Origin of the sequence: Pseudomonas sp. UBA3149 (assembly GCF_002364655.1) — a bacterium.
GTDB classification, from domain to species: Bacteria; Pseudomonadota; Gammaproteobacteria; order Pseudomonadales; family Pseudomonadaceae; genus Chryseomonas; species Chryseomonas luteola.
Map to the genome: position 1 here is coordinate 1 of NZ_DEYV01000002.1, position 57,671 is coordinate 57,671.

Consider the following 57,671-nt stretch of genomic DNA (forward strand, 5'->3'; position numbering starts at 1 on the left):
GGGTTGCAGGCGCTCCCAGATAATGGGGAAGCGGAAGGTCTTGATACCCCTGGCGCTCCACTGCTGGAAGTAGGATTCCACTGGAAAAATATAGTTGGTGCCGTTGATACCTGGCAGCACTTGAGGCGCGAAACCTGCGCCGGACAGGTTCAGACTAACCAGATCGACCGGTTCGGCTTGGGCCGCTGCACTGCCAAAAGCCAGGGCAGCGATGAAGGGAAGACTTTTTAAAAAACGCTTGGAGAAACGAACGGACATACTGATATTCACCATACTGCAAGTAGTCAGGTAAAGGCGTCTTCTATCCGTATCCGTGAGGCCAGAACTTGAAAAATAAATGTTTCGGTCGTGTGGGTTACGACTGAAGCGCTTCCGGGCATGCAGTACCTAATACAACTAGTGTGCCAAGACATGCTCAAGTGAGACGTGGCAAACTCATTATTTTTTGGGTTCGCTAAGTATTTGCCTGCTAAAGAGTTTTCAATATCTATCGGCTAGCTATTCTTCGTGGCAGCGTGGCGCACCAAAGAAAAAGAGCTGGCTGGTCAGTCAAATAATTGAGGCCATATATTTGACATTTTCCTCGCCGGCCTATACCTGACGCCTGAAAACCGTCTTATGAATTGATCGGTAACTCCTGCCGGTTAGCAGCGGTCCAACCTGCAGACAAGAGGTTTTTTGCTCCCTTAGAGATCTGCTCATGGTAGATCCGCTTACGCCAGATATTGGTGTTGAATAGATCATCTTGATGTCACTGTCGCGTCAGAGAACCATGTGATGAATAAATCCTTAATGGGTTATCTGGTTAAGCTCCTGTCTGTTCCAGAGCACCACCCAGGGTTACTAAAGGCCCAATACGTTGCGTTAGCCCGGCAGTTACCACTCATGTATTTCGTACTGTTGGTCAACTCGTGGGTCTTGGCTATCACTCACGTTGCGGCTGCGCCCTACTGGCTGACTCTTCTTGTGCCGACACTTCTGACAGTTATATGTGGAATACGGGCCATAAACTGGTGGCGCGTCAAAGCCATCCCCCCAACCGAAGCTATCGTAGCGACGCTCAGGCGAACGAACCGGCTAGCACCTTTGATCGCTGGAGGGTTCACGCTCTGGTCGTTGGCTCTGTATCCCTATGGTGATGCCTACAGCCAGGCACATGTTGCCTTCTTCATGGGTATTACCGTAATTGTCTGTATCTTTTGTCTGATGCATCTGCGCTCCTCAGCGCTCATCGTGACGGCAGTGGTGGATCTTGCTTTCATCATTTTTTTTGCAGCGACCGGTAATCCTACCTTTATTGCCACCTCCATAAACATTCTGCTCGTATCCATAGCCATGTTGGTGGTGCTGCAAAACCATTACCGGGATTTCACCAACCTGATTGATGTTCAGGAAAAGACTGAAGAGCTAAGCAATGAAAACCTGCGCCTGGCCAATAAGGATAGTCTGACCGGACTACCTAATCGCCGTCAGTTTTTCAACACGCTTGAGAGTGCGTTAGCCGAGGCAACCCGTAAGCGGAGATCCCTTGCAGTAGGCATTATCGATCTTGATGGGTTTAAGCCGGTTAATGATCTGTATGGCCACAGCACAGGCGACAGGCTTCTGGCGATGGTTGCACAACGGCTTCAAGGCTTAGCCAGCGAGACGGTACATATTGCGCGTTTGGGAGGGGATGAGTTTGCGGCAGTGATTAATGATCCGCTAAGCAATGAGGAGTTAGACACGTTTGGTCAGAGGGTCTGTCAGGCATTACGCGCCGAGTTCATGCTGGCCGATGTGTCTATCCAGATAGGGGCAACGGTTGGTATCGCCACCTTTCCACGAATGGCTGGTAGCGCAATTCAGTTATACGAGTTTGCAGACTATGCGCTGTATCAAGGCAAGCGCCATAGCCCTGGCACGGTATGCCTCTTTTCAGAGAGCCACTATGAAGAGCTGCACTCTGCAGTTGAGGTGGAGCAGGCGTTACGGAGAGCTAATTTCGACCTTGAGATATACGTGCTGTTTCAGCCGATTATCGACTGGTCCACTCGCACGACCGTAGCCTTTGAAGCATTGGCCAGATGGCAAAGTCCAGAACTCGGTTTTGTGCCGCCCAACCGGTTCATTCCAGTTGCTGAGCGCACTGGCTTGATCAACCGTTTGACCCTGGCGCTGTTAAACCAGGCATTGCATAAGGCATGTTCATGGCCTGGTGAGATACGCTTGTCATTCAACCTGTCAGCCCATGACTGTGGAACCTGTGAGAGTGTCCAGCGCATCATAGATGTAATTAAGGGAAGCGGTTTTAATCCATCCAGACTTGATCTGGAAATTACTGAAACGGCAATCGTGCAGGATGTCGTTCAAATGAAGCAGGCCATTGAGCAGTTTCGCAGATTGGGTTGCGGGATCTCTATGGACGACTTCGGTACAGGCTATTCGAGCCTGAGCCAGCTTCATGCGCTTCCCTTTACGAAGCTGAAGATTGATCGTAGCTTTGTGACCAATATCCAGGACAATCCTGCGGGTTACAAAATAGTGAAATCTCTGATTGGCCTAAGCCAGGATATGCAGCTGGATTGCATTATCGAAGGTGTCGAGACACAAGAGGAGATGGCGGTGCTTGCCGATCTAGGAGGAACCCTGGTGCAGGGCTATCTATTCAGCCGCCCGATTTCTTTTGAAGACTCATTAGAGTGGTTGAAAAAAGAGGCAGCCTAAAAGCACATTCAACCGTAAGGGATGGTCCTTTGAGGCTAGCGCAAGGCGCGACAATTTCAGTAAATGCAAACCCACAAGGCAGCGCTGGCTAATACGGGCTACTGAGATAGATAAAGGAATCTGAGTTTTGTCAGCAGTAATTTGGTTTGTCTGACTACAGTCAGCTAACTGCGGCAGGACAAGCCCCGGCTCCAGTTAGTGAGGTAATCGAGAGTGGTTTTGCCGCGACTTAACAACCTCGTCTCCAAGCGAGCTGCTTACCTTGCAGATAATCGCTTCACGCGCAGCAGCATGAGCATAAATGCAGGCTAGGCTGCGAGCAGAGCTCCTTAGTGCTGAAGCAGCGTAAGCAGGTTTGAGGTGACCGAGTTGGTGACACGTGTTGGTCAGCACAAACATATCTACGAAGTTCTTGACCTCGCACGTTGCAGCGGGGTTAGCTGGAAGATACGGCTGAATGGTTTACCTGGCTTCGCCAGGAGATTTAACTTCTCGGTGCATACACTTCAGCTCCAGCTCTTTTCCCAGTCTGGGCCTTTTGGCTCGCGCCACTCAGCGCAGGTTGTACTCGCCATCCCTATATTTTGGTTTCAGCACCTCTTTCCCTTCGAAGCAGCCACTGACAGTTATGATGGTGCCAGTAAGTAAAAGCGTTCCTTCTACTCTGTTCGTGATCAATCTATTAGCAGCCCTTTAATGGGGTGATTCTATGTCTGCAGAACAGTCAGCCTGAAGGAAACGTAAAAACGAACCTGTGCCACATCCATGAAGGCTGGCTAATAAGTGGTGACATAAGAGCTCCTGCTTGCAGCTAAGGACCAAGCCAAGAGAAATCCGTCCAGACGTGTCTGCATGGGTAGGGGTGGTTTTTGCGGCTGCTAGTATTGTGGTGGCTGTGACCCAGGCTATGGACCTGCTAATAATAGCGGCACTGGTTGAAGCGTGCCTTATAAAGCCAGTGGCGTGGTGTCCATGCTGTGGCCTCGATTAGGAATAGCCGTTCTCCCCGTCCTTTACAGGGCAAGGAGGACGGTAATTTACCGTCAATAGTCAACCCATGCGCCGTCCTGATCTGCAGACTGTACGCAGCGCTCAACCCAACGCACTCCCTCGACGCCAGCATGGATGTCTGGGTAACGAAGCGCCTTTAATAGCGTGCTATCGCTACGGTCCGTCGCGTCCATGGCCAGGGCGAAGCGGTAGTAGAGATTGGCCCACGCCTCGAAGAGCCCCTCGGGGTGGCCTGCGCCGATGCGGTCGTCGATCAGGGCGTTGGCGTGGAGGTAGGTCATGCCGCGCTCCAGCACTTGAGCTGGTTGACCCTGAATTTCGAATGAAAGCTGGTTAGGACGTTCATCCCACCATTCAAGACTGGCCCTGGAGCCGATCACGCGGACCTTCTGACCATGCATGGAACCTGCGTTTACAGCACTGGACCAGACCATGCCCATGGCGCCACTGTCATATTCCATGAGGGTATAGGCATTGTCCTCCAGCGGGGCACGGCTCTTGACGAAACTCTGGCGCGAGCACATCAAGCGCTTGATCTTCAGGTCAGGCAACATAACTTCTGAAATATACAGTGGATGTGTACCTATATCGCCTAGCACGTAGCTAGGGCCCGCTATGCGCGGGTCCATACGCCATAGGGCGGCCCCGTTTTGTGACTCTACGGAGTCACTGTGAAAACCGTGGGCAAATTGCATGTGTACCATCCGAATTTCGCCCAGTTCGCCTTGGGCAATCATTTGGCGGGCCTGCTCGATCAGTTGATGGCCGGCGTAACCATAGGTCACGCCTACGATTCTGTTTTTCGCCAAAGCTACTTCACGCAATGTTTCAGCTTCCGCCACTGTAAAGCACAGGGGCTTTTCGCAGATTACGTGCAAGCCTGCCTCCAGAGCCGCCTTGGTAATAGTGTAATGCGTGCCATTGGGTGTGGCGATGGATACCGCCTGAATACTATCTGGTCGCTGGGCCTCCTGTTCAAACAGACTGAGGTAGTCCGGGTAACAGCGTTCAGGATCGACACCTAGTGTTATGCCAAATTCGAGGCCGCGTTCAGGATTGATATCGAATGCTCCAGCTACCAAGGCAAAGTTCTGATCACGCAAGGCGGCCGAACGATGAATATAACCGATCTGGCTATCACGACCGCCTCCTACCATGGCCCAGCGGATGGGGTGGGGAATACGCTTGCTGCCATTAATCATTGTTATTGTCCTTTAGCAGAGTGGGTTAGAAACCGATCGTAGAGAGATAGCTGCGGCTGGCCGCAACATCGTGCAGGGTACCCTTGGCGTTGCGTGGGTCGCGCTCCTGTTCGACGGTGATGTAGCCCTGATAACCCAGTGTTTGAATGAGTTCGTATAGGGCGGGGTAGTTGATGACGCCGCGTCCAATTGGGCACATGACGCCTTTGGCACAGGCATCAAAGAAGCTAATGCGTTCATCCATGACCTGATCGAATATCGCCTGATCGATATCTTTGAAATGCAGGTAGTCAAGGCGACTTCCGTACTGGCGGAGCGTCGCTACCGGGTCCATGCCGGCGTAATACAAATGGCCTGTATCCAGGCACAAACCCGCAACATCGTCGGGAATATCTTCCACCAGCTGCGCCAACTCATCGGCGAACTCGATATAGCCACCGGCGTGCGGGTGAATCACCGTTCGCACGCCATATTCCTTCCAGCTGAGGTCGGCTATGGTACGGATGTGACTCATCATGTGCTGCCAGTCCTGCTGGGGAAGACGCGGAGCTTGGTCAGAATGGCCAGCGTTATAGTCGCGTTCTTCATGTCCCCAGTCGATTACAACCAGATAGGGCATACGGAAACGTTGGCCGGGCTCCTGCTCGATAACGGGTAGGTGCGTAAGTAAGGAGCAAATAGTGTGCGTCTGCTCTAGAAGATTTGACAGGTTTCGAGGGTCAACAAGGTTATCGAAGATAGTTCCGGCAACCACATGCAGATCATGTGCGGTCAGAACATCACTAACTGTGTGAACGTCTAGCGGAAGATATCCATAAGGACCTAGTTCAATCCCGCGGTAACCGGCCTGCGAGGCTTCGTGCAGTACATGCTGCCAAGGGGGAAGAAAAGGATTGTTGACGTCATCAACACCCCAACAGCAAGGGGCAGTGGATATTTTTATGGCCATGTTGCGCTCCGAGGCTTGTTGTTATGACGGGGCTGTAGCACGTGATCGAAAGGCTAGAAGGCCTAGAAAAGTAAAGCTAGAGAAGGGATGGCGTTATCTGTCAAAACCTTTCAAACAGGTAAAGTAGACTTTCATTTCCTGGCAGAAACGCACGCATGCCATTTAGGAAGGCATTGAAGTCTTTCTGGTGGACTTAACTATCGAAAAGAGAACGCATAAGTCTTAAGAGAGCTATGCTACAAACAGCGTGTAAGCCAATCCATTTGTAACGGAGTAGCCTGCAGCGCAGGGCCTCTTTGCTAGTAGCAGGTGCTATAGTCGCGACGGAACCTATCAAAACCTGTCAAACAAGCGGCTTAGGTAATCCACGCATGTCAGAACCTTCTAGTGTCTCGTCGCGTCGCCCTACTATGGAAGATGTAGCCCGTCTGGCAGGGGTCAGCCTGTCAACAGTGGACCGGGTCATCAATCTGAGAGCCAGAGTGCGTGCAGACACAGCGCGGCGTATCGCCGATGCCGCATCTCAACTGGGTTTTCATGCACGGGGCATTATCGAACAGCATCTGGCAGGGCAGCGGCCCATCGTGCGGCTGGGCTTTCTGCTTATGAAGCAGGGCGTGGCGTTTTACCAAGGGTTAGCCGAAGCGCTGGCCGAGGCAGCCGCCACCACGCTTAAGGCACAGGTAAGGGTTGTGATTACCTATCTGGATGACTTCGACCCTTCTACCACGGCGCAGCGGATTCTAGCGTTGCGTGGTCAGGTAGATGCACTAGGTGTCGTTGCAGCTGATCACCGTGAGGTATGCGAAGCGGTGGCCTCCTCGCGCGCAGAGGGTATGCCTGTAATCGCTCTAGTGTCTGATCTGGCAGCTTCTGCGGGTGCAGGTTATATAGGGCTGGATAGCCGCCGGGCGGGACGTACAGCCGGCTGGTTCATTACCCAGCTGGCTCGCCAGCCAGGGGCGGTGGCGCTATTGATCGGCACTCAGCGCTTCCAGTGTCAGGAGCTGTGTGAAATGAGCTTTCGAAGTTATTTGAGCGAGCGGGCCGGGGAGTGGGAGCTTCTGGTGCCCAGGCTTACGCTGGAAGATGAAATGTTCGCTTATGAGAACACCTTGGATTTATTAAGAGGCCAGCCTGATCTGGCAGGGCTGTACGTGGCGGGAGGAGGGATAGAAGGGGTACTGCGTGCGCTCAGGGAGGTACGCGAGCGGCAAGGACGCTTACCCGTAGTGGTCTGTCATGATCTGACGCCTCTTACCCAGGCTGCCTTGAAGGATGGTCTCGTTCAGGCGGTATTGTCGCATCCGCTCGGCGTCATGGCGCAGGATGCTGTGCATGAATTGGTAAAGGCGGCTCTTGCTGCACCGGAGCAACTGCCAATGAGGCGAAATTCGCTTGCGCCGTATATCAGTACACCCGAAAGTGTGTAATCACTCCTTAGATTAATAATTTCGTGGAGGGCCGAACATCTTGTGAGAAGACAGCCACACACGGGATGAGCATCGGTCGCGTAACTACATACGCTCGGAAGCTGGTTCATGATACGGCTTGATCTCCACACTACAGGTATAATACTGTAAATGCATACAGTATTGAGCTATGCGGATGGCTAAGAAAACCACGTCCTCTCTACCTCCCCCAAACCCTATGATTTACTTGCTATGCGTCTTCAGCGGGTTATCAACAGTCCAGCCGCACAGCGCGCAAAAACAGCCCTGCTTGAGCGGCTCGAAAGCGATCCGGATGAGGTGTGGGAGCAGATCATGGCGGAGCTTGAGGAAACCGATAACGTAACCTTGGCTTTTCGTGATGATGGGAACGTCCAGATTTTTTGGACCGTTCCGCAGGAGGGCTGATCTGAAGCCCTCTCGGTTTCTCTGCGGCTCGATTCAAAGTGATCACCTATGTATAAACATCACCTAGCTGCGCACCGTCCATGATTGATCCAGCCGTGGGTGTAGTTCTGGTTTATCAGCTAGTGCCACATAGCTCAGCCGGGATCAGCCGTAACTCGCTCCGAGCCGGTCGGCACCTGCTGACTGCTCGGGCTGGAATAGCCCCATGGAATATTCGTCACGTTGCTTAAGGCTTGTCAGGAGGATTTCAAACTTGGCGTAAGCATAGCCCATCCTGATAGATGTGCTTCAGTCCGTGCAGGGCGTACTGGATCAGCACGCGCGTGTCATCGATGGAGTAGGGCAGGTTCAAAATGGCCCCTTTCGAGTAACGGTACTCTGGCGGGCCGTGCATGCCGGTCTGCTTAGGATCTGGCAAAGTAACTGTTGCGCCCTGAGCCTTCCCGCAGCCCAAGCTGTGCAGCTGGCCAATGACACGGCCAGGGCGCAACAGTTCTACTGGCGCTGGTCGAACGCGCAGCTAATATCTCTCATCATTCAAGTTGTAAGCAGGCTCGCTCAATGCAGCCAACGCCGGACTATTGGTTAGTAGACTAATGTCTTGTATGAGCTTGTGCATTATAATTTCACGCTGGAGACAGTTAGCCAGATCCCGTAAGCGCATCATGTGGTCGTGTTTTAATGTTCTGGCATGAGTATCAATAATGCAGAGCGTGCCGATAGGTAGATAACCTGGCATATACAAGGGACAACCTGCATAAAACCGAATGTAGGGGTCTCCGGTGACCAAGGGATTATCGGCGAAACGCAAGTCGGCTTTGGTATCAGGGATATAAAGAACTGACTTTTCTAAAATTGCGTGGCCACAAAATGAAATTTCGCGAGACGTTTCACTGACTCCAAGTCCAGCGCACCCTAAGAACCACTGCCGATTTACATCTACCAGCGACACCGCTGCGATAGGTACATCGCACAAGGCCTTGGCAAGCCGAACAAACCGCTCAAAACGCTCATCCTTTTGACTATCGAGCAGGCCAAGTGAATGAAGCGCCTCTAGGCGTTCCTTTTCAGCTGGGTGAAGTTGAGGAGTTTTCATAATTTTTATATCCGAGGGCTTGCCTGTTGTGTCTAAGGATTTGGGTCGTAAAAGTGGCATAGCAGTCTGACCTTACGAAGCCAGTTAGATACAGCCAAGAAAGGCGCAACTAACCAAGGTACTGATTTAACGAAAATGGATAAGCTCGATGTAATCAATATAAAGTGTGATAGATATCACATTATTACAGGCGTGCTTTAAATCTACCCCTGGCTTCTCAAAGGTAAAAAACGACTGATGAATAGCTGTTTGACGCTGTCACCGCTGTTATCCAGGTATTTGGAGCCAGTGAACTGTTCGAATTCAGGTGTGAGCAAACTGTGTGGCTTGTAGGCCTCTGTCTGAAAAAGATTTTCTCAAGCAATCCGTAAGCAAGCCAGAGAAATCATGGCCTAGAAGCTGCTGGTGAGCTTCTCGAAACGGGTGACTGTTCGACAATGCTTCTTAAGCCAGTTAAAGAGCTGCTCGATAGCATTACGCTTACGATAGGCGGGTTGGTCAAAGAGTCTGGGCAGGCCTGTCCTGGGGCGGCGATGCAGCTGACGTAGGGGGAGGATGGGTCAGCTCTAGAGGCTTTCATCAAGGCTCCCGGGCGCGTCAGCCAGATTTTCTGAGTCCTTATCTGCGTCACGTCCTGAATACCATTGGCTTATTCGATGTGCACTTTATTATCTCGAGGGGCTGGCATCGGGTGCTGACACTGCACGTGAAGCCTTGACCAGCGCGCGCCAGCAGCTAGCTCGGGAGCCTTTGTTTCACACGTTAGCGTCATCGCCAATTGAAAATTAACTCGATCTATAGTTCATGGCAGGAGAGTTTCATGAGCCAGATGCGTCTTCCTTTCGCTACCTTATCGCCAGCCGCCTATGAAGGTTTACTGACTACCAATAATGCCCTGGTCAAGGGTTCACTTGGCATTTCGCTGGTGGAGCTTGTCTATTTACGTGTTTCACAGATTAACGGCTGCGCCTATTGCCTAGGTAAACATGCCAAAGCGCTACGTGAAGCAGGCATGGCTCAGGCCAAGCTTGATTGCCTGGCCGGGTGGCGTATCAGCGAGCACTTTGATGTGCGGGAAAAGGCCGCCCTTGCCTGGGCAGAGATCCTTACCCATGTCTCCAGCCAAGGTGCGCCCGATGCTGTATACCAGCCGCTGAAAGAACATTTTAGCGATGCGCAAATTTCCGATCTAACCTTTGCCATTTCGCTGATGAATGCGTTCAACCGACTGGCGGTAGGGATGCAGCTCTAGCAGAAGCACTTGATAATGTGTTGGGCTTAACTGTGCAACATTTCGGCGAGCGGTGTTTAAGGCAAAACAAGCAGGACGGTGACTGAAAGCGAGCCATTTGCTTGCGTGTGGCGTCGGCCATCAGATGGCCGACGCTGCTGATGATCAGTCCAGATCCGACGCGTTGTGCCGCTCGGGTACTTGGTCTGTCTCTTCACCCCATGTGCGATTGACCTTACGTCCGCGAATCACGGCGGGGCGTTTGGCAATGTCAGCTGCCCAGCGCTGTACATGAGTGTAGTCCTGCACCGAGAGAAACTCGGCGGCATTGTATAGACCACCCTGTACAAGAACGCCGTACCAGGGCCAAATGGCCATGTCGGCAATGGTGTACTCATCGCCTGCAATATAACGACGTTCGGCCAGCTGCCGATCCAGCACGTCGAGCTGGCGCTTGGTTTCCATGGCGTAACGGTTGATGGGATATTCGAGCTTTTCTGGAGCATAGGCATAAAAATGCCCGAAGCCGCCGCCTACGAAAGGGGCCGAACCCATTTGCCAGAACAGCCAGTTCAGGGTTTCGGTGCGTGCCAGTGTGTCGGTTGGTAGAAAGGCACCGAACTTTTCGGCCAGATAGACAAGAATGGAGCCCGATTCGAATACTCGAACAGGCGCGTCACCGCTGTGATCGGCGAGAGCAGGGATTTTTGAATTAGGGTTGACCTCGACAAAGCCGCTGGAGAACTGGTCGCCCTCGCCAATCTTGATCAGCCAGGCATCGTATTCGGCGCCGGTATGGCCCAAGGCAAGCAACTCCTCCAGCATGATGGTGACTTTTACGCCGTTTGGCGTAGCCAGCGAATACAACTGCAGGGGGTGCTTACCAACCGGAAGAGCCTTTTCATGTGTTGGCCCGGCTACGGGGCGATTGATATTGGCAAAGGTACCACCTGAGGCAGTGGTAGGTTTCCAGATCTTGGGTGGGACGTAAGTGGTATCACTCATGACAGTTTCCTTGGCCGGAGCTAATAAAGTGCGGTCGTCAAATGTGATGATGGGACCGCCTGACCAGCAGTACGTTTCCAGTTGCGCCAGGCTATAGGCTAGCGAAAGAGCAGAGGCACTCGGCATGGCTGGAAATCAACGCCCTGACTGAGGGACAGCCGCGGGTATGACTGCATCAGACTGACTCAACCGCTTTAAAGCGTTTCAACCGAGTATGACAGAACAGTAGCTTTATGATGAAACCGTATCTGCTCTTTCATGATGCAGTAATCGAGCATAAGTCAACGAAGATCAGGATACCTGCCCATCGGTACTGGATACAACGAATAGACTCGGTATTCGCTTAGGATCATGTATATCGATGTTTAAGGGCATATCTTTTAAGAGCGTATATTCAATCGGTATAAAATATATAAAGGCTACTGCTTGATATATTCTTGATTTAATAGAATGGCGGCTTTAGTCAACTATTTATACAGGTATGCCGTTGTAATGATTAAACTTGGTTGTGCTATAGCGAGACTTGGACCTACTTTGGATAGGTAAGGTGACTAGACTATAAAAGTCTCACCGTAATCTACTGAAATTGACCAGTTGAGCGTCAGGTTGACAGAGAATTATAGTCGCCTACGCTCCATAGATACCGTCTGAAACGGCACTCCTGAGGCATTTGTACAAGGAGAGGGGATGAGATCTTTTATACGGCGACTAGCGGTAACGCTGGGCATACTCGTTACGCTTGTAGGTTCACCATTGATTCAAGCGGACCCATCTAGTAAAAGTTCTAAACGGGGCATTGCATATGATCTAACCTCTGGAAATGATATGAGTGCGTTATCCTCGGGCATAAGTTGGTGGTACAACTGGAGCCCCCGTCCTAGTGATGCCGTAAGTGCTTATAACTATGCGGACGTATATAAAATGGATTTCATTCCCATGGTATGGAATGAAAACTTTAATGAGGGAGAGTTGCAGATGTATCTGACAGCTCATCCCACTATACGTTATCTGCTTGTGATCAACGAACCCAATCTGGTTGATCAAGCTAATTTGACGCCCCAGGCAGCAGCCGCCCTGTGGCCTCGCCTCGAGGCTATCTCCCGCAACACGGGCGTCAAGCTGGTGGGTCCGGCAATGAATTGGGGCACTCTTTCAGGCTATTCAGACCCGGTTGCGTGGCTCGACGCCTTTTTTGCTGCGTACAGTTCGGCCCACGCGGGTCGAGATCCGCAAATCGATTATCTGGCATTTCATTGGTACGACTATGGGCTGCCTGGAATGCTTGATCGCCTTGCCCGCTATGGTCGGCCGTTCTGGGTTACTGAATTTGCGAATTGGCATTCCTTGCCTGACGGAGCGCAGATCGACTCCGTAGAAAAACAGAAGCAGCAGATGACCGAAATGATCTCGCTGTTAGAATCCCGTTCCGATGTATTTCGTTATGCCTGGTTTTCCGGTCGAGTCGATAATGATGTGCATCACTCGAGTCTCCTGGCCAATGACGGCACGCTGACGGAGCTGGGCCGACACTATATATCGCTTCCATTCAATCAGGGCGCCCAGTAAATATCGTCTTTATAGCCGTTATAACAATGTGTGGACAGGCCGCTTCGACGTTTGCTCGTCCTGTAAGCAGCTAGCTTAGTAAGAGAGCTGCTGCGGTTTATTCTGAGCAACTCCTTAAGTAGGTGCCAGATTGAATGAGGTGACTGACGCAGGGGCCGGACTTGAGAGATAACTATCTTTCAACGTAATAGAAGGTATCTCGGCAAACAATTTTTTGAGTGTCAGGTTGCCTCCTACCATAGTGCTCATACCCACCTGAGCACTCAGCCATGACTCTCTCATCTCTCTTTCATAACGCCAGCATGGGCGCCTTGCTGTCCGGACTGATCCTGTTGTCAGGCTGTGCCACTTCCCAGACGGCTTATCTGCAGGACGGAACAGCTGGATACGCCGTGGAGTGCAACGGCTTGTTAGGCCATTGGTCGTCCTGCCATTCGGAAGCGGCGCTACTGTGTGGAGATGAGAGTTATCGTGTGATTAGCCGCAACCGTCTGGATGGCATCACAGAAGAAGAGGCGGAAACCCTTTCCTCCCGCGAAGCGTATCGTGAGCGCAGCATGCTCGTTCAATGTAATGGTCATCAGATTTCCTGGCGTGTAGGCCTGCTGCCACACAGATCATTCCTGGAGCGCTCCTCTTGAGACCTGATGGCTATTCAAAGCGGCTTTGGTAGAGGAAAGGGTTCGCCTGCCTCATGCGGAGGGAGTCTGGAGAGATGGGTCTAGCGCGACTGAACGGTGCGCTATCAATACCTGCAAACGTCAGGCGTTCATCAGTTCGCCTACCCGGGCAGCAAGCATGTCGATTGCAAAAGGTTTGGTCAGTATCTGCATGCCAGGATCACGGTGGCCGTTACCAATAGCTGCGTTTTCGGCGTATCCCGTGATAAACAGGGTTTTCAGCGTGGGACGAACTCCTCGCCCTGCATCGGTAATTGCTGACACAGATAGGGGAGTATTAATTGAATGAATATGAGCATGGCCGTTTTGCTTATGGTCATGCTCAGTGGTAGTGACTTGAGCGTCCGCTTGGACGAATAGCTTATTGAATGACGCGTGCACTATTGCCAGTTCCTGTCTGGGTCAGCGTCGTGTTACTGCCCGCAAAGTGCCGTAACTGTTCCACGTGGGCATCATTAAATGTCCCGGTTTGAGACACGACTGTGTGGCTGGCACCTTCGTACGAGGCCTGGTTTATGAAGGCAGTATTGAAATCGCCCTCTTGGTCCAGCCTTATCGAGCCGTTATATTGCCCGCTTTGCTGGATATCGGCAGCATTACCATTGCCAATCATAGTGCCGGTAATGGTCTCAGATATGGTGGCTTGATCAACATGAACGGTATTGGCATTGCCAATCACATCGTAGTCGATACTGCTTTGTTCGGCACCTTGCTCGATAGTGACGTTGTTGTCATCGCCTTGAGTATCGCTACGTATTGTGGACCCGTATCCATAAATATATTTAGCTGAAGGTATGAGGAGCTGGTTATTAGCGCCTACTTGTGATGCAGTTAAACGATTGTCAGAGCGGATGTTTTGGATATTGGCCCGGTTGTTATCGCCACTCTGAAGCAGGTCGACCTGACTATAGTAGAACTGCTGTGCCACAACTACGGCTTGATTGCCGTCGCCTTGTAATTGCCGAAGAGTGACAGTGCTATCTGAGCCTTGCTGATAAACAGTGGCTTGGCTGTTGGTTGCCGTTTGTTCGATTGATGCAGAAAGATAATCCCCTTCCTGAGTAAGTTCTGCTGTATTCATTTCCGCTAAAGCACTAAGGCTGACTGAAAACAGGGCAGTGACGACAAGTGGTTTATGGCCAAACATAGCGCGCTCCATCCTTTCCATGACAGTTGACCGGGACGAACTGAATTCTGATTCTCTGCCTGTAGCCAGGATCAGGCTATCGCTCTAAAGGGTGGAAACGATGCGGTTTACTGGTTTAAAGAATTAGCTCTAGGCCTTAATGCAAATGTTTCAATAGCACTTGTGCTGACCGTGAGTGACCATGACGTTCCAAAATCAGGTTTCGACATGACAATAGCCGCAAGACTCGCATGACCAGTCTGTAACAGGCAGGTCGATTGTTTGGCATCTTCTATCTCCCAGGCCATTTTCAGATTGCTGCCCGTGCGCGCTCACCATCGATTCGCTGAAGGCGTAGTAATGGCTCATGGCCGTGTCAACGGCTGTACGATCAAGCTGACACCCTCATGCAAAAAGGGCGGCATCCAGAGACAAGTAATCCTGGCGGCTGCGCCTCACAGTAGAAGGCATCTGTAGGCACATCGTCCTGCAGCGCAGCAGTTAATGCTCAACGCCATGATGCGGAGAGGGTGACACTATGAATTCGAAAAGTGCTTCAGTGCTTGCGAACGCCAATGTTTCTACCGGAACAACAGTACCCATAAGGAAAAAGCTGGGCTTTCTCACCATGATGTCGATCTGCGTCGGTGTGGTCATCGTGCAGGGGTCGATGATTTCAGCGACGCAGGGGATTGGCTTGGGCGGGATGGGGTTCATTGCCGCCATGATCATGGCATTTACGCTTGCGCTATTCAATGCCATGACGTTCTCCGAATTGTCCCTGATGTATCCTCAGGCCGGGACGTTGGCTACGTACACGCAAAAGGCGATTGGTCATTTTCCCGCTATCGTGGCGGTATTTGCTGGTTATGTCGTGGTCGCAATGCTGGCACTGCCTGTGGAGATGTTTCTGGTAGATGCTATTGTCGGTCAATTGCTGCCTGGCCTGTTTCCGCTCAAGGTAGTGCCTATCGCCATTCTGATCATTCTGACAGTTACCAATCTGGTGGGGGCCGATGTGTTTGCTCGGGTGCAGAACATGCTGGCCTTTATTTTGGTAGGCGCTCTGGTCCTGATTGGCTTGTCTGCCGTAACGGGGTTTGTGGCACCGCACCCGGATATTACGGAAACCGGAGTGGATTGGAGCTTTGTCTCTATCCGGGATGGAAGCTTTCTGGGATTAGTCGCGCTGGCCATGTGGTTGATGGTAGGCGTCGAATTCATCTGTCCCATGATTGCAGAAGTCCATCGACCTGAACGCAATATTCCTCGTGCAATGTTCCTGTCGCTGCTGGTAATGCTGGCGATCTTTCTGACCTTTGCCATCGGTGCGTCCTACTATCTCGGCGTGGAGACATTGACTACTTCACCGCTGCCTTATCTTGACTATGCGAATGCGGTATTTGGCAAGGCAGGTCTGCTGATTGCGACAGTCATGGCTTGTGCCGCAACGTGCAGTACCATCAACACGGTTCTTGCCGCGGTTGCACGTATGCTGCAGGGGATGGCTGAGAACGGCCAGGTTTTTCCGCAGTTCAAGTGTGTGAGCAAGCGCTTTGGAACGCCATGGGTGGCGATTCTTTTTCTCTCTGCAATTGTTTCCCTGCCAGTATTGCTCGGCAGCATTGAATCGCTCATCACCCTGGTCATTGCTGCCTCTACCAGTTGGTTGCTGGCTTACATGGTAGCTCATATCAATGTGATCGTTCTTCGCTGGCGCATGCCTGAGCACGCTCGCCCCTACAAGACACCGTTTTACCCATTGCCTCAATTGCTGGGCATTCTGGGGATGGGCTATGTCGCGCTCCATAATTCACCTTCGCCAGAGATAACCGAGCAGGTCTACAAGATTACCGGCGGTATTCTGCTAGTGGTCAGCCTTGTTGCGGCGTTCTGGGTAAAGGTCTACATGAAGCGCAAGCTGTTCGAGCCTGATCTTTCCTGAGCCAGCGATGTAGAAAAGGGCACGGGTGTGCCCTTTTCATCAAGCAGGCCGTTGATTCTTTCATCAACGGCTATTAACGGTCGCTAGAACATGGTGTTTTCGTTGGCAGCCTGCTCAGGGACATCCTGAATGACATCCCAATGCTCGACGATCTTGCCTTTCTCGACCTTGAATATATCTACCACCGCCTGGCCTCGATCATTCGTCCCGTTAGTGGAATGTACGTGCAGATACACCAGATCCCCTTCGGTAGCGCTGCGTACAACCTTGGCCTTTGAATTGGGATTGTCCTTGAAGAAGCCTGTGAAATAGTCCACAAAAGGTGCCTTCCCATCCGGTACTTCAGGGTTGTGCTGCCGGTAGTTATTAGCAATCACTGTGGCGGCCTCGGCTGTTTCATGACGATTGAAGAACTGATCGTAAAATGTAAGGACCAACGTCCGGTTGGCTTCTTCAGCTGTCAGGTCTCGAGGTGGCTGCGCCAACGCAATGCCACTCATGACCAGACCAAGACCCGCAACACTCAGCTTATACATAATGTTCATGGTGATGTCCTTTTGGATGGAACGCTATTGCTGCTTCGCCTGATGTCAGGTGAAGCTTGAATAACAAGACCCTTTGCTTGCCATGCGACTTCAGTGCGAAGAGGCTTCTTCCATGGCATGACCAGAGCGTATAGACGCGCACAAGACCAGCGCCAGTGCACCGCAGATCCCTATGGTTGCTGGAAGCGAAGTTATGCCGGCGGCTGCAAAACTCACCACATAACCCACACCGGCAGACATGAGATAGTGCATGACGCCCATCAGTGCAGATGCAATGCCGGCTTGCTTACCTGCATCGGCCATGGTCAGTGCGGTAAGGTTGCCAAATACCAGACCCAGCGCACCGATTGCGAGTGCGAGCAGGCTGCCATAGATCTCTAGCGTTGCATGCCCTGCCTGAGCCAGTAAAAACAGCCCGGCTCCTGCCAGCGCATGTAATCCCATACCAGCCAGTGCAATCGCTCGGGCGCTCCATCCACGTTTGAGCAGGCTGTTGCTAATCAAGCCTCCTATGACCAGCGCTATTGAGTTGGCGGCAAATAGGTAGCTGAACTGGACTGGGGAAAGGGTGAAATGTTGGGTAAAGATAAAGGCTGATGCACTGATGTACGTAAACAGCGAGCCGAGGATGAATCCTCCAGCTAAGGTATAGACCATGAAAACGGGCCGGCGCATCTGTCGAACGTAAGCAGACATGATTCGGCTAACATTCAGCGGCGCACGTTGGGCTTTGGGCTGAGAGTCGGGCAGAACCGCAAGGCTCCATACAAACCCGGCGAGACCAAGGCCGCATAGGCACCAGAAAATAAGTCGCCAGCTACCGTGCTCAAGAAAGAACCCACCCAATAGGGGCGCGGTGATTGGAGCGATCATCATCACCTGCATCAGCAGTGAAAAAATGCGTGCGGATTCCTTCACGGTGCAAAGGTCGGCGACGATGGCTCGTGGAGTCACCAGACCAGCCGCTGCACCCAAGGCCTGCAGAAAGCGTGCAGCCATGAGCCACTCTATCGAAGGGGCCAGCGCGGCAAGGGCAGAGCCGGCAACAAATATACCGACACCGATCAGTAAGGGGGTACGTCGGCCAAAGCTGTCGAGCAGCGGACCATAAACGCCCTGACCAACCGCCAGGCCTGCCAGGAAGATGGAAAGTGTTTGTTGAATACGACCCTCTGAGACCTGCAAATCCATTGCCATAGCGGGCATCCCAGGAAGATACATGTCGATAGCCATCGCATCCAGGGCAGTAACCAGCGCGAGCAGGAGCACCAGCGCCAGGCTAATCGTGTTGGCGTCTCGTATAGCTGATATCCGGCTCATGCCACTGCCCCCGACTTGATTGCAGTTGCCAAGGCGTTCGATAGCATGCGCTCCAGTGCCGTGAGTCGTACGGCTGCATGGGCAGTATCGGTATAGACCAGCTTGACCTGAAGGCTGTCGACTATTCCGATATACGCGTGGCTATAGAGCTGGACATCTTCATCTGCCAAGGTGTCTGGGGTATCGGTCCAGGCTCTCAGGCGACCCGTAAAGGCTTCCTGCAGTTGTGCGAGATAAGTCTCATGGCCGCTGTAGATAGGTACCGCCAAAACGGCTGGCGGCATATAGCCTGCACGTAACAGAAACTTAAGGTAATCGGACTCATCGTAGCGCGCGATCAGGTTGGTGCAATAGGTGAGTCCGGGTAGGGTTTTGGATTCTTCCGATACAAAACACTGGTGCGCTATGTCCTGCTCCATGCGCAATGCCTCTGCAAAGATCTGCATATACAGATCGTCCTTGCTATCGAAGTGCGCGTACAGAGAGGCTTTACGAATACCGACCGCTTCAGCGATGTCGGCAAGAGACGAGGCGTCATAACCGCGGTGGGCAAAGTGAGTGACGGCTGCTGAAACAATGCGATCAGCAGCGGGAGAGCGATTCATAGCTGGAGCCTTTAAGAGGGACATTACTGGTTGTTCAAGCCATCATAATAGCTACCTACCGATCGGTAGGTAAAGAGGCGATTATTTCTGTGTGTGCCCATCAAAAAGGTAACCGGATAAAGGCGTGAGCAGGTATTACGTCAAACAGGGGCAGGATTGCAGTATTAAAAGCTAGTCTTTAAAAGCATTCCTATGTTATCCGCTTGTCGTCCTCGGCCTAGACGCCTGCAGCTAACGACACGTTGAAGCACTATAGTCACTGGCTCCAATGTATCCTTCTGGTCTCAGTACCAACTTCAGCAGCTTTTCTTCTGCTGATCAGTCTGCTTGACGGATGCGGTAGCGGAAGCTTCTGCTTTTTCCTTCTGCATTAGGATGGCTTGCTGATTCTTGGTCAGTAGTTTGTCCTGCATCAGGGACGATTCTTCAGCGGAGGCACCTTGAGCAGCGAGAAGGAGAGTGGCGGTGACAAGGGCAGCTTTCATAATGGTCATTGCGGTGACTCGTGTGGGTTGATGTGTCCATTATGCAATGCTTGAATTAGGAAATAATTAGGCTGCCAGCGAATGGATTATTTCGATTTTTAAAACTATAAGGCCGATATCGCAACTGCGTGTGCCATGCTGCTCTGATGAAGGTGTCATAGAGGTGAAACACATTCCGATACGCTGGCTGCTGTAAAAGCGTACGGTCTGTTTATGGACTCAAATCTTGCTGGCTCTCACCTTCCCAGGAAGGCGACCGGGAATAATGTTCGACCCATTTCAAGACCTGATCGGCAGGCATGGGCCGGGCGATGCCATATCCCTGGGCCAGCTGACACCCTATCTCAAGCAGCATTTTGCCTTGAGAGCGCGTTTCGACGCCCTCGGCCAATACCTCTCGGTCAAAGGCCTTGGACAGACCGATAATGGCTTCGGAAAGGGCCAGGTCTTCTTTGTCAGTCAAAATGTCGCGCACGAACGATTGATCAATTTTAATGGTCTGGGCGGGCAAGCGCTTGAGGTAGCTCAGGGAGGAGTAACCCGTCCCAAAGTCATCCAGTGAGAATGTCACACCCATGGCTTGGCAGGCCATTAGGCAATGCGTGACATGCTCCATGTTCTCAATGGCAGTCGACTCGACGATCTCGATGTCCAGCAGGTTTGGTGAAACTTCCGGATGCCGGTCCAGTATCGTCCGCAGGCGCTCGACAAAGTTGGGTTTCTGAAAGTGCCGGGCAGCGATATTGACACTCACCGGCCAGCTATGACCCAGGAGACTCCACTGCTTGATTTGACGCAGGGCTTGATCGATGACCCATTCACCAATCTCCACGATGAGGTCATTGCGTTCGACGAAAGGCAGGAATTGAAGCGGAGGAACCAATCCCTCATAGGGGCTCTGCCAGCGTAGCAGGGCTTCGAATCCGATAACCTTGCCGGTCTGCAGGTTGACCTTAGGTTGGTAATACAAGCGCAGTTCCTGCCTCATCAGGGCCTGCTCCAGGCGTGCCAGCATCAGGGAGGCTGCCCGCGCTTCGTTGTTGGTTGGCACATCAAAAATCTGAAAGCGGTTTCGTCCGTCTTGCTTGGCCTGATACATGGCCTGGTCGGCATGGCGCAAAAGGGTATCTGGATCCTCGTTATCATTGGGGTAGATAGTAACGCCGATGCTGCCGGCAATCTCCAGACTCTGGCCATCAATCTCGTAGGGCTGGGAAAGCGTTTCGAGTAGGCGGCGCAGGCTGATGGGGAGTGTTTGCAGTTGGATGTCGTTGAGGATCAGGACAAACTCGTCGCCCCCCATTCGGGCCAATGTATCCTCCTCACGGAGCGTTTCGTGCAATCGATTGGCCACTTCTACCAGCAGGCGATCCCCGATGGCATGCCCGTAGGTATCATTGATGATTTTGAACCCATCCAGATCAAGCATGCCCAGCGCGAGTAGGCGGTGATGGCGGCGAGCTGAGGAAATAGCCATGCCCAGGCGTTCATGCAGCAATGCCCGATTAGGCAGGCCAGTCAACACGTCATGGGACGCCCGCCACTGCAGTGCTTGAAGCAGCTCCTGATGCTCGGTCACATCGAAGCGGATTGAGATGTATTTGACGACTTCCTGGGTTTCGTCGTCCGTAATCGGCACGATGGTGCTGTTTACCCAGTACAGGGAGCCATCCTTGCGGCGATTGCAGATCTCTCCCTTCCAGATCTCACCCCGGGTGATGGTGGCCCAGATGCTATCGTAGAACTCCTGCGGATGCTGGCCCGAGTTCAGAATACGATGGTTGGAGCCTAGAAGCTCCTCTTTGCTGTAACCCGACACGGCACAGAACTGATCGTTGACGTAGGTAATGGTCCCGTCTGGATCGGTTTCGGAGAAAATGGCAGCCGCGTCTACCGCAGTCCTGTATTTATCGGTCATGTTAGATAGCAACTACCGCAAAGAATGATATTCAAGCAGCTTGATCTATCGAAGCGCTTCCCGCCTACCGAAGCCAGGACTAGAGATTGGAGTACGATCCGGGCTTACAGCGACGTTAGCACTGCCTCGGCGGTTTGTGCCCGCTGCAAGCACACCGTTGATCCGATAATCGCTGTTCTAGGTCGGGCATGGCGGAAGTGCCTGGCTCTATAACATGTGGGACCAGAAGAACACGATTAGTGTTCTTGGTTATGGGTGCTGCTTTGCCAGCTGGAGTTAGAGCCTTTATAAGGCGGTGTGCCCACCTGAGCCCAAGGCTCCTGGCCCAGCGCAGTGGTCACGTAATCCAGAAAGCATGTGATGCGTGAGGCGAGGGCGGTGTTGCGATAATAAACCGCATGAATCGGTTGTCGTACCTCGACCGTTTCCCGGGTGAGCAGCTCTATCAGCTCACCGGAGACTCGGTCGCGCTGCGTCATGAAATCGGACAGGCAAACGATCCCTATGCCTTGTAAGGCCATATGACGGAGCGTCTCGCCGCTGGAAGCCTTGAGCGCAGGGTTAACAGAGAGGCTGTCTCCCAGTGGGTGACGCAGGGGCCACTGATTTAGACTTTCGGGTTGGGTAAAGCCGAGCAGCTGGTGATGATCCAGTTCGTCAACGGAATGAGGCTGGCCGTTCGCTTTCAAGTAAGTGGGGCTGGCCAGTACCCGTAATCGGCTGCTGCCAAGCGGTCGAGCATGTAGAGTTGAGTCCTTCAACGTACCAATCCGGATGGCGATGTCCGTACGGTGTTCGATCAGGTCGATGATTTGGTCACTGCTGTGCAGCTCCAGTTCGATTTCGGGATAACGCTTGTGAAACCCTTCTACAAGCGGGACCAGTGCATGCAGCATGAAGGGCGAGGCGGCATTCACGCGCAAACGTCCCGCCGGACGTTGCCGCCGTATGGCCATCTGCTCTTCGGTTTCTTCAACGGCCGCCAGGATCTTGCGCGCCTGAGTCAGCAATGTCTCGCCTTCCTCTGTCAACTCAAGCCGGCGCGTCGTCCGCCTGAGCAGGGTGACGTCGAGCTTTTCCTCGAGTCGGCTGAGAGCCCGGCTGACACCAGAGGCCGTTTGGTCCAAATGGTCGGCGGCTGCGGTAATGGAACCGGTATCCACTACGGTGGTAAACGCAAGTAATTCATCGAGGGTCGTTTTCATTCGTGAATTTTAATCAAAAATAATATGCTTGAAACCCTATTTTTAGGCATGAATAAGTCGCGCAGACTGGCTTCATCTACTTCAACGGAGTCTCTTTCATGCCTATTGCCTTGTTGGCGCTAACGCTTAGCGCCTTTGCCATTGGGACTACTGAATTTGTCATTGTCGGTCTTATTCCTACCATTGCGGCTGATCTACAGGTTACGTTGCCGTCAGCGGGTCTGCTGGTCAGTCTGTACGCTTTGGGTGTTGCGGTAGGGGCGCCTGTATTGACTGCCCTGACCGGCCGGGTTCCACGTAAGTTTCTCCTGCTGGCGCTGATGGTGTTATTCACGCTAGGTAACCTTCTGGCGTGGCGGGCACCTGGATATGAGTCGCTGATTCTGGCTCGTATCGTGACTGGCCTGGCCCACGGTGTGTTCTTCTCCATCGGCTCGACCATCGCGACTAGTCTGGTGCCAAAGGAAAAAGCGGCAAGTGCCATTGCCATCATGTTTACCGGCCTTACGGTTGCGCTGGTGACAGGTGTCCCGCTGGGCACATTCATTGGGCAGCATGTGGGCTGGCGAGAAACATTTCTGGCTGTTTCGGCATTGGGAATAATGGCTTTTATTGGGAGCCTGATGTTTGTTCCTTCAGACATCAAGCACAGCAAGCCTGCGTCTTTGCTGCAGCAACTGCAGGTACTGAAAGCCCCTCGGCTACTGCTGGTATATGCCATGACTGCAGTGGGTTACGGTGGCTCCTTTATTGCCTTTACGTTCCTGGCGCCGATACTGCAAGACATCACCGGGCTTGGTGCGAATGCGGTCAGCCTGGTATTGCTGATATACGGTATCTCGGTGGCTATCGGTAATATCTGGGGCGGTAAGCTGGCCGATAAACGTGGTCCTATCCGTGCGCTGATGATTATCTTTGCACTGTTGGCTGCGGTGTTGTTCGTATTGACCTTTACTGCAAGCCATATCTGGTTGGCATTGGCAACCGTACTGGTCTGGGGAGCGGTGGCGTTTGGCAACGTGCCGGGTCTGCAGGTATATGTTGTCCAGCAGGCGGAGCAGCATACGCCGCAGGCGGTGGATGTGGCCTCCGGTCTTAACATTGCCGCGTTCAACCTAGGCATTGCCGGGGGCGCTTGGTTGGGTGGGCATATCGTTGCGCAGGTCGGGCTTATTCATACGGCCTGGATCGGCGGGCTGGTGGTCTTGGTTGCATTGGGGCTGACCCTACTCAGTGGCCGATTGGATCAGCGTAACTCGAGTGCAGCGATGCCATCCCGCACTACACTCACGCCAAGTCACTGATAGGAGTCTTGTATGTCGTCTGCATTGAGTGCATTGACTGCCGAAGGCTTCAGCATTGGGATCGAGCTTCCTCTGGATAATGACTGGACGGCAGCGGGTGGGCTGGCACGGCAGCACGCCGGCCGCCTACCCGGCGAGCCTGACCTTGAGGCGCATGCTGAACTGGCAAGGCTGGCGGATCGGCTAGGATACCGGGCCCTGTGGATACGCGATGTGCCGCTATACGATCCGGAGTTTGGCGATGCCGCCCAGGTATTCGAGGCGTTTAGTTATCTGGGTTATCTGGCCGGTATTACGGAGCGCATTCTGCTTGGTACGGCCGCCATTGTGTTGCCGCTGCGTGAGCCGATGCTGACCATGAAGTCCGCCGCAACCATTCACCAACTGAGCAAGGGACGACTGCTATTAGGTGTCGCCAGCGGCGACAGGCCAGTGGAGTATCCGGTGTTTGGCAAAAGCTATGACAGCCGCAGCCATGCGTTTCGAACCCAGATCGGTATGTTCCGCGATTGGGGCGCGACCAAACTGCCTGCGGGTATACGGTTGCTGCCCCGTCCAGCAGAGCCGTTACCGCTGTTAGTCGCCGGTATGGCCCAGCAGCGGCCAGACTGGATCGGTGAGCAGATGGATGGCTTGCTGGCTTATCCTGGAACACCTGTTGAGCATGTACAGCGCAGCGCACTCTGGCGCAGTGTTGCCGGTGACAAGCCATACATAAGCTTTATCCATCTGGACCTGCTGGCGGACCCGAACGCCTCCTTGGTGCGACATCGCTTTGGTATTGCGGCGGGGCGTCGGGAGCTGATCAAAGAGCTTGAGGCCATGAAGGCGGCCGGTGTGCAGCATATCGGCCTGCATTTCCGGCGTAATCAGCGTCCTGTAGCCCAGACGATGGAGGAGATTGCAGAGTACGTTCTGCCGGTTTTTCACGCTAAATAAGAAAACCGGGCCGTAAACCGGCCCGGTCACTCCAGATTTAGCCGTGAACATCCGAGGAGTTTTTGGGGCTGTGCGCGTACTGCTCCTTCAGATGACCGTCTGCATTGAGAAGCCAGGCGTCCATGACCTCCCGCACCACAGGGCCTGCTACACGGCCTCCCGCCTCACCGTTCTCGATCATGACCGCCACCACGATCTTCGGATCTTCTGCCGGGGCAAACCCTACAAACAGCGCATTGTCACGGTTACGTTCCTTGACTTTGGTGCGGTCGTACCGTTCACCCTGCCGTATGGCGACCACCTGCGCCGTACCACTCTTGCCGGCGATACGGTACTGCGCCCCCTGGGCAGCCTGTCGTGCGATGCCTCGTGGGGCATGCATTACCATCTGCATGCCTTCGTTCACGGCATCCCACTCGCGCGGATCATGCAGCTTGATGTTTGGCACTGGGTTTGGGTCCTGTATCGGCGAGTCACCTATGAGCTTGGCCAGGTGGGGTCGATGCCATACGCCTTTGCTGGCAATCAGCGATGTAGCCTGGGCGAGCTGAAGCGGTGTAACCTGCATATAGCCCTGGCCAATTCCCAGGATAAGCGTCTCACCGGGATACCACATCTGCCGGCGTGTGGCGCGCTTCCATTCCCGGGACGGCATCAGGCCGGTCGCCTCGCTATCCATGTCGATGGACACACGCTGTCCTAATCCAAAGTGCGACAGATAGTCGTGCAGGTTATCGATACCCAGACGATGGGCCACCTCATAAAAGTAGGTGTCGTTGGAGCGCATGATGGCGGCATCCAGATCCACCCAGCCATCGCCATTACGGTTCCAGTTCCGATATTTGTGATCGTAATTGGGCAACTCGTAATAACCGGGATCGAAGATGCGCGTGGCCGGTGTGATCACGCCGGTATCCAGCCCTGCGATGGCGACTTCCGGCTTGATGGTCGAGCCGGGAGCATAAAGTCCCCGTAGCACCCGGTTGTAGAGAGGACGGTCGATGGAGTCCCGCAGCTGGGCATAATCCTTGAAGCTGATGCCTTTGACGAACAGGTTGGGGTCGAAGCTGGGCTTGCTCACCATGGCAAGAACCTCGCCTGTGTTGGGGTCGAGCGCCACGATGGCGCCTCGGCGATCACCCAGGGCGTGTTCTGCGGCCTTTTGCAGGTTGATATCCAGACTCAGCGTGATGTCTTTGCCCGGTATTGGATTGGTGCGGCTCAAGGTACGCAGGATGCGACCACGGGCATTGGTTTCGACCTCTTCGTAGCCAACCTGCCCGTGCAGTTCGTCTTCATAGAAGTGTTCTACACCCGTCTTGCCGATGATATCGGTGCCGCTGTAATTGGTCTCGTCGAGTTTCTTCTGCTCTGCATCATTGATGCGCCCGACATAACCAACTACATGGGCAAAGTCATCACCGTAGGGGTAATGGCGAATGAAGTGCGCTTCGACATCCGTACCAGGCAGCATGAACTGATTGACGGCCAGCTTGGCAATCTGCTCCTCCGACAGATCGGAAATCAGCGTGATGGGCTGGTAGGGACGATGAACCTGATGCACAACGTGCTCGAAATCCTCCAGGTCTTCCTCAGGAAGATCCAGCGTCTTGATGACATTATGCAGGACCTCATCCAACTTTCCAGCACGCTCTTTGGTCAGGGTGAGGTCAAAGCTTGGCTTGTTGTCCGCGATCACGACACCGTTACGATCATAGATCAAGCCCCGAGCCGGTGGGATAGGAAGAACATGAACACGGTTATTTTCCGATAGGGTCGTGTTGTAGCCATAGGTGATGACCTGTAGGTAATACATTCGGCCCATCAGGACGAGAAACAGAAAGAACGTGATTACCGAAAAAATGAGTACGCGGCGGTTCGCCATCTTGGCGTTGCGCTCGTGATCCTGAAGCGGAATTTTTGAGAACATGAATAAACGCTGAGCTAAAGAATTAAGACCGGCCAGCCACAGAGTAAGAAGATGAAGGCGTACTGGCGTAATAACTGCCCTAGTGTACCGGCGAAACGGCTTCGCGAGCCGATTAATGAAATGACAGGGGTGCAAATGATGCACCTGGACGGTCTTAGTAGAAGAGCGTCAAGTAATGTTTGTTTACCAAGTGTGTCTTAAGTCGTACCAGCTCAATCTAATAGTCATCTCATTGATCAAGTACTATCGAAGGATCTTCCTATGTGGACACGTGCCTTGTCTGTGGTCGGGATGACGTGGGCGGTCAGCCTGTTTTCCAGCCCGCTTATGGCGCTTGAGTTTCCTCTGCCTCCGCCGGGTGAGGACATCATTGGGCAGGTTCAGGTGATCGAGGCCAAGTACGAAGACACGTTCGCTGATCTGGATGACACCTATGATCTGGGCTACAACGCAATGGTTGCTGCTAACCCGGGCGTCGATGCCTGGCTGCCGGGGGCAGGTACCAAGATTGTACTGCCTACCCGTTTCATTCTGCCGCCGGGGCCTCGTGAAGGCATCGTAATAAACCTGGCGGAGTATCGTCTTTACTACTTCCCAAAAGATGGTCATACGGTCTTTACTTATCCTATTGGTATCGGCCGCGAGGGATGGGGATCGCCCGTAACCACAACGAAGATCACCGGCAAGATCAAGGACCCTAGCTGGTATCCGCCCACGTCCATCCGCGCGGAACATGCAGCGGAGGGCGACATCCTGCCTACGGTTGTACCGCCCGGGCCGGACAACCCGTTGGGGCCCTACAAGCTGACCCTAGGCCTGCCGGGCTATCTCATCCATGGTTCCAATCAGAAATTCGGGATTGGCATGCAGGTCAGCCATGGGTGCATTCACTTGCTCAACAAGGACGTAACGGAACTAGTAGGCATGGTTCCTGTAGGAACCCCGGTGCGCTTCATTAATGAGCCCTATGAGTTTGGTGTCAGCGGCGGAAAGCTCTATATCCAAGCCCACCAGCCGTTATCGACAAATACAGGGCAGCCAGCGGTGATCGATCAGAAAACTGCCTTGGTCAATGCGCTCATTCAGCGGACGGATCTGGGGCTGAACGCCCAAGTGGACTGGACCAGAATCGATGAGGCTGTAAAAACCTTGAGCGGCGTGCCGGTCGAGATTGCGACACTAGGCCAGCCTGGCGTATAGCCCTCTCAGGTAACAACAGCAACCTCTACTACGTATTAGCAGTAAGCAGTGATAGAGACATCTGGATTACTAGCGTTAGCAAGGCCTTCCATACCACTCATGCTCGGTTGGGCAATCGTCCGGTTATGGTCCACCCACTGCGGGAGCTGGTCACACAGTGCCCGCAGAACGAGCTTTGAAACTGGCTGGGTCTGACAGCCGGCACTGCTCTGAACCGTAACTTCTCTTGAATGAAGCACTACGCAGCTCATGCTTAATGGCATGTTGAGCTTGCCATGCCGTGAGGGGCAATCCTACTCAAAGGTTTCTCTATGGTTTAAGCACTGTATCCCTTGCCTCACGTCAATGTATCCGTTCGTAAAGGTCACGTAAACGTTGCTTAATAGCAAAGTGCTATGGTTAGAATCACCGTGTCTTAATTCAATGAAGTAGTGAAATTAAGGAGCGCAGATGCCTACGGACAACGCCAGCGGAGCGGTTGGTGATGTGTTGGAAAAGACGGGTGATATGGAGCGTGCGGACTATCTGGCCTTTGCACGAAAGCTCCATGATGCTGCCGTAGACGCTGCCAGAACGCAGCTATATCAACTCGATGATGCAGACGCCTGTACACGAGAGCTGCATGAATTGTATGAGCGCTTTCGCAAGCAATATCTGTGATGTATGAACCTGACAGATGAGGCGTCCAGGTTAGAACTTCTGCATTGCAGCCGGAAGAGTATTTAGAGCCGCTAACAAAACCCTCTTGAATCTAAGCTTGGCTATGTCCACGATAGAGGTATGAGACATCGCAAAGAGATTACGGCTGCGCTGTGGAAGCGCATCAAGCCGCTATTACCAGAGCATAAAATCTCACCCAAAGACGCCCGCCCTTTTCTGGATGATGAGCTTGCCCTTAATGGCCTCATATTTCTCCCGCGTACCGGCATCCCCTGGTAAGGTCTACCCCAGGAACTGTGCTACGGCAGTGGTATGACCTGCTGGAGGCGTCTTAAGCAATGGCAGGCGTGTGGTGTCTGGTACCGCTTGCACCGTGTCCTGCTCGAAGAACTGCGTGGCGCGGTTCGCCTGGATCTAAGCCGAGCCAGTATAGATGCCGCCAGCGTATCTAGCCCCGGGGACGTATGTACACGACGGCTCGGGGCAAGCTTGGCAGCAAGCGGCACCTAATTACCGATCGCAACGGCGCGCCACTCGCCTTTTATATCAGCGGTGCTAATAGGCATGACTCGGTTATGTTTGAGCCACTGGTTGATGTGTTATCAACGCTTCGAGGTAAACCAGAAGGAGTTAGCCGTTGGCCCGCGAGACTTCATGCTGACGAGGCTTACGACATAGAGCGCTGTCACAGGCATCTATGCAAACGAGAGATCACCGATCGAATCGCCTGTAAGGGTGTAGACAGCAAGGAGCGACTTGGCCGCTATCGCTGAGTAGTAGAGCGTACCTATGCTTACAAACATTGACCACGATACGGGACCGGCTGGGCTTGGCCGCTCTTGTGATATTTTTGGACATGACGGGCGACTGGGAGCATCTTTTCTGAGAACGAACCGCAGATTCGGATGATGTTGTATAAGGGATCTCGTCGAGGATCGCAGCGCTCTGAAGCGCTACGGTTATATCCTAGAGTGATTTAGCGTTTAGCGGATACGGATTTCTTTCCAGCTTCTTGGTCAGCCTCGAAAATCGGGGTCGGGAAGCGGCCGCGTTCCTTTGCGTACCACCACATAGCAAATACCCCAAGAAGAGTAGTTAGCACGGCCAAAATTAAGATGACATTCTGGGTGCCCAATGGCGCAGCTAAAAAAGCTACCAATAAACCTGCCAAGGGCTGGGACATGTTGTTCAGCAGCGTGATCACGCCTACCGTCTTGCCGAAGTCCCGGGTTGGGATCACCCGCTGCCGGATAGTGCGCATATAGACATTGAACATTTTGTCGAAACCTACGATCAATAGAAAACCTAGCACATAGCCGATCAGGTTCGGACTTAGCGCGCTCATAAATGCCCCAATTGCAATCATTGAATATCCGACACCCCCGAGTACTCGCAGAGGCAAAACAATCCGAGCTAGAAGAAACAGAATCACGATTGTTGTTACCGCTCCTGCCGCTTGCAGACCTGCATAGGTATCCTTACCGGCGCCGTACTGGCCAATGACCATTGCTGCTGAGGTAGACAAAGTGACACCGACGATCAGATTAACTCCTACCGCTAGAGTGATGATCTTTTTCAGTTCCGCCATTCTACGGATATGGCCAAAAGCGATTCTTAAGGGCTGCAGCCAGATGTCTTGATGCTGCTCAAACACCTCTAGCGTGATACGGCTAAGACGTTGCCACGCCAGCATGCTCAGGTCAGCTAGAAGGAACAATCCAGCGATCCAAAGCACTACCCAATGCCAAGCCCAAACCTCAAGCATCAATGCCGCTACCAGAGGCCCGAGCACCAGTCCTGTCTGGTCGGCGATCTGGGAGTAGGACAAGGTCTTAGTGTAGCTGTAGTGCTGGAAGATATGCGGCATCAGTACTTCACGAGCCATGACGCCTTGCGTGGTAAGTACTCCGCACAGTGCCGACAGCAACACTAACCAGCCGATGCCGTCAAAGATTACGTAGAGCGTCATTGCCAGTACACAGAGGATCGCCCTGTAGATCTGACTGATGTGCAGGATCTTAATGGGTGGGTATTTGTCGCAAAGGGCGCCGCACAACGGGAACACAAGAAATCGCGGCAGTGATTCGACGAAAAAAGCTAGTCCCGCCAATGAAGCACTGTTGGTGGTCTGGAACACCACCAGCGGCACAATAAATAACAGTATCTGATCCGCCAACCTCGATAGAAAAAGTGAGATGAAAAAAGCGAGGTAATCCTTACGCATAAAGAATCCTCAAGAGTAAGCGATGTTGCATAGCGGCCAGAAGAAACACTAGTAAGCGGACCCTGAACTGTCATTGAGATTATGTCGCTCGTCACCACGCAGTGGCGGATTGAAGACGCTCACTAGCACCAAGTCCTCTTCCCTACCTCCGCGTAAAATATGCCGGTCATGTTGATCAAGCACATAGATATCTCCAGGTCGGATCGGAAATACATTGCCTTGCATGTCCTCGACTTCACCTACTCCTGCGATGCAATAGCACGCCTCCAAGTGGTTTCGGTAATGCAAAAGTGACTCTGTGCCCGCGCGGACAACGGTGTGGCACAATGTAAAGCCCATGGCATCGCGCTCAGTAAGTAGACGGTGACTAGTCCCGGCGCCCCATTCAACGAAGTAAGGGGTTTTCTCAACATCGGATTTATTTCGAACGAACATTTGAAACCTCTCTGGGATAGCCGATTGGAAAAATCAGGTCTCTGGAGCATTTACAATGGAGGACCGTAGAATGGCTTCACCGCTGGCCTGCATCGCTTCGTACCAAGCTACGTCGCGGTGTGCAGCCATCGCTTGGATGTCACGCCAGTGGCGCTGAAGCGGGTTGCAGGCCGCCAAGGATGAAGCGCCGAGCCTCTCCACAAGACGGCGTACAATCTGCACGCACTGTTGAGCTAAGTAGGCGCGATCACGTTTGAGCTGCAATAGATGCTGAGTGTCTAGAACCCAGTCATTAACCCCTGCCTCATGCAGCCGAGTGATTAGCGAGTCATACAAAAGCTCTGCGCTATATAGCTGCGCGGCCGAGTGAGCGGCCTGTTCGGAAATCCGAGGATCTTTCATCATCATGGGACCGTTGAACGTCGCTACAAACGCCGCAAGAGCACCCTCGGCACAGCCCAATAGCGGGCCAACGATCGATGTGGTGAGGTAGGGAACCAAGGGCGACCTATCGATGTAGTCGGGCGTTAGCGCAAACAGGTTCTGGGCGAACACCTCATGCAGCGCAAAGACGCGATCATCGGGCACTACTAACCCGCTGGTCATTACATCGTGAGATCCTGTTGCCGCCATACCGCAACTGTCCCAGGTCTCAAGCTTTTCAACTTCATTAGCGGGTACTAGCACCAGAAAACGTGGTGTGTGAGCAGCTTCGGGGTGCGTAAGGCAAGGTGCGTTGAGCATCAGCCAAGTAGCATCCTCAATGCCTGAACTGAAGCGCCATCGTCCGTCGACCCGTATACCTTCAGGCTCAAAGGACAATAGGCTATCGGCGCTGGTGGACGCTGAGACAAAAAGCTGGCGTGGGCCATCGTTGTACAGCTGATCGATGCAGGTAGAAGGGAGGCGACGTATAATTGAGCCGTGACCGCCGACTAGCGCAAGCATCCAACCTGTTGACGGACACGCTCGAGCGGCGATACGCGCGCTTTCTACTAATGTCGGCCAGTTACCGGTGTGTGTGATCGGAGCGAGTGGCGATACTAGATCTAGCAAGCCTTCGGTAAACAATTCGTCGAATGTGTCACTGCTCAGCCGACGATTTTTTTCAGCGGATACGGCTCGATCGCGCCATAGAGGCAAGTAGTGAGCTGCCCTGTGACAGGGCAAGGACAATGCGTTGCGATGTATCGCTTGCTCTGCGGTGTTAAGCATCTACAAGCGCCTTATCACCGCTTAGCATGGTGCCTAGATCGCCAAGACGCACAGCTTCAAAGCAAAAACCGGATGGCTGAACTACCGGGCCTAGTAGTTCCACAAACTGCTTAACCTTTTCTGGGTCGTCTGAGGCAACGAATTCACAGAAGTTACTGCTGCTCCAGAGTAGGTGCACGCTTTTGAAACGTGCGGACAAAGCGCTGACAAGTTCTTCGAATGTGACTTGGCCATTTTGCATTTGCTCGAGCATCTGTTGACGTTTCCAGTGGATCTCTTCTTCGCTGAAGTATCGGGTCTTGAATTCCTCATCCTTGATCCGTTCCCGTAGGTTATACTCATCTGGGTCAGGGTGATTGAGCTTTTCTAGAAAAAATACTAGCCCACTTGGCTTCAGAAATTGCTTGATATGGGAGATCTGGCTGGCTCGATCCTTTGAATAGAACTGGAATGCCGCCATCTCATAAATAAAGTCAAAACCCTCGCTGAATTGACCATATTCTGGGGCTTGCAGCAGAGCGGGGGTTACCTTAAACACGGATTCTGGAAAGAAAAGCGAAAGCGCCGGATCAGCGTGCCGCTCAAAGGGTATTTGATTGGCCAAGTTCGGAGAGGAGGTAAAACTGCGGATCAGTCCGTGCGAATGGCTGGCAAGGGCACAGCCGTTACTACCATCAAACGCGTCTACCTCGAATAGACTAAAGGTTTTGCCTGTTTCTGCGCTATCTGCGTGAGCTAAGCGGGTGAGAGCGACGCCAACTCTGGCGAGCTCTTCAAGAATGTATGGCACGCTTGCCAGGAAGTGGGAGAATAATGGTCCAGCATTTGCGATTAGTTGATCGTGGTAGTCGAGGACCTGTGGGTCTCGGATCATGGACCGCAGATGACTGTCCAGGGACTGTAGAGGTACTTGACTCGCGCCTGTGGCCAGACTGTGGAAGTGTCCCGCGAGTTTGAGCATCGCACTTTGTTGCAGGTCGCGGTCGAGGGCAGTGCAATCTATTTTCTGGAGTGGCGTCTTCATAGCATAGCCTCTAGTATCGGATCAGACCTTTAGCATTAAATTTGCCCGAATCGGTTTTTGGGAGAGCTTCGAGAAATACGCACTGGGTCGGAACCATGTGCCAGTCCAAATGCACCTTGCAGTAGTCGATCAGCATCTGTCCGCTCGTTTGTCGATGATCGATATCAAGCACGATGTAAGCCTTTGGCACGTGCCCGGCTGATTCGTCAGCGACCGGCACCACTAGCACCTCGGCAACAGCTGGGTGCGAGGCTAGGCACTCCTCAATTTCTCTTGGATTGACGTTCCACATATTGCGCGCGAAAACGTCGTCCTTGCGGGCGACATAGTAAAGATAGCCCTCGGCATCCTGCTTGAATAGGTCGCCAGTGCGGTACAACCGTGAATGACCGAAGGCATCGTAGATAAAGGCTTTGGCATTCGCCTCGGGCATGTTCCAATACTCGAGCATCAGGTAGTCGCTTGTCACAAGAAGCTCACCAACCTCGCCGGGCTGATAGATGACTTGGTCTTGCTCGTCCAACAAGTACAGACTGACACCGGGTAAAGGCTTACCTACTGACGTTGGGCGGCGGTCAATTTCCTCAGGAGACAAATAACTTACTCGTTTACATTCCGTGAGCCCGTAGTTGGAAAAGATTTGCACCTGAGGCAGCGCTTTGCGAATTCGCTGGATGTGTCGAGTGTGAAGGGCCTGCCCGCTGCTGGATATGTAACGCAAGCTTGGCACTCGCACTTGACACTCTGTTCCTGTGTTAGCTAGCAGGAAGAACACTGGAGGAAATACGTGCATTGCGGTGACGCTCTCACGTTCGACGACCGCGAATACATCTTCTGCGCTAAGTGCGGGCCTAGTTTCAATGACGCTGGTGGCCCCAGCGTATAATGGCATCATCACGTTATAGACGCCGTAGTCCGATGCTAGTGTCGAATAGCTGAGGATACGATCCTTAGGGGCAATCTTCAGGTACTCCGTAACCCGACTACAAGCTGCCAGCATTATGCGGTGGTTGACGAGCACGCCCTTAGGATTGAAGGTTGAACCCGTGGTATAGAAAATCGATGTAGGCCTTTCAGCATCGTCGATAAGGGATGAGGCAACTACATTTGTTTTGTTCCCATGCCTCAAGACTGCCTCGGCAAGCTGAATAACGCGAGGTACCGCTATCGGAATTGGAGTGGTAAGCAAAACAAGTTCGAGACCAGCTTCTTCGATCAGGCTAGGTAAATCATCGGTATAGTCGGTTATCAGGGTCCGGGCGCCAGATTGCTTGAGCTGATGAATTAGCTTTGTTCGATTTAGGGTGTGATGAGTCGCAGAGGTGATCGCTGCTATTTTCAGCAGTCCCAGGTAGCAGGCGATTAAGTCTATAGAGATCGATGCGTACAAACCCACACGGTCGCCTGGCGCGACACCGAGCATCGACAGCGCCGACGCGATGTCGTCTATCCGCTTTTGCAACACCTGATATGAAGTTACTTGCCCGTCGAGAACGATGGCCGGCTTTGTCGGATATCTATTGGCGTTACTTGCAATGACTTTATGGAAAAGCTGCATGCTCGACATTCCTTTATGCGAAACGTCCTGAAGTCATTTACGTTTTCGCGCACACAACGAGACATAGGTGCCCTGCCATGTGTAAGGATCTATAGGCAAGCTTTTGGCATCGCTCAAAGGCCAACTTTGTTTATCAAAAAAGTGATTGCATTCGAATATATCGAAATCACTAAGCCAAGCATCGAAAAAGGCTTCGCTGTCCTGGATCGATAGTCCGGCCTCTTTATCCCAAATGAAAGGCTCTCCAGTCGCTTGAAAAAAACGGGTTAGATCCGACAGTAAATCCAGAAAAACATATCCGCCTGGTTTCACTGCGCTGATTATCTTTGGCATCACCTTCTGAAGCTCATCTTTCGTGAAAAAGTGGAGAACTTCTGAACATATAAGCACATCGTAACTTTCGAACTCAGGCGTATAGGTCAAAATGTCAGTCTGCTGAAAGTTCATGCCCTGTAGCCAAGGATTGAGTTCACGGCTATGAACCGTGCTATCGACCATGTCTACGCCGTTTAAGGTATAACCTTTACGCGCCAAGGCAGTGAGATTACGACCGTCTCCACACCCAAGCTCAAGCGCTGCACCCGGGCCATCAGGTAGCCTGGAAAAAAATTCTTGAGCTCCCCTCGTAATTCACCAAACAAAGTGCCGTGATCACAGGCGCTGTATTCACTGAGGTACCATTCTTTGAGAACGGAACTATCCATTATTTTCATAGTTATTCCCTGTTAATAATATAGGTCAGTGCACAACACTTTGCTTCGCGAAGAGAACGCGAGCCATGGAGAGTAAAGATGCCGTCGTGAATTTGGTCAAGCCTATAGGTCCTTGGGCGTTCATGCTCCTTAAGAGTGGTGCGGTCATAGCTCAATGATCCAAAAAGATAAGCTATAGCCCTGTCCAGACTGGGCAGATCCCGAACTCGCAAAGCCTGTCGACTACATGCAGCAAGCGGTGCAAGACGTGCTCAAGAAACATAGTTCGAAGAGTGGATTGACAAGTGCTTGCACACTCGCATCAGCTGAGCAGCTCTGTATGGTTATGCGGCTCGCCGCTACCTTTGAATTTCACACTCTGGAAAATCATTACGAGCGCGCTGCATAAGCACACGTACGGGCGTTTTAAGAGCCGCTAACAAAACCTGATCAAGTGAGCGCAGGCAGAGGGTCTAAAATAGGCAATTTCAGCGAGTATCAGGCGTGTGCTTGCCTATACCAGCTAACCAGAAATGGGTTTTGTTAGCGGCTCTTAACCCTATGCGTGTATTTAAGAGGGTGATGCTAAGGCCGTAAAGAACTGTTTGGCTGGTGGTGTCCGTCGCTAGGATGGAACGACAGAGCCTGAATACATCAGGCTCAGCAGTCCTAGTTGTTTCTTTGGCCCATGGAGTTGCCATGCAGGGGAATGGGCTGCTTGGAAGCCTGGGGCGTGCTGTCTTGCCCGACCATCTCTTCGTAGACTGCAGGCTGAACCAGGAATAGCTGAACGTCTCCCTTCAGATTGACCAGTGTTTTTCGGCCTTCTTCGACCGAGGCGATATGCAGCGTTTCACCGTGATCGTTCACAACGGGATGGGATTCATTATTCATTAACGCATGTATGACGAAAGAGCCGCCCTCCATGGAAACGAAATGGATTTCCTTAACATCTCCGTCCTTCACATGCTTGGTCAATTCTGCCACTTTCATGAAGGTTCTCCAGTGCTGGGGTTGTTGTTCAAATAAGCGTTTCGCTATCGTTCTTTGAAACGTGGTGGGTGGGCGAGTTCAATAGAGGAACGTCCGTCTTGTGATATCTGCACGGCCTTGTGGTGCCCATCATCTACCTTGCTACGATGAAAACGATGCGCGGCAACATGACGCGCTGAAGGGGCGACATAAAACGTCTGTTCAGTAGTATGCTAATGAAATGACGATCCGCTGAGTCCTTCGGCTCGACTTTCAGAATCCTTCCTATTGCCGTGGCCATCCCTCCGCTCGTCAGACGTCGAATCTGCTACAGATTTTGTTTATTGCGAGGTTTCAAGTGCCCAGTTCTTTCCCTCTTTCTCGCCCACGCCGTCTTCGTCGTTCCGATCAGCTTCGCTCGATGTTTCAGGAAACCGAGCTGAGCCTTAACGATCTGGTACTGCCGATTTTCGTCGAGGAAGAAATCGATGATTTCGTCCCGATCAAAGCCATGCCGGGTGTCATGCGTATTCCTGAATCCAGGCTGGCCAACGAAATCGAGCGTTATGCTCGCGCTGGTATCAAGTCGGTCATGACCTTTGGCGTGTCTCATCACCTGTCTCATGATGGAAGCGATACATGGCATGAGGACGGTCTGGTTTCACGTATGGCGCGTATCTGCAAGGACGCGGTACCGGAAATGATCGTCATGTCCGATACCTGTTTCTGCGAGTACACCAGTCACGGTCATTGTGGCATCGTTCATGATGACCACATCGACAACGATGCCACGCTGATCAACCTGGGCAAGCAAGCCGTTGCTGCCGCGCAGGCCGGTGCAGACTTCATTGCGCCGTCGGCGGCCATGGATGGACAGGTGCATGCGATTCGCAGCGCTTTGGATGAGGCAGGCTTTATCAATACCTCGATCATGTCCTACTCCACCAAGTTTGCGTCGGCGATGTATGGCCCGTTCCGCGAAGCCGGTGGCAGCGCACTCAAAGGCAATCGCAATGCCTACCAGATGAATCCCATGAACCGCCGCGAAGCGATCCGTGAATCCCTGATGGATGAACAGGAAGGCGCGGACGCGCTGATGGTAAAACCCGCTGGTGCTTACCTGGATATCATTCGGGACATTCGTGAAGCCTCCAGGCTACCGCTGGGCGCCTATCAGGTCAGCGGTGAATACGCCATGATCAAGTTTGCGGCAGCCGCAGGGGCCATTGACGAACACCGCGTGGTACGGGAAAGCCTGGGCTCGATCAAGCGTGCCGGTGCCGACCTGATCTTTACCTATTTCGCCATGGACCTGGCCAAAGACGGTATCTAACACTGCGAATAGCGAGCCGGCACTCCTTTCGCCGGCTCCGCTCAAGGCTACAGGTAGATCACCAGCGGATGGCCATGCACTGGGTGCTCTTGAATCAAGACGTCCAGATCAAACACTGCCTTGAGGCGATCGGGGCATAAGACTTCTTCAGGGCTGCCCAAGCCCTCCATTTGACCATGCTTGAGCAGAAGCAGCCTGTCGCAGTAGCGGGCCGCCAGGTTCATGTCGTGCAGCACGACGGCTACGGCTAACCCTTGATTGGCCATCTGCCTGATCACCTTCAGAATGCTGTGCTGATGATGGGGGTCGAGGGCTGACGTCGGCTCATCCAGTAAGAGCACCTTGTCAGAGGTGGCAGGCCATAGCTGCGCGAGTATGCGGGCCAAATGGGTTCGCTGGCGCTCCCCGCCGGACAGGGTCGTATAGTGGCGTTGCGCAAGCTCGGTCAGGTCGCAAAGATCAAGTACCGTATCGACAATTCGGGTATCGGTATGGAGGCCTGTTGCATGGGGTAGTCTGCCGAAACCTGCAACTTGTCTTACCGTAAACGCAAAACTTAACGTCGAGGTTTGAGGCAGTACAGCCAGATTAAGAGCCCTCGCCTCGGGCGACCATGCTGCCAGGGGCGTTGCTCCAAGTATGATATCGCCTGAGGTCGGTCGTATGTCTCCACATAACGCGCCAAAGAGTGTGCTTTTCCCTGCGCCGTTGGGACCGATAACTCCCAGGATTTCGCCGCTGCGCAGCTCCAGATCAATGTCACGAATACGCCACCCGGTGGCATGCTGAACGCTTAATTCTGTTGCCTTGAGCATTACATGGGCCGTCGCAACAGCAGGAACAAAAAGAAGGGCGCCCCGATAAAAGCAGTCACGATCCCTATTGGCAATTCGGCGGGTGCTAGCAACAGGCGTGCAATGATATCGGCCAGAATCAACAGGCTGGCGCCGCCAAACAGTGCGCTGGGTAAGAGTACCCGATGGTCGGGCCCTGCAATCAAGCGGAGCAGGTGTGGCACGACCAGTCCTACGAAGCCGATCAGGCCTGCTGCTGCGACTGCGGCACCTACACCCAAGGCAGTACACAGGATCAGCTCGCCCTTGAGTCGCTCTACATCGATACCCAAGTGTCGTGCCTCGGACTCTCCAAGAAGCAACGCATTCAGGGCGTCGGCACGCCGGGGCAACCATAGCGCTACGGCCAGACCAATCCCCACCAAGGGCCATAGCCGGGCATAGCTGGCACCGTTCAGGCTCCCCAGGTTCCAGGAGGTCAACAGGCGCAGCGTGGTGTCATCAGCCAGATAGGTGAGCAGACCTATGGCAGCGCCTGCCATGGCCGTTAACGCAATACCTGCCAGGAGCATGGTGGCGACGTGTGCCTGACCGTGCCGGCAACCCAGTCGGTAAACGATGGCAGTGATCACCAGGCCGCCCATGAAGGCAAACAATGACAGCAGATAAGGCTGGAGCCCAATCGGCAGGCTGAAGAGGTACTCGCCACCGACAATTGCCAGGGCTGCGCCCAACGCCGCTCCACTGGACACCCCAATCAGGCCGGGGTCTGCAAGGGGATTGCGGAAAAGCCCCTGCATGGCAACGCCCGTCAATGCCAGCACCGCACCAACCATCAGGCCCATCAGGGTGCGAGGCAAACGAATCTGTCCAACTATCAGCAGAGCCTGGTCACTGGCGGTAACAGGTAGACCGGAAAGATGAGCCAGCGCGCGCAACGTTTCGCCCAGGGGGAGGCGAAGCGGCCCCAGCGCCAGTGACAGCCACAGGCTGAGCAGGGTCAAGCCGATCAGCCCTATAAGCAATAACCGAGGCGCCGCGCGCAGACTCATGGTTGTCCGGCTGCCGGCTCTGGAAGATCTTGTAGGTAAAACTGTCCGGCTAGGTGCTCCGCTACTTCCGGCAGACGAGGCCCCAGTCCGCCTACCAGTACGGTGGCATCAATAGGCAGTAGGTGTCCTTCACGCACGGCCTGACTTTGCTCTAGGGCGGGATTCTGCTTTAACAGCGCCTGCGCAGCAGCAGCGCCCTCAAGGCGGCGGTCGGCAATAATGATATACGCCGGGTCAAGCCCAGCCAGCACTTCGCTGGAGAGCGCCTTGTATCCTGGCTGCGTCGCTAGGTTGATACCTCCTGCCTGCTTGATCAGCCAATCGCCGAGTGTACCGGGCCCTGCGATTAACGGCCGATCTCCCGTGCCTCCAATGAGTAGAAGCACGCCAGGGCTGGCGTGATGCGCCTGAGCTGCATGAATGCGGGATTCCAGGTTGTGCAACGCATCACTGTAGCGGGCAAATTGCCTTTGGGCCTCTTCCGGTCTCCCCAGCCAGGTACCCAGTGCTTCCAGGGTACGGTGCAGGGTGTCCAGACTGGCGTCGGCCGACAAGGTCTCTACTCGCACTCCTGTTCTGCGCAGTTGATCAAGCACGGGAGGCGGCCCCATCTCTTCGCTGCCTACCAGTATGTCTGGCCGCAAAGTAAGAATGCCTTCAGCGCTGAGCTGGCGTTGATAACCTATCCTGGGCAGCGTTTGAAGCGACTCGGGGTGCTGGCTTGTAGTGTCTACGCCAACCAGTCGGGATTGACCGCCCAGTACGGCGATCCATTCAGTCAGCGAGCCGCCTGCACTGACCCAGCGTTGGGGCTGCTCGGCAGATAAAACGACCACGGCGGTAGCCCAGAGCAGAAGTCCGATGGCAAGACGAATCTTTTTCACTGAGCAGACTCCGCCAGGGCTGACCATTGTGCACGTTCGGGTTGGCCAGGTTTACGTGCGCCAAACATCTGCATGATCAGTTCTCCGTTGTGGTCATACGCCTCAAGGCTGGTAATGATGCCGTCCACACTCGGTTTACGCACGCGCCAGAGTGTATGGATACCCGACGTTTGCAGGTGCAGATTGAAGGCACTGTCCAATACATTGAACCAGGTGTCTACCCACTTGAGTGTTGTGAGGGTTCCGGTATGGATCTGAATACAGTGCTGGTTGCCCACAAATATCATGATGGGTAATTGCTGTGCCGCGGCAGCGTTCATGACCTGGGGCAGCGCGTCCACATTCAATGATTCAGCCCACTCCTTGCCCGCCAGTCGTAAGGCCTGGGTTCTGGCGATGCCCAGTCGCTGCAGGAGCGCATGGAAGTGGTGGGTATCCTTTAGCTCCGCCCACCCTGAGCGCAGGGCCTCGATATCAACCTTCTGATCGGAACAGGGCGGTATACGCGCTTTCAACGGTACCCGTGTCAGTTCGCAGCTTTGCTCAGTTTCCTTAAAGCGTGTCTTCAGCGCTTCCCAGGCATCCTCATGACTGTTCTCAGTCAGATAGACTTTATGAATCGCCATTCCTTGTGCATCAAAGACCTGAAGGCTATGTAACAGGCCGCGCGAAGTCACTTCGTCTACCGCAAACGCAGATGTCCAGCCTGAGAGAAACAGCCGTAAATCGATGTCGGGCGAGACGACCAACCCCATACGACCATTTCCTGATATGGCCAGTTCGCGGTACGGCCCCTGGCGCTCATGGACGCAGTATTCATTGCGCGTAAGCGCCATGACAGGTCCCAAGTTGGCAAGCTCACCCAGTAGCGCTTTCCATTCAGGACGCAGGCGGATCACATCGGTCCCAATCCGACTGGCTACAAGCTCCGCCTCGCTGACCTTCAGCTGTTGGGCGGCATCACGTGCACGTATAGAGGGTTTTTCCAGGCGCAGACGTTGCCACTCCTTGAAGAGATCGCACGCAACGGCAGGCTCTAACGTAGACAGGCTCATAGGGGATTTCCTTGAAGGTTAGGGTAGAGCGGCATGGCTAGACACCCGTCTAGCGAACCAGTGAGAGCATATTAAAACGATAATCATTTACAATAAAGATGATATTAGTTCTCATCTTTGGCTTTACAGATATCGCTAGGATAGTAATGATTATCAAATGCATTAAATAACACCGAGCCCTCTATGAATATGTCTCCGCCGTTTCCGCTTCGCCCGTGGATTGTCCTGCTGTGCCTGACACCTGGCTTTACAGCCGCCGCCGAAAGCGCCAGCGCTCTTCCAGTCACTACCATTACTGCAACCTTTACCGAACAGCCGATCACCGCCGTTCCCACTACCGTCACGGTCAAGGAACAGACGGATATAGACCGGGAAAATATCAATACCATCAGGGATCTGGTGCGGCATGAGCCGGGTGTCAGTGTAGGAGGTACGGGGCACGCAGCCGGCATTAACGGTTTCAATATCCGGGGGATCGACGGCAACCGTGTCTTGACCCAGATTGATGGCGTGACGGTACCGGACGCGTATGCGTTTGGTCCTTATGCCAATACCCGGCGAAATTATGTCGATCCCGACCTTGTCAAGCGGGTAGAGATCCTGCGTGGCCCGGCTTCTGCCCTGTATGGAAGTGATGCCATCGGTGGTGCTGTCAGCTACTTCACGCTTGATCCAGAAGATCTGCTCAGAGAAGGTAGGAACTATGGTGCCCGGTTCAAGACAGGATACAGCTCCGCTGATCGTAGTTGGTTGACCTCCGGTACAGTGGCAGGCCGGACCGGCGATTTCGATGCGCTGGTGCATTATGGCAAGCGCAGCGGGCACGAAGCGGAGTCGTATGGTGACCATCATGGACTCGGTACCAGCCGTACCGCAGCCAACCCGGAGGATCACGACAGCTACAACGTGCTGGCGAAACTAGGCTATCACTACGGTGACGACAGCCGTTTGCAATTGACCTATGAGCATTATCGCTCACGTTTGGACGGTGATATCAAAAGTGCACCGACCCGTATTTTCGGCGTACAGACGCGCAGTTATCTGGGACGTAATGTCGTTGATGTAGAGGAACGAGAGCGCTTCAGTCTGGAAAACGCACTGAGCCTGACTACCGGCTTCGCTGATCGTTGGACCACGTTGCTCAGCTACCAAAACGGTGGGACGGATCAGCGCACTTACCAGCCCAATAGCAGCGCCAGCTATTACCGTAAGACCACGTATGAAGAACATACTTGGGCATTCGATAACAAACTCGACAAGCATTTCGCCATGGGCGAGAGCGAGCATCTGGTGACTTATGGACTGCGTTATGAGCACCAGGAGGTCAACGGCTTGCGGACAGGGACATCCAACCGTGGTGTGGCTAATCTTTATGCCAGCGATTTTCCATCGCCTGCGGTGGACACCTGGGGAACGTTTGTTCAGGACCAGATCGATATAGGGGCCTGGACCTTTCTGCCAGCGTTACGCTATGACCATACGACGCTGAAGCCGGATGCCAATACAGCCTATCTCGCCGGGTTGGCCAGCGGTACGGCTTTCGATGATAGCGAAAAGAGCTGGCACCACGTTTCACCAAAACTAGGCGTGACCTATCGCTTCAATGATCGTTACAGTGCCTTCGGCCAGTACGCCGAGGGCTTCCGCACACCAACACCCAAAGCGTTATATGGCAACTTCACCAATGAAAGCGCAGGTTACCAGGTGGTGGGCAATGCCGACCTTGATCCGGAAACCAGCCGTGGCGTTGAGTTGGGGTTCAGAGGGCACTTCGATCAGGGCAGTTTCAGTGTCGCGGTGTTCTATAACAAATATCGCGATTTTATCGAAGAGGATGCCTTGGGCGGAGGGGGCAGTTATGCTGTTTTCCAGTCCAGCAATATCAGTCATGCCACGATCAAAGGTGCCGAAGCCAAAGGGCATCTGGAACTGGACACCGTTGGCCTGCCTGAGGGCGTCTACAGCGAAGGCACCATCGCCTACGCCTGGGGCCGCAACGATGACACAGGTCAGCCGCTCAATAGCGTGAGTCCGCTAACAGGGGTCTTCAGCCTCGGATACGACGATCGTGCAGGTCAATATGGCGGTCGTCTCGACTGGACACTGGTACAACGCAAGAAGCGTGTCGATGACGCGCGCTATCACGCTGCCGACGGTAGTACGCAGTTTCGCACGCCGGGGTTTGGCGTACTGGATCTTACGGCTTACTACAAGCTCACCCGCGATCTCACGGTCAACGCTGGACTCTACAACCTCACCGACAGGAAATACTGGCTGTGGGATGACCTACGAGGTTATGACACAACCGGAGAGGGAGGAATGCTGGCGCCTGCCAATATCGACCGCCTGAGTCAACCTGGCCGCAATGTATCGATGAATATTGTCTGGGAAATTTGAGCATTTGGGGTAGGAGGCGTCAGTCAAAACAGGAGCTGACCGCCTCTACCTTCGAATTGGAGGCGGGTCTACAAATATCTTTGGACATAAGTCTCACTTTAGGGAAAAATCCGCTCGCCTTGTTGCTTATGGCCTCGAAGTCCACTTTGGTGAGGAAGTCATTATGCGTTACTACGTTATTATCTGGCTGGGTATCGCCGCCTGCTTTGCCTTTATGCAAGCGGATCATGCGCTTCCTGCCGTTCTAAGTCTCATGGCCAGCTGGTTGGTTGCCTTGTTCTTCAAGCCAGCGCCGACACGAGTGCGTGGATTCTCTCCCGTGATTGATACGACGCCCCCTCGTGCGGTTGCTGATACGCCGGCAGGGCAAGTCTGAGCGCCTATGACAAGCCTGACAGTGTTATCGGCTGGTAGCTTGTTTACAGAATAAGCCGCTTATCCAAGGTTAGGGGTAAGGTTCGAATCCGCTGTCCCGTTGCATGGAAAATGGCGTTGGCGACAGCAGCGGCTACGCCAACGACAGCAATCTCGCCAAGACCCTTGATGCCAAGGGGATGGCCGCGGCGGTCATCTTCTTCAATCATGATGATATCCAGATCCGGCACATCTGCCTGAGTGGGAATCAAAGCCTCGGAGAGGTCTGCATTCATCCAGCGGCCGTTGTGCCGGTCAAGACGCGTCTCTTCCATCAATGCCTGTCCCAGCCCCCATACCATTCCGCCCAAGAGCTGACTATGGGCAAGGGTTGGATTCACGATGCGACCACAGCCAAAGGCGCCTACCAGACGCTCAACCCTGAGAGTACCCAGTTGCGGATCTACTAGCACTTTGACGAATTGTGCGCCAAATGCAGCGCGTCCTACCTCGGGTGGATTGATCTGATCTGCGGTACCGGCCTCGGCTTCAAGGTAATCCAGTTGGTGACGCGTCAGTAACGATACGAATGACTCCTGGCGACCTGTCTGTGAAACAAGGCCGCTTTCCTGGAGCTTCAGTTCTGCCGGGTTTGTCCTATGAAGCGGCGAGGCGGGATCTGTACTGGCCAGCGTACCCAGCTTCAGGCGCAACGCATCGGCTGCGGCGTGAAGCGCTGCGCCAAGACTCAGGGTTGTCGACGAGCTGGCCGTCAATGAGCTGTAGGGCAGTCGTGTGTCTCCCCATTCCAGTGTGACACTGCCCAACGGCAGCCCCAGCGCTTCGGCGGCAAGTTGTGACAGGGCCGTGGCGCTGCCCTGACCGATCTCATGGGTTGACGAGGAGGCGACCGCTGTTCCGTCTGCCCTTATCCGCATACGGGCGCAAGCGGCCATCTGCGCGACATGGTAAATGGACGTCGCCATGCCGTAGCCGACCTTGAATCGGCCCTCCTGGTGTGCGCCCGGACGAGGATCGCGTGATTGCCAGCCAATACGTTCAGCCGCTGCCTGATAGCAGTCCTTGAGGGATTTGCTTGACCACTCATGACCGCTCTGCGGTTCCTGGTCAGCATAATTACGTAGGCGGGCCTCCAGAGGATCGATACCCTGCTGATAAGCCCATTCATCCATAGCGCTTTCGATCGCGAACTGGCTTACCGCCACACCGGGCGCACGCATCCAGCTAGGGGCATTAACGTCGAGCCGTGCGGTTTTATGCTGCGTACGCAAATGCTTGGAGGCGTAGAGCTTGGGCGTCATTTCGCCAACGGGTTCGATGAAGTTGGATGTGGTGGAGTTCTGGATCAAGGCGTCCTGCATCAGTACCTGTAATCGACCATCCTTCCCGCCGCCCAGACGGACCCGCTGCCGTGTGGCCCCGCGATAGGGCATCATGGAAAAGGTCTGGCGTCGTGTCAGGGCAAGCTTGACGGGTCGCCCGGTCCGCTTTGCCGCCATGGCCACCAGGAGCGGGTGGACGTTACCCTTTTTGCCTCCAAAGGCTCCACCCACGAAAGGCACGATTATCCGGACCTTGTCGCGTAATGCCTCTTCAGGTGAGCCGGTTTTCATGACCTCCATGAAATCCTTTTGCAGGCCCATGTCAAAGGCCTGAGCCAAGCCATATGCATCGCCATAGGAATATTGCGTGCCAAGGTACAGTGTCAGTCGCCCATGGCTATCCCACGCAGCGATTGCGGCGCCAGGCTCCAGGGCGTTGTGATGGTGAGAAGCCGTCTCGTAGACCTGCTCGAATGTCTGCTCGGCCATTGCAAAGGCGGTATCCGGATCGCCTCGCTCCGTTGTGCCAGGCTCTCCGACCCCCACCATTTGTGGCCGTTCGGCCTTTTGTTCATCCAAAACCAGTAAGGGCGGCTGCTCGGGGGCTGCATAACGTATTGTTACACAGGCAGCGGCGCGCTGTGCCTGCTCAGCAGTGTCAGCGATCACCAGCGCAACAGGCTGCCCGTTGTAATGCAGCCGGCTATCCTGGAGCGGCTGAAAACGCGTCAGCTCTCCACCTGGCAGGGTATGAACGGGTTTGAGTCTTGGCGCGTCCAGGTGCGTCATCACACAGTGCACCCCTTCCAGTGCAAGCGCGGCGGCCGTATCGATAGCCTCAATGCGTCCTGTTGCTTGCGTACTTTGAACCACGGCTGCATGAGCCAGTGGTCCGTCTACCGGCCCATGGGCAAGATCCGCCGTGTAGCAGGCCTTGCCGGTGACTTTGTCATACGCTTCGAGACGGTGGGGCGCTTTCATTGCAGAAACCTCATAACAGAAGCCAGCCTCTCTCCAATGGGGACACCATGGTCAAAATGGCGGTTCCAGTAGGTGCCTTGTTCCTTTGCCTGACGAGTGGGGCAGTAGAGGTGGGATACACACGGTCCATCGTAATAGCCGTGAGGGTATGGCCCTCATACATCTCAACCCACCCATAAGGAGACGATATGAGCAAGCTGGCAGGTAAAATCGCAGTTATAACCGGTGCTGATTCGGGTATGGGAAAGGCCATGGCAGCCGTGTTCGCGCGGGAAGGTGCTCATGTGGCGATCACGTATCACTCCGATCAGCAGGGTGCTCAGGACACCCTCGAGCAAGTCCGCAACGCAGGGGGCCGCGGTCTGGTAAGGCAAGTGGATGTCAGAGACGAACACAGTGTGTCGGCCCTGTTCAAGGCAGTGGACGAGGAGCTGGGGACACCCGATATTCTGGTTAATAACGCCGGTACGGGCAAAAGCAAACCCATTACCGAACTGACTACTGAGGAATTCGATCTGGTGATCAAAACCGATTTATACGGGCCGTTTTTCTGTGCCCGTGAGTTCATCCGGCGCCGCCAGCAGGTCGGTGGGCAGGGAAAGATCCTCAATATCACGTCTGTTCATGACTCAATCCCCAGCCCCAACAATGTGCCTTATGGCGCTGCCAAAGGTGGGCTTCTTACCATGACGCGCAGCCTTGCGCTGGAACTTGCGCCGCTCAAGATCAATGTGAACGCTATTGCGCCAGGGCTTATCCGAACCCCGATGACAGAGGCTCGAGTCGACGATCCCCAGAAGCGCGAGGAAGAGCTGCCCAATATTCCCTGGAAGCGTCCCGGCTATCCTGAGGAGATTGCCGAGCTGGCGCTATATCTGGTCAGCCCTGAGTCCGACTACGTCACCGGTCAGAACTTTACGATTGATGGCGGGCTGGAAATGAATTGGGGGCAGGGCGCTTAGTGTAGAAGGCACCAGCAGGTCAGATCGGTGATGCTGTACTGATCAGGCCTGCCGCTGTTTTCTTTTCAGGAAGACCCCTTTTCATGGCGTTTGCTCCAAAACGTTTCCTTCTGCGATCCCTTGCACTGGCATTGAGAACTGCCCTTCGTATGATCTCCCGCCGACAGTAGTGTTCAGGCTGATGAGCTTTCGAAACAGTCTTCGGACTGACACTTATAGTAGAGCTGTTTCGACTTCCGACAGAAAGCCAATACTACCTGAGGCAGAAAAGCAGATATGTTCGTTTATCGAACATAAACTAACCAGTGAGTACAAAATAGTTTGTAAAAGGGGCACTATGACGGTGAAAGCTATCCAGAGTTGATACCTATCACCGCTGTAGGCGCAAAGAAAACCGATCCGGGCAGCCGAGCGGCCTGGGTCCTACAATATGCCTGCCAAGAGGGACTGATTATGCAGCGCTCGATCGCCACGGTTTCCTTGAGTGGAACCCTGCCTGAAAAACTGGAAGCCATTGCTGCCGCAGGCTTCGACGGTGTGGAGATTTTTGAAAACGATCTGCTCACTTACGGCGGAACGCCGCGAGAAATCCGTCGATTATGCGCTGACCTGGGACTCGCTATCACATTGTTCCAACCTTTCCGCGATTTCGAGGGGTGTCCGCGTGACCGTTTGCCCCGTAACCTGGACCGGGCCGAGCGCAAGTTTGACCTGATGCAGGAGCTCGGTACGGATCTGATACTGGTGTGCAGCAACGTAACGGTCGACTCGATAGGCGAGGAGGCTATTCTGGTGGATGACCTTCGCCTGCTGGGTGAGCGGGCGGGTGCACGCGGCATGCGCATAGGATACGAAGCCCTCGCATGGGGGCGGCACGTCAAGACCTGGCATCAGGTCTGGTCGATTGTGCAACAGGTCGATCACCCCAGCGTGGGCGTATTGCTGGACAGTTTTCATACCCTGTCATTGAAGGATGATCCTGCCGGTATCGCCAGTATTCCGGGTGACAAGATCTTTTTTGTGCAAATGGCTGATGCGCCGATTCTCAATATGGATGTACTGGAGTGGAGCCGGCACTTCCGTTGCTTCCCGGGGCAAGGCGAATTTGATCTGGCCGGTTTCCTGGCGCCGATCCTGCGCTCGGGGTATACCGGTCCGCTCTCACTTGAAGTATTCAACGATGGTTTTCGCGCAGCACCTCCACGGGCCAATGCGGCTGATGGTTTCCGTTCCTTGCTTTACCTGGAGGAACAAACCCGCAACCGCCTGGCCAATGAACCGCCTGCCGATCCGGTTGCGCCGGAGCTGTTGTTCGATCCGGTGCCGCCGCTCGAGTTTGACGGTATCGAATTTCTGGAGTTTGCCGTAGACGAGCCACTTCGTGCAGAGCTTACGCAATGGCTAACCCGTCTGGGTTTTGCTCAGGCCGGGCAGCATCGCTCTAAGAACGTTACCTTGCTCAGGCAAGGCAGCACCAATCTCGTACTCAATGCCGAGCCTTATTCGTTTGCCCATAACTTTTTCGAAGTTCATGGACCTTCGCTGTGTGCCAAGGCCCTGCGGGTCAGTGATAGCGCAAAGGCCATGGAGCGTGCCTGCCAGTATGGTGCGCAGCCATATCGCGGCCTGGTAGGCCCGAACGAGCGTGAGATTCCTGCGGTACGTGCACCGGATGGAGGCCTGATCTACTTTGTCGCCTCTGGCACGGATGGGCGCTCGATCTACGATACAGACTTCAACCTGAGCGCAACCTCGTCCACGGACGATGTACTCAATACCATCGATCATGTGGCCATGGCGCTGCCCGCAGACAGCCTCGACACCTGGGTACTGTTCTACAAGAGCCTGCTTAATTTCAAGGCTGACGATGAAGTTGTGCTGCCGGATCCCTATGGTCTGGTGAAAAGCCGTGCGCTGCGCAGTCCCTGCGGGTCGATACGTATGGCGCTCAACATTTCGGAAAATCGTAATACGGCCATCTCCCGAGCCTTATCGAGCTACCGTGGATCAGGCGTCCACCATATCGCATTCGAATGTGATGACATCTTTGCGGCCGCTGCCCAGGCCAAGGAGGCCGGAGTGCCGTTATTGGAGATTCCGTATAACTACTACGACGACCTCTCAGCGCGGTACGGCTTTGACGATGACTACCTGAGCCGGTTGGCCTATTACAATGTGCTCTATGATCGGGACGCACAGGGAGGCGAGCTGTTCCATGTTTATACGGAGCCGTTCGCGGATCGCTTCTTTTTCGAAGTTCTACAACGCAAAAATAGTTACAGTGGCTATGGTGCTGCCAATACGCCGGTCCGCCTGGCGGCCATGGCTCAGGCGCGCACCCGAAAGACGGCCGGACGTCTTTGAAGGTAGGGCGGTGCCCTACGTGGCATAGCCCTACCTTAATCCAATAACAACAACTACCATAAGGTTTTTGAACCTGCCAATGACACAACCAATAATGGCTGCCGAATCCCTTAGCTCCGATGCTGTAAAAACGCAGTCTGTGCCCCGACTGCCACGAAAGAACAACCCCGAAGAAACCAAGCAGGAAATCCTCCTGGCGGCGGTTGCCGAGTTTGCGGAAAATGGCCTGAGCGGGGCGAGAGTCGATGCCATTGCCGAGCGCACCCGAACATCGAAGCGCATGATCTATTACTACTTCGAGAGCAAGGATCAGCTCTACTCTGCGGTGCTGGAAAAGCTCTACGGGGAGATCCGCTCGACCGAGTCCCAGATGCATCTGGATGCGCTCGAACCGGTAGAAGCCATTCGGCGACTGGTCGAGTTCACGTTTGATTACCACGATCTGAATGTCGATTTCGTTCGGATCGTGTGTATCGAGAATATCCATCAGGGAAATTACATTCGCCAGTCACAGGCCATTACCTCAGTCAACTCGTCGATTGTTCAGACCATCTCTAGGATTCTGGTGCGTGGCGTAGAACAGGGCGTTTTTCGGGAGGGGCTGGATCCACTTGAGTTGCACATGATGATGAGCTCGTTCTGCTTCTATCGGGTGTCCAACCGCTATACCTTTTCATCGATCCACCAGATCGACCTGACGGATGCAGATAACCGGGAGCGGCACAAGGAACTCATTTGCGATGTGGTGCTGCGCTATGTCTGCAAATGACTGATTGGAACGCGAATACCGCTGCATCAATTCATGCAGCGGTATCGAGAGGCGGGCTTACCGTGACTTCCGCGCTTTTTGTATTTCGTCATCCAGCATCTTGACCAGAGCGGGGTCGACATCCTTCGACAGTTTTTCAATGACTGGCTTGGTCTTTTCCCTGAATCGGTCCATCTCCTCCGGCGTGATTTCATTGACGGCCATGTGGCCTTTCAAGGTTTGATAGGCACTGTCCTGAGCCTGCCCGGAGACCATGCGCTGATAGGCCTGAGCCTCAGCGGCGGCCTCGGTAATGACCTTGCGCTCGTCCTCGTTCAGCTTGTTCCATGACTTTTCGCCTATGATGAACGATTGCGGGTTGTACACGTGGCGTGTCACCGATAGGTATTTCTGCACCTCGTAGAACTTGCTGCCCAGAATCACGGTATTAGGGTTTTCCTGTCCATCAACGGTTCGCTGCTCAAGGCCCGTATACACTTCGGGGAAGGGCATCGGAACGGGGTTTGCGCCCAATGCGGAAAATGTCTCCAGATAGCTGGGTGACTGTATGACACGGATCTTCAAGCCTTGCAGATCCTCCCAGCGGGCGATGGGCTTCTTGCTGTTGGTTATGTTGCGAAAGCCCAGGTCCCAATATCCCAGGGTATGCAGGCCCTTGCCTTCCAGGCGTGTGGCCAGTGCCTGGCCCACCGGACCATCCATGACCTGCTGAGCCTCTTGGGCATTATTGAACAAGAAGGGAAAGTCGAGAATGGTAAAGTCCTTTACCTGTGCTGCCAGGATGCCGGCGTTTAGTACGGTCAGGTCCAGTGTGCCACCCTGAATGGCGGAGACGGTTTGCAGATCACCGCCGAGCGTGCCGCCTGGAAAGAGCCGCACCTTGATCTTGCCCTCGCTCTTTTCCTTCACCAGATCTGCAAATTTCTGTGCGCCCTGACCCTGAGGATGTTCCTTCACATTCTGGAAGGCAAACCGTAAGGTCTGGTTACGTACCTCGGCAGCTACCGTGCTGGCATACAACACACCGATTGCGCAGGCGGTAGCCAAAGCTGTTTTGATCATCGTCATCTTGAAAGCTCCATCTTGTTTTTGTTGTTTGCGAAACGGGGTGCAGTGACTTAGCCCGCCAGGAATTTCATTGGACCTGTCACTAGCACCGGGAAAATGACCAGCAGGAGCAGTACCAGCAACTGCGCCAGGAGAAACGGCCAGACACCGCGGATGATTTCATTCATCTGGATCCCGGAGACGCCACATACGACGTTCAGGACGGTTCCGACCGGAGGTGTGATGAGTCCTATGGCGGTGTTGATCAAAAAGAGCACGCCAAAATACACAGGGTCGATACCCGCTTGAACAACGGTTGGCATCAGCACAGGCGTCAGGATCGGGATGGTGGGTGTCATGTCCATGACGGTGCCGACAATAATAATCAGCAGCATGATCATCAGCAGCAGTACGGTGGGGTTGTCCATGAACGGATCGAGCAGGTCAACCAGCTGGCCGGGGAGGTCGGCTATGGTCACCAACCAAGACGAAACCATGGCAGCAGCGACCAATAGCATGACGACCGAGGTGGTTTTTGCCGCACTCAGGATGAGTTCATACAGATCGCTGAGCTTCAGTTCCTTGTAGATCACCGTTGCCACGAATAGCGCATAGACCGCAGCAACCACAGCGGCCTCGGTCGGTGTAAAGACGCCGAACTTCAAGCCAAACACGATGATCAGCGGCAGCCCCAATGCCCAGCTGCCTTCGATGAGCGTCTGCGCAATTTCCCGGCCGGAACGCTTGGGTGAGGTTTCTACGACTTCCTTGCGAGCGATCCACCACCAGGCAACCGCCAGAGCCGCACCGAGCATGAGCCCCGGCACAATACCGGCCAGAAACAGCTTGGAAATGGAGACACCGGAGGCGACACCGAAAATGATGAAACCAATGCTAGGAGGAATGATGGGCGCAATGATGCCCCCTGCTGCGATCAGGCCTGCCGACCGTTCGCGGCTGTGTCCAGCCGAGACCATCATTGGTACCAGAAGGGCGGCAAGGGCAGCGGCATCGGCGACGGCAGAACCGGACAGCGAAGCCAGAAGGCACGAGGCGATAATCGCCACTTAGCCAAGTCCACCTCGCTTGTGCCCTACCATGGACATCGCAATGTTCACGATCCGGCGAGACAGGCCACCTGCATTCATGATCTCGCCTGCGAGCATGAAAAACGGTACCGCCATCAATGGAAAACTGTCGGCACCGTTAAGCAGGTTTTGCGCAATGATCTGAGCGTCAAACAGATCCAGGTAATACATCATGGCGGCGCTTGCGACGAGCAGCGCAAAGGCGATCGGCATGCCGATGACCATACTGCCGACCAGAGAGCCCAGGAAAACGGAAAGAATCATCAGCTGCGCTCCCCTGAGGCTGTCTTGGGCGGGGTTACGAACGGTGTCTGCTTGTCCTTGGAGGAGGGCGAGGATACAGACGGCAGGGGAAGGAACAGTGCGGCATAGAGTTCGTACACCATGATGCCGACCGAGGTGATCCCAAAGACGAGCCCAGCCGAATAGAACACTGCCATGGACAGTCCTGATGCCGGCGCCAGTACGTCTTTATTGATGACCGCCTGTTGCCAGCTGCCCTGGATTATCAGCCACAGCATGTACAGCACGATCAGGTGAGAAAGGGTGAGACACAGGCGCTTGCCGCGGGCTGGCAGGGCTGCGAGCAGGCTACCCATGCCGATATGCGAGCGCTCCTTGAGGCCGAGGATAGCCCCAAGGAACACCATGAATACAAACAGCCAGCGCGACAGTTCTTCCGATACGCTAATGCCGGAATTGAAGGCGTATCTCAAGACAACGTTGCCGAACACCAGAGCCACCATGCCAAGCATGCACACCACCAGTAGAAGTTTGATGAAGCGAAAGTACAGGTCGATTATTGTTTTCATGACCATGCCTTTAGGTTTCTCTGCGTGTGTTGTGTTTGTTATGAATCACGAGAAACAACGACAGCCAGGCTCCGCGCGTCCCTGCGCCGGGCCTTTTAAAGTTCTATACGCTTCACCTCTCCTAAAATGAAGATGTACGAAAACGCACCGATTAGGGCAAGAACACCGATAAACAGCAGTGCTCCCACAAACGAACCCGTGGTGGCTACGATAAAGCCGACCACCAGCGGCGTAATGATGCCGGCCAGATTGGCCGCCAGATTGAAGATGCCGCCGGTAAGGCCCATGAACCTCTTGGGCGCGATGTCAGAAATGACTGCCCACCCCAGGCCCACCATGCCTTGTCCAAAGAAGGCGATGGAGAGAATCGCGATGACTAGGGTGTCATTGTCGACATAGTTCGCCGCGATGATGGTAGAAGCCAGCAATAGCCCGCTGATAATGGGTAGCTTGCGGCCTACGCTGGCGTTACCGGTGCGCTTGATGATCCAGTCGGACAACCAGCCACCAAACATCACACCTACGGCCGCGGCAATGAACGGCAGTACTGCAAAGAACCCCATCTTTACCCAACCCATATGGCGCTCGGTGGCCAGATAGGTGGGGAACCAGGTCAGAAAGAAAACCAGGGTGGCGTTACCGGCAAACTGACCGATGCACGCTCCCCAGATCTGCCGGTACTTGAGCAACTGGCTGACATTGCTCCATGTAAAGGGAACGCGCTCCTGCGAGGGGGCTGACAAGCCACCGCCAGCCTGGATGTGCTCCCGCTCCGCCTGATTCATGGCAGGGTCTTCATGGGGCTCACGGTAGCGCTTCCACCAGAGCAGGCCGAAGGCGATGCCAATGCCTCCGATGATCATAAACAGCGCGCGCCAGCCAAAGTGCGCGAGAATCATGAATAGTACCGGACTGAGAAAGGCCAAGCCGATGTATTCACCCACGGTATAAATACTCGTGGCACGGGCACGCTCTTGCTGAGGGAACCAGGTACTGACCACTCGGCTGTTGGTGGGAAAGCACGGTGCTTCGGCAAACCCCAGCATCAGGCGCAATCCCAGCAGGGTATAGAAGCCTGAAGCAAATCCGTGCAGCAGCGTAGCGAACGACCAGGAGGTGATCGAGGCAAAATAGGTGAATTTCGATCCGAACCGATCGAGAAACACGCCACCGGGTACCTGAGCCAGCACATACGTCCAGGAAAAAGCAGAGAAGATCAGACCCATGACCGCCGCATCAATCCCAAGCTCTTGGGTCATGACCGGCGCCGAGATACCCAGAATAGTCCGGTCCAGGTAATTGATCATGGTTCCGACCGCTAGCAGGGCAAGAATCACGAAGCGTGCCCGGGTTGGCTTTTGGGATGTGGTTCCAGCATGAGAAGGGGCTTGCGCTATCTGGCCTAGTTTACTATCGGCATGCATTGTTATTGTCCTGTGTCGCTTGGCACGAAATAGAAGGCTTGTCAGTCACCCAGGCTGGCGAAATGCGCCTGCATTCTCTGGGAATCAGCGTGCTGCCCGGTAAAGAGCTCAAACGCCTTCACAGCCTGGAAGACCGCCATGCGGCTACCGTCCAGCGTCTGGCAACCGATCTCGCGGGCGTGCTTGAGCAGTTCGGTTTCCAGTGGAAAATAAATGATCTCAGCTACCCACACCTCGGGCCTGAGCAGTTCGGCCGGTAGCGGCATGCCTGGCAGCTTGGCCATACCCACCGGTGTCGTGTTGACCAGCCCTTGAGTCGCCTGCATGGCGGCGGTCAGGTCTGTTCCCACGCACGCACGATCAAGACCGAAAATAGCCTTGAGGTTGTCGACGAGCGCGTGGGCTTTGTCCTTATCGACATCAAAGACCGTCAATTCAGCTACCCCCTCGCGGAGTAAGGCATGAGCAACGGCTGCCCCGGCCCCGCCAGCTCCCATCTGCACAACGCGCTCGCGTGAGACGTCTGGCAGCCCTTGGCGAAATCCTTCCGCAAACCCGAGACAATCGGTGTTATGACCTATCCGCTTGCCCGCTTTGAGCACTACGGTATTGACGGCGCCAATACCCAAGGCCTCCTCTGAAAGCTCATCCAGCAGTGGGATAATGGCCTGCTTGCAGGGAAAGGTGACATTCAGACCTGTGAATCCCATGCGCTCGGCTGCTGTGAGAAGTTCAGGCAGAGCGGACGCCTCAAGGCCAAGCGCATCGAGGTCGATCAGCCGATAGAGGTAGCGAATGCCTTGCGCATCACCCTCATGCTCATGCATGGAAGGCGTACGGGAGGATTGAATACCTGAGCCAATCAGACCGGCCAGGACAGAAGGAGAAAATAGAGTGGACATAATGGTCACTTCTTGTTCGTGAAGACGTGAGCGAAGTACTCGATGGCCATGCGATAGCCCGCCACACCAAAGCCGCATAGGACCCCTACGGCAATGGGTGAGACAAAGGAGTGATGCCTGAAGGCTTCGCGCTGATGAACGTTGGAGAGATGGACTTCCACCACGGGCAGCGCTACCGCTGTCAGGGCATCTCGGATCGCAACGGAGGTATGAGTCCAGGCCGCGGGATTGATGATGATTCCAGCATGGGCGGTTCGCGCCTGGTGAATCCAGTCGATCAGCTCACCTTCGTGGTTGGTTTGGCGGAAATCGATCTGTAGGCCGAGCGTGTCGGCTGCTTCATGACAAAGCTGAGCGACATCGTTGAGGGTCTCGTAACCATAGATCTGTGGTTCACGGGTTCCCAGCAGGTTAAGGTTTGGGCCGTTGAGGATGAGAAGAGAGCAGGTCATCCAGAGCACTCCGTGTTGTTCTTATGATGTTTGGGCACGCTGAATAACAAAGTGTACTAACTGGTTAATACAGTCAATCCGCTTAGAAGGTACTTTTTATTTATTGCCTGGGGGGAATCGACTTACCAATGACAGCATCATTAAAAGAGGTCGGAAAAAAGTCTGAAAAATCAAAAGGTTCTTGATGAAGCGCGAATTTCTCTGTCGAGAAGGAGATAGTGTGCTGGGATACAAAAACGTGCGGTTATCGTCCATGATGACGAAAGAGGGAAGCCTGCCCTAGGCGCTTACCCAACGAACAAGCATCCCTATAACTCTAGGGAAGGAGGAGCGGATGGCAGAAGGCATCACTCAGGACACCTCCTGCCAGTTTGTCAGGTACGCTCCTCCACCGGATCAGCCCGGGGCGAACATTCCTGTATCCGATTACTCTGGTAGATCAGCGCCAGAGCGCCAAACAGCAGTGCGATAGCAACCAGTCGAGACACATCCAAGGGTCGCTCGGCATTCCCCAGCCAAGCAAAGTGATCGATGAGAAGACTCATCAGCAGCTGACCAGTAATGACGGCTACCGTAGCGGCAGCGGTGCCAACGCGAGGGATGGAAAACACCATCGCGAGCATATACACAACGCCAAACAGCGCACCGATCAGCTGCCATTTTGGAGCAGTGAAAAGTGTCATGGGATGAGGGGGTTCGAAGAAAAACACCAGCAAAAATGTAAGCAGGGCACCGCTGGTAAAAGTCAGCCAGGCGCTTTCCAGCACGCCTACCTGCGCGCCAAGCCGGCCGTTGATAGAGGACTGGGCACTGAGTACGGCGCCACTACCCAATACGGCAAAAAGAACCAGAAACTGGAGCATAGGATATACCTCAGTGAATCAGCCAGAGAGCGACCAAGATCAATAGGAACGCCATTACGCGATACCGGTCGACGGGACGGCGTGTGCTGCCTAGCAGACCAAAATGATCGATAACCAGACTGGCTCCTACCTGGCCGCACAGGATGCCCACCATGGTCATCCCGACACCAATCAGCGGCGTGGCAATG

General features: G+C 53.9%; 51 protein-coding genes and 4 pseudogenes (1 of these 55 running past the window's edge). 19 read left to right on the forward strand and 36 right to left on the reverse strand.

Going from position 1 to position 57,671, the window contains the following annotated elements:
• Positions 1–258 (reverse strand): annotated as a pseudogene (locus tag B3729_RS00515) (glycoside hydrolase family 5 protein); the annotation flags it as partial.
• Between the two features lie 519 nt (positions 259–777).
• Between B3729_RS00515 and B3729_RS00520 the strand changes: the two are divergent.
• Positions 778–2,706: a putative bifunctional diguanylate cyclase/phosphodiesterase gene (locus tag B3729_RS00520; protein ID WP_286786733.1), complete on the forward strand. Its 1,929-nt coding sequence runs from the start codon at positions 778–780 to the stop codon at positions 2,704–2,706.
• A 1,043-nt stretch (positions 2,707–3,749) separates the two neighbouring features.
• Here B3729_RS00520 and B3729_RS00525 read toward each other — a convergent pair.
• A complete protein-coding gene (locus B3729_RS00525; protein ID WP_286786734.1) occupies positions 3,750–4,919 on the reverse strand; it encodes a Gfo/Idh/MocA family protein in 1,170 nt (389 codons plus the stop codon).
• Between the two features lie 25 nt (positions 4,920–4,944).
• Positions 4,945–5,868, reverse strand: coding sequence for a TIM barrel protein (locus tag B3729_RS00530; RefSeq protein ID WP_286786735.1), 924 nt, complete (start codon positions 5,866–5,868; stop codon positions 4,945–4,947).
• Between the two features lie 371 nt (positions 5,869–6,239).
• Here B3729_RS00530 and B3729_RS00535 point away from each other — a divergent pair, with 371 nt between their 5' ends.
• Positions 6,240–7,301 (forward strand): LacI family DNA-binding transcriptional regulator, encoded by a 1,062-nt coding sequence (locus B3729_RS00535; RefSeq protein WP_286786736.1) that lies wholly within the window; start codon positions 6,240–6,242, stop codon positions 7,299–7,301.
• A gap of 231 nt (positions 7,302–7,532) precedes the next feature.
• Positions 7,533–7,727 (forward strand): DUF1654 domain-containing protein, encoded by a 195-nt coding sequence (locus tag B3729_RS00540; RefSeq protein ID WP_286786737.1) that lies wholly within the window; start codon positions 7,533–7,535, stop codon positions 7,725–7,727.
• Between the two features lie 247 nt (positions 7,728–7,974).
• Here the strand turns inward: B3729_RS00540 and B3729_RS00545 are convergent, their stop codons facing one another.
• From B3729_RS00545 to B3729_RS00555, 3 genes and pseudogenes are all read right to left on the reverse strand, one after another.
• A complete protein-coding gene (locus B3729_RS00545; protein WP_286786738.1) occupies positions 7,975–8,121 on the reverse strand; it encodes a hypothetical protein in 147 nt (48 codons plus the stop codon).
• A gap of 126 nt (positions 8,122–8,247) precedes the next feature.
• Complete coding sequence (locus B3729_RS00550) at positions 8,248–8,823, reverse strand: GAF domain-containing protein (RefSeq protein ID WP_286786739.1); 576 nt, start codon at positions 8,821–8,823, stop codon at positions 8,248–8,250.
• A 395-nt stretch (positions 8,824–9,218) separates the two neighbouring features.
• Positions 9,219–9,383, reverse strand: a pseudogene (locus B3729_RS00555) (IS5/IS1182 family transposase); the annotation flags it as partial.
• Positions 9,384–9,643: 260 nt separating this feature from the next.
• Between B3729_RS00555 and B3729_RS00560 the strand changes: the two are divergent.
• Positions 9,644–10,075 carry a carboxymuconolactone decarboxylase family protein gene (locus B3729_RS00560; RefSeq protein WP_286786740.1) on the forward strand — a complete coding sequence of 144 codons (432 nt, stop codon included), beginning with the start codon at positions 9,644–9,646 and terminating at the stop codon, positions 10,073–10,075.
• Between the two features lie 144 nt (positions 10,076–10,219).
• On the opposite strand, the gene yghU is transcribed toward B3729_RS00560, so the two are convergent.
• The gene (yghU, locus tag B3729_RS00565) at positions 10,220–11,059 is read right to left on the reverse strand and encodes a glutathione-dependent disulfide-bond oxidoreductase (RefSeq protein ID WP_286786741.1); all 840 of its coding nucleotides are present in this window, start codon (positions 11,057–11,059) and stop codon (positions 10,220–10,222) included.
• Between the two features lie 687 nt (positions 11,060–11,746).
• Between yghU and B3729_RS00570 the strand changes: the two genes are divergently transcribed.
• Complete coding sequence (locus B3729_RS00570; RefSeq protein WP_286786742.1) at positions 11,747–12,625, forward strand: glycoside hydrolase family protein; 879 nt, start codon at positions 11,747–11,749, stop codon at positions 12,623–12,625.
• 269 nt (positions 12,626–12,894) lie between these two features.
• Complete coding sequence (locus B3729_RS00575) at positions 12,895–13,266, forward strand: hypothetical protein (RefSeq protein ID WP_010798873.1); 372 nt, start codon at positions 12,895–12,897, stop codon at positions 13,264–13,266.
• 120 nt (positions 13,267–13,386) lie between these two features.
• On the opposite strand, the pseudogene B3729_RS00580 reads toward B3729_RS00575, so the two are convergent.
• Positions 13,387–13,560: pseudogene (locus B3729_RS00580) on the reverse strand (hybrid sensor histidine kinase/response regulator); the annotation flags it as partial.
• Between the two features lie 106 nt (positions 13,561–13,666).
• Positions 13,667–14,452: a hypothetical protein gene (locus B3729_RS00585; RefSeq protein ID WP_286786743.1), complete on the reverse strand. Its 786-nt coding sequence runs from the start codon at positions 14,450–14,452 to the stop codon at positions 13,667–13,669.
• Positions 14,453–14,969: 517 nt separating this feature from the next.
• Between B3729_RS00585 and B3729_RS00590 the strand changes: the two genes are divergently transcribed.
• Entirely contained in the window at positions 14,970–16,376 is a 1,407-nt protein-coding gene (locus B3729_RS00590; RefSeq protein WP_286786744.1) for an APC family permease, read from the forward strand.
• Between the two features lie 83 nt (positions 16,377–16,459).
• Here the strand turns inward: B3729_RS00590 and B3729_RS00595 are convergent, their stop codons facing one another.
• The 6 genes from B3729_RS00595 to B3729_RS00620 form a co-directional block, all read right to left on the reverse strand.
• Positions 16,460–16,921, reverse strand: a complete 462-nt coding sequence (locus B3729_RS00595; protein WP_010798878.1) for a nuclear transport factor 2 family protein — start codon at positions 16,919–16,921, stop codon at positions 16,460–16,462.
• Between the two features lie 90 nt (positions 16,922–17,011).
• Positions 17,012–18,241, reverse strand: coding sequence for a multidrug effflux MFS transporter (locus B3729_RS00600; RefSeq protein ID WP_286786745.1), 1,230 nt, complete (start codon positions 18,239–18,241; stop codon positions 17,012–17,014).
• Positions 18,238–18,846 (reverse strand): TetR/AcrR family transcriptional regulator, encoded by a 609-nt coding sequence (locus B3729_RS00605; RefSeq protein WP_167517181.1) that lies wholly within the window; start codon positions 18,844–18,846, stop codon positions 18,238–18,240. The genes B3729_RS00600 and B3729_RS00605 overlap by 4 nt, the downstream gene beginning before the upstream one ends.
• A gap of 296 nt (positions 18,847–19,142) precedes the next feature.
• A complete protein-coding gene (locus tag B3729_RS00610; protein ID WP_286786746.1) occupies positions 19,143–19,340 on the reverse strand; it encodes a hypothetical protein in 198 nt (65 codons plus the stop codon).
• 202 nt (positions 19,341–19,542) lie between these two features.
• On the reverse strand, positions 19,543–21,249 hold the full coding sequence (locus B3729_RS00615; protein WP_286786747.1) for a putative bifunctional diguanylate cyclase/phosphodiesterase: 1,707 nt from the start codon (positions 21,247–21,249) through the stop codon (positions 19,543–19,545).
• A 236-nt stretch (positions 21,250–21,485) separates the two neighbouring features.
• A complete protein-coding gene (locus B3729_RS00620; protein WP_286786748.1) occupies positions 21,486–22,454 on the reverse strand; it encodes a LysR substrate-binding domain-containing protein in 969 nt (322 codons plus the stop codon).
• Between the two features lie 98 nt (positions 22,455–22,552).
• Between B3729_RS00620 and B3729_RS00625 the strand changes: the two genes are divergently transcribed.
• On the forward strand, positions 22,553–23,758 hold the full coding sequence (locus B3729_RS00625; RefSeq protein WP_125888876.1) for an MFS transporter: 1,206 nt from the start codon (positions 22,553–22,555) through the stop codon (positions 23,756–23,758).
• Between the two features lie 12 nt (positions 23,759–23,770).
• Positions 23,771–24,697: a TIGR03571 family LLM class oxidoreductase gene (locus tag B3729_RS00630; protein ID WP_286786749.1), complete on the forward strand. Its 927-nt coding sequence runs from the start codon at positions 23,771–23,773 to the stop codon at positions 24,695–24,697.
• A gap of 37 nt (positions 24,698–24,734) precedes the next feature.
• Here the strand turns inward: B3729_RS00630 and mrdA are convergent, their stop codons facing one another.
• Positions 24,735–26,627, reverse strand: coding sequence for a penicillin-binding protein 2 (gene mrdA / locus B3729_RS00635; RefSeq protein WP_286786750.1), 1,893 nt, complete (start codon positions 26,625–26,627; stop codon positions 24,735–24,737).
• Between the two features lie 261 nt (positions 26,628–26,888).
• On the opposite strand from mrdA, the gene B3729_RS00640 reads away from it, so the two are divergent.
• The 4 genes from B3729_RS00640 to B3729_RS24665 all read left to right on the forward strand — a co-directional run bounded on the left by B3729_RS00640 (position 26,889) and on the right by B3729_RS24665 (position 29,260).
• On the forward strand, positions 26,889–27,827 hold the full coding sequence (locus B3729_RS00640; protein ID WP_286786751.1) for a L,D-transpeptidase family protein: 939 nt from the start codon (positions 26,889–26,891) through the stop codon (positions 27,825–27,827).
• 450 nt (positions 27,828–28,277) lie between these two features.
• Positions 28,278–28,487, forward strand: a complete 210-nt coding sequence (locus B3729_RS00645) for a hypothetical protein (RefSeq protein ID WP_010798888.1) — start codon at positions 28,278–28,280, stop codon at positions 28,485–28,487.
• Positions 28,488–28,607: 120 nt separating this feature from the next.
• A complete protein-coding gene (locus B3729_RS00650; protein ID WP_112297996.1) occupies positions 28,608–28,766 on the forward strand; it encodes a transposase in 159 nt (52 codons plus the stop codon).
• A 185-nt stretch (positions 28,767–28,951) separates the two neighbouring features.
• Positions 28,952–29,260, forward strand: coding sequence for a transposase (locus tag B3729_RS24665; RefSeq protein WP_073449911.1), 309 nt, complete (start codon positions 28,952–28,954; stop codon positions 29,258–29,260).
• Positions 29,261–29,463: 203 nt separating this feature from the next.
• Here B3729_RS24665 and B3729_RS00655 read toward each other — a convergent pair whose 3' ends face one another.
• The 7 genes from B3729_RS00655 to B3729_RS00685 form a co-directional block, all read right to left on the reverse strand.
• Positions 29,464–30,711: an MFS transporter gene (locus tag B3729_RS00655; protein ID WP_010798889.1), complete on the reverse strand. Its 1,248-nt coding sequence runs from the start codon at positions 30,709–30,711 to the stop codon at positions 29,464–29,466.
• A 48-nt stretch (positions 30,712–30,759) separates the two neighbouring features.
• Positions 30,760–31,146 carry an ectoine synthase gene (locus tag B3729_RS00660; protein ID WP_010798890.1) on the reverse strand — a complete coding sequence of 129 codons (387 nt, stop codon included), beginning with the start codon at positions 31,144–31,146 and terminating at the stop codon, positions 30,760–30,762.
• A 33-nt stretch (positions 31,147–31,179) separates the two neighbouring features.
• Complete coding sequence (locus tag B3729_RS00665) at positions 31,180–32,361, reverse strand: hypothetical protein (protein WP_010798891.1); 1,182 nt, start codon at positions 32,359–32,361, stop codon at positions 31,180–31,182.
• Positions 32,354–33,385 carry a class I SAM-dependent methyltransferase gene (locus B3729_RS00670; RefSeq protein ID WP_286786752.1) on the reverse strand — a complete coding sequence of 344 codons (1,032 nt, stop codon included), beginning with the start codon at positions 33,383–33,385 and terminating at the stop codon, positions 32,354–32,356. The genes B3729_RS00665 and B3729_RS00670 overlap by 8 nt, the downstream gene beginning before the upstream one ends.
• Before the next feature lie 10 nt (positions 33,386–33,395).
• Positions 33,396–34,943 (reverse strand): class I adenylate-forming enzyme family protein, encoded by a 1,548-nt coding sequence (locus B3729_RS00675; protein WP_150346223.1) that lies wholly within the window; start codon positions 34,941–34,943, stop codon positions 33,396–33,398.
• A 33-nt stretch (positions 34,944–34,976) separates the two neighbouring features.
• Positions 34,977–35,573, reverse strand: coding sequence for a class I SAM-dependent methyltransferase (locus B3729_RS00680; RefSeq protein ID WP_349677896.1), 597 nt, complete (start codon positions 35,571–35,573; stop codon positions 34,977–34,979).
• 731 nt (positions 35,574–36,304) lie between these two features.
• Positions 36,305–36,628: a DUF6482 family protein gene (locus B3729_RS00685; protein WP_010798896.1), complete on the reverse strand. Its 324-nt coding sequence runs from the start codon at positions 36,626–36,628 to the stop codon at positions 36,305–36,307.
• A 337-nt stretch (positions 36,629–36,965) separates the two neighbouring features.
• Between B3729_RS00685 and hemB the strand changes: the two genes are divergently transcribed.
• Positions 36,966–37,940, forward strand: a complete 975-nt coding sequence (gene hemB / locus B3729_RS00690) for a porphobilinogen synthase (protein ID WP_286786753.1) — start codon at positions 36,966–36,968, stop codon at positions 37,938–37,940.
• Positions 37,941–37,987: 47 nt separating this feature from the next.
• On the opposite strand, the gene B3729_RS00695 is transcribed toward hemB, so the two are convergent.
• Genes B3729_RS00695 through B3729_RS00710 form a run of 4 tightly spaced genes read right to left on the reverse strand, consistent with a single transcriptional unit; the run spans position 37,988 to position 41,725 of the window.
• A complete protein-coding gene (locus B3729_RS00695; RefSeq protein ID WP_286786754.1) occupies positions 37,988–38,755 on the reverse strand; it encodes a heme ABC transporter ATP-binding protein in 768 nt (255 codons plus the stop codon).
• Complete coding sequence (locus B3729_RS00700) at positions 38,755–39,732, reverse strand: FecCD family ABC transporter permease (protein WP_286786788.1); 978 nt, start codon at positions 39,730–39,732, stop codon at positions 38,755–38,757. The genes B3729_RS00695 and B3729_RS00700 overlap by 1 nt, the downstream gene beginning before the upstream one ends.
• A gap of 50 nt (positions 39,733–39,782) precedes the next feature.
• A complete protein-coding gene (locus B3729_RS00705; RefSeq protein WP_409438639.1) occupies positions 39,783–40,697 on the reverse strand; it encodes a heme/hemin ABC transporter substrate-binding protein in 915 nt (304 codons plus the stop codon).
• Positions 40,667–41,725: a hemin-degrading factor gene (locus B3729_RS00710; RefSeq protein ID WP_286786756.1), complete on the reverse strand. Its 1,059-nt coding sequence runs from the start codon at positions 41,723–41,725 to the stop codon at positions 40,667–40,669. Before B3729_RS00710 ends, B3729_RS00705 begins: the two co-directional genes overlap by 31 nt.
• Positions 41,726–41,908: 183 nt before the next feature.
• On the opposite strand from B3729_RS00710, the gene B3729_RS00715 reads away from it, so the two are divergent.
• Together B3729_RS00715 and B3729_RS00720 are read left to right on the forward strand one after the other, a co-directional pair.
• Entirely contained in the window at positions 41,909–44,122 is a 2,214-nt protein-coding gene (locus B3729_RS00715) for a TonB-dependent hemoglobin/transferrin/lactoferrin family receptor (RefSeq protein ID WP_286786757.1), read from the forward strand.
• Positions 44,123–44,285: 163 nt separating this feature from the next.
• Positions 44,286–44,498, forward strand: a complete 213-nt coding sequence (locus B3729_RS00720; protein WP_197871525.1) for a hypothetical protein — start codon at positions 44,286–44,288, stop codon at positions 44,496–44,498.
• Between the two features lie 43 nt (positions 44,499–44,541).
• On the opposite strand, the gene B3729_RS00725 is transcribed toward B3729_RS00720, so the two are convergent.
• Positions 44,542–46,800, reverse strand: a complete 2,259-nt coding sequence (locus B3729_RS00725; protein WP_286786758.1) for a xanthine dehydrogenase family protein molybdopterin-binding subunit — start codon at positions 46,798–46,800, stop codon at positions 44,542–44,544.
• Positions 46,801–46,988: 188 nt separating this feature from the next.
• Between B3729_RS00725 and B3729_RS00730 the strand changes: the two genes are divergently transcribed.
• The 3 genes from B3729_RS00730 (at position 46,989) to B3729_RS00740 (ending at position 50,895) form a co-directional block, all read left to right on the forward strand.
• Complete coding sequence (locus B3729_RS00730; RefSeq protein ID WP_010798905.1) at positions 46,989–47,762, forward strand: SDR family NAD(P)-dependent oxidoreductase; 774 nt, start codon at positions 46,989–46,991, stop codon at positions 47,760–47,762.
• 453 nt (positions 47,763–48,215) lie between these two features.
• The gene (quiC, locus tag B3729_RS00735; RefSeq protein ID WP_286786759.1) at positions 48,216–50,126 is read left to right on the forward strand and encodes a 3-dehydroshikimate dehydratase QuiC; all 1,911 of its coding nucleotides are present in this window, start codon (positions 48,216–48,218) and stop codon (positions 50,124–50,126) included.
• A 94-nt stretch (positions 50,127–50,220) separates the two neighbouring features.
• Complete coding sequence (locus B3729_RS00740) at positions 50,221–50,895, forward strand: TetR/AcrR family transcriptional regulator (protein WP_286786789.1); 675 nt, start codon at positions 50,221–50,223, stop codon at positions 50,893–50,895.
• Positions 50,896–50,952: 57 nt separating this feature from the next.
• Here B3729_RS00740 and B3729_RS00745 read toward each other — a convergent pair whose 3' ends face one another.
• The 8 genes and pseudogenes from B3729_RS00745 to B3729_RS00780 all read right to left on the reverse strand — a co-directional run.
• Positions 50,953–51,963 (reverse strand): TRAP transporter substrate-binding protein, encoded by a 1,011-nt coding sequence (locus tag B3729_RS00745; protein ID WP_286786760.1) that lies wholly within the window; start codon positions 51,961–51,963, stop codon positions 50,953–50,955.
• Between the two features lie 50 nt (positions 51,964–52,013).
• Positions 52,014–53,294, reverse strand: a pseudogene (locus B3729_RS00750) (TRAP transporter large permease subunit).
• On the reverse strand, positions 53,294–53,842 hold the full coding sequence (locus B3729_RS00755) for a TRAP transporter small permease (protein WP_286786761.1): 549 nt from the start codon (positions 53,840–53,842) through the stop codon (positions 53,294–53,296). The pseudogene B3729_RS00750 and the gene B3729_RS00755 overlap by 1 nt, the downstream one beginning before the upstream one ends.
• Positions 53,843–53,937: 95 nt before the next feature.
• Complete coding sequence (locus B3729_RS00760) at positions 53,938–55,266, reverse strand: MFS transporter (RefSeq protein ID WP_286786762.1); 1,329 nt, start codon at positions 55,264–55,266, stop codon at positions 53,938–53,940.
• Positions 55,267–55,307: 41 nt separating this feature from the next.
• Positions 55,308–56,168, reverse strand: coding sequence for a shikimate dehydrogenase (locus B3729_RS00765; RefSeq protein ID WP_286786763.1), 861 nt, complete (start codon positions 56,166–56,168; stop codon positions 55,308–55,310).
• A gap of 5 nt (positions 56,169–56,173) precedes the next feature.
• Positions 56,174–56,620: a type II 3-dehydroquinate dehydratase gene (aroQ, locus tag B3729_RS00770; protein WP_010798918.1), complete on the reverse strand. Its 447-nt coding sequence runs from the start codon at positions 56,618–56,620 to the stop codon at positions 56,174–56,176.
• Between the two features lie 374 nt (positions 56,621–56,994).
• Positions 56,995–57,483: a DMT family transporter gene (locus B3729_RS00775; protein WP_125888854.1), complete on the reverse strand. Its 489-nt coding sequence runs from the start codon at positions 57,481–57,483 to the stop codon at positions 56,995–56,997.
• A 10-nt stretch (positions 57,484–57,493) separates the two neighbouring features.
• A protein-coding gene (locus tag B3729_RS00780; protein ID WP_074828379.1) for a DMT family transporter crosses the window boundary here: on the reverse strand, positions 57,494–57,671 show its final stretch. 251 nt of this gene lie beyond the right edge of the window; 178 of the gene's 429 nt are visible here — the last part of the coding sequence; the start codon falls outside the window, past its right edge — the gene reads right to left on this strand; the stop codon is at positions 57,494–57,496.

What these genes read in the sequence shown, in the direction of transcription:
- B3729_RS00520 (WP_286786733.1), top strand. Translation starts at nt 778, where the DNA reads ATGAATAAATCCTTAATGGGTTATCTGGTTAAGCTCCTGTCTGTTCCA.
- B3729_RS00525 (WP_286786734.1), bottom strand. Translation starts at nt 4,919, where the DNA reads ATGATTAATGGCAGCAAGCGTATTCCCCACCCCATCCGCTGGGCCATG.
- B3729_RS00530 (WP_286786735.1), bottom strand. Translation starts at nt 5,868, where the DNA reads ATGGCCATAAAAATATCCACTGCCCCTTGCTGTTGGGGTGTTGATGAC.
- B3729_RS00535 (WP_286786736.1), top strand. Translation starts at nt 6,240, where the DNA reads ATGTCAGAACCTTCTAGTGTCTCGTCGCGTCGCCCTACTATGGAAGAT.
- B3729_RS00540 (WP_286786737.1), top strand. Translation starts at nt 7,533, where the DNA reads ATGCGTCTTCAGCGGGTTATCAACAGTCCAGCCGCACAGCGCGCAAAA.
- B3729_RS00545 (WP_286786738.1), bottom strand. Translation starts at nt 8,121, where the DNA reads ATGCACGGCCCGCCAGAGTACCGTTACTCGAAAGGGGCCATTTTGAAC.
- B3729_RS00550 (WP_286786739.1), bottom strand. Translation starts at nt 8,823, where the DNA reads ATGAAAACTCCTCAACTTCACCCAGCTGAAAAGGAACGCCTAGAGGCG.
- B3729_RS00560 (WP_286786740.1), top strand. Translation starts at nt 9,644, where the DNA reads ATGAGCCAGATGCGTCTTCCTTTCGCTACCTTATCGCCAGCCGCCTAT.
- yghU (WP_286786741.1), bottom strand. Translation starts at nt 11,059, where the DNA reads ATGAGTGATACCACTTACGTCCCACCCAAGATCTGGAAACCTACCACT.
- B3729_RS00570 (WP_286786742.1), top strand. Translation starts at nt 11,747, where the DNA reads ATGAGATCTTTTATACGGCGACTAGCGGTAACGCTGGGCATACTCGTT.
- B3729_RS00575 (WP_010798873.1), top strand. Translation starts at nt 12,895, where the DNA reads ATGACTCTCTCATCTCTCTTTCATAACGCCAGCATGGGCGCCTTGCTG.
- B3729_RS00585 (WP_286786743.1), bottom strand. Translation starts at nt 14,452, where the DNA reads ATGTTTGGCCATAAACCACTTGTCGTCACTGCCCTGTTTTCAGTCAGC.
- B3729_RS00590 (WP_286786744.1), top strand. Translation starts at nt 14,970, where the DNA reads ATGAATTCGAAAAGTGCTTCAGTGCTTGCGAACGCCAATGTTTCTACC.
- B3729_RS00595 (WP_010798878.1), bottom strand. Translation starts at nt 16,921, where the DNA reads ATGAACATTATGTATAAGCTGAGTGTTGCGGGTCTTGGTCTGGTCATG.
- B3729_RS00600 (WP_286786745.1), bottom strand. Translation starts at nt 18,241, where the DNA reads ATGAGCCGGATATCAGCTATACGAGACGCCAACACGATTAGCCTGGCG.
- B3729_RS00605 (WP_167517181.1), bottom strand. Translation starts at nt 18,846, where the DNA reads ATGAATCGCTCTCCCGCTGCTGATCGCATTGTTTCAGCAGCCGTCACT.
- B3729_RS00610 (WP_286786746.1), bottom strand. Translation starts at nt 19,340, where the DNA reads ATGACCATTATGAAAGCTGCCCTTGTCACCGCCACTCTCCTTCTCGCT.
- B3729_RS00615 (WP_286786747.1), bottom strand. Translation starts at nt 21,249, where the DNA reads ATGACCGATAAATACAGGACTGCGGTAGACGCGGCTGCCATTTTCTCC.
- B3729_RS00620 (WP_286786748.1), bottom strand. Translation starts at nt 22,454, where the DNA reads ATGAAAACGACCCTCGATGAATTACTTGCGTTTACCACCGTAGTGGAT.
- B3729_RS00625 (WP_125888876.1), top strand. Translation starts at nt 22,553, where the DNA reads ATGCCTATTGCCTTGTTGGCGCTAACGCTTAGCGCCTTTGCCATTGGG.
- B3729_RS00630 (WP_286786749.1), top strand. Translation starts at nt 23,771, where the DNA reads ATGTCGTCTGCATTGAGTGCATTGACTGCCGAAGGCTTCAGCATTGGG.
- mrdA (WP_286786750.1), bottom strand. Translation starts at nt 26,627, where the DNA reads ATGTTCTCAAAAATTCCGCTTCAGGATCACGAGCGCAACGCCAAGATG.
- B3729_RS00640 (WP_286786751.1), top strand. Translation starts at nt 26,889, where the DNA reads ATGTGGACACGTGCCTTGTCTGTGGTCGGGATGACGTGGGCGGTCAGC.
- B3729_RS00645 (WP_010798888.1), top strand. Translation starts at nt 28,278, where the DNA reads ATGCCTACGGACAACGCCAGCGGAGCGGTTGGTGATGTGTTGGAAAAG.
- B3729_RS00650 (WP_112297996.1), top strand. Translation starts at nt 28,608, where the DNA reads ATGAGACATCGCAAAGAGATTACGGCTGCGCTGTGGAAGCGCATCAAG.
- B3729_RS24665 (WP_073449911.1), top strand. Translation starts at nt 28,952, where the DNA reads ATGTACACGACGGCTCGGGGCAAGCTTGGCAGCAAGCGGCACCTAATT.
- B3729_RS00655 (WP_010798889.1), bottom strand. Translation starts at nt 30,711, where the DNA reads ATGCGTAAGGATTACCTCGCTTTTTTCATCTCACTTTTTCTATCGAGG.
- B3729_RS00660 (WP_010798890.1), bottom strand. Translation starts at nt 31,146, where the DNA reads ATGTTCGTTCGAAATAAATCCGATGTTGAGAAAACCCCTTACTTCGTT.
- B3729_RS00665 (WP_010798891.1), bottom strand. Translation starts at nt 32,361, where the DNA reads ATGCTTAACACCGCAGAGCAAGCGATACATCGCAACGCATTGTCCTTG.
- B3729_RS00670 (WP_286786752.1), bottom strand. Translation starts at nt 33,385, where the DNA reads ATGAAGACGCCACTCCAGAAAATAGATTGCACTGCCCTCGACCGCGAC.
- B3729_RS00675 (WP_150346223.1), bottom strand. Translation starts at nt 34,943, where the DNA reads ATGCAGCTTTTCCATAAAGTCATTGCAAGTAACGCCAATAGATATCCG.
- B3729_RS00685 (WP_010798896.1), bottom strand. Translation starts at nt 36,628, where the DNA reads ATGAAAGTGGCAGAATTGACCAAGCATGTGAAGGACGGAGATGTTAAG.
- B3729_RS00695 (WP_286786754.1), bottom strand. Translation starts at nt 38,755, where the DNA reads ATGCTCAAGGCAACAGAATTAAGCGTTCAGCATGCCACCGGGTGGCGT.
- B3729_RS00705 (WP_409438639.1), bottom strand. Translation starts at nt 40,697, where the DNA reads ATGGTCAGCCCTGGCGGAGTCTGCTCAGTGAAAAAGATTCGTCTTGCC.
- B3729_RS00710 (WP_286786756.1), bottom strand. Translation starts at nt 41,725, where the DNA reads ATGAGCCTGTCTACGTTAGAGCCTGCCGTTGCGTGCGATCTCTTCAAG.
- B3729_RS00715 (WP_286786757.1), top strand. Translation starts at nt 41,909, where the DNA reads ATGAATATGTCTCCGCCGTTTCCGCTTCGCCCGTGGATTGTCCTGCTG.
- B3729_RS00720 (WP_197871525.1), top strand. Translation starts at nt 44,286, where the DNA reads ATGCGTTACTACGTTATTATCTGGCTGGGTATCGCCGCCTGCTTTGCC.
- B3729_RS00725 (WP_286786758.1), bottom strand. Translation starts at nt 46,800, where the DNA reads ATGAAAGCGCCCCACCGTCTCGAAGCGTATGACAAAGTCACCGGCAAG.
- B3729_RS00730 (WP_010798905.1), top strand. Translation starts at nt 46,989, where the DNA reads ATGAGCAAGCTGGCAGGTAAAATCGCAGTTATAACCGGTGCTGATTCG.
- quiC (WP_286786759.1), top strand. Translation starts at nt 48,216, where the DNA reads ATGCAGCGCTCGATCGCCACGGTTTCCTTGAGTGGAACCCTGCCTGAA.
- B3729_RS00740 (WP_286786789.1), top strand. Translation starts at nt 50,221, where the DNA reads ATGGCTGCCGAATCCCTTAGCTCCGATGCTGTAAAAACGCAGTCTGTG.
- B3729_RS00745 (WP_286786760.1), bottom strand. Translation starts at nt 51,963, where the DNA reads ATGACGATGATCAAAACAGCTTTGGCTACCGCCTGCGCAATCGGTGTG.
- B3729_RS00755 (WP_286786761.1), bottom strand. Translation starts at nt 53,842, where the DNA reads ATGAAAACAATAATCGACCTGTACTTTCGCTTCATCAAACTTCTACTG.
- B3729_RS00760 (WP_286786762.1), bottom strand. Translation starts at nt 55,266, where the DNA reads ATGCATGCCGATAGTAAACTAGGCCAGATAGCGCAAGCCCCTTCTCAT.
- B3729_RS00765 (WP_286786763.1), bottom strand. Translation starts at nt 56,168, where the DNA reads ATGTCCACTCTATTTTCTCCTTCTGTCCTGGCCGGTCTGATTGGCTCA.
- aroQ (WP_010798918.1), bottom strand. Translation starts at nt 56,620, where the DNA reads ATGACCTGCTCTCTTCTCATCCTCAACGGCCCAAACCTTAACCTGCTG.
- B3729_RS00775 (WP_125888854.1), bottom strand. Translation starts at nt 57,483, where the DNA reads ATGCTCCAGTTTCTGGTTCTTTTTGCCGTATTGGGTAGTGGCGCCGTA.